The sequence below is a fragment of the Flammeovirga aprica JL-4 genome (assembly GCF_012844305.1).
Taxonomy (GTDB): Bacteria; Bacteroidota; Bacteroidia; order Cytophagales; family Flammeovirgaceae; genus Flammeovirga; species Flammeovirga aprica.
Window position 1 is genome coordinate 1 of record NZ_JABANE010000074.1, and the last position, 45,495, is coordinate 45,495.

The window sequence follows — 45,495 nt, forward strand, 5'->3', positions numbered from 1 at the left end:
AACAGCTTGAATTAGCATCTACTTATCAATATTTTAACCATTCGCAAATTTTAAGAGAGCGAAAGGTCAGTTACGAATATTAAACACCACATAACGACTTTTTTTAGATTCAACTGAATATTAGAGATTTAAGATTTATTTTCTTTCGAAACATATTTGCTTTTTCATTTAAATCATTTTATTATTGCTATCAGTGTTTACAAGTCTTTACTAACTGTGTGGTTGATAGACACTCAACATACGACTTATCACTAAATAATTAACTTAAACTTTTGATGCAGTAACTATTACTTTGAAGCTGAACTAATTTATTACTTATGACTTTCTCTTGTGCTTCTAAACAATAGACTACTGTTAATGTTACTCTAAATTAAAATGAAAAAGCTATTCATTCTTGCGTTATTGTGGGTGATTATTAATCCACTTTATGCTTTATCGGTAAGTAACCTATTTTCCAGCAATATGGTATTACAGCAAAATACCTTTGTGACCATATGGGGCTGGGGGAAAACTGGGGAAACAATCAAGGTACATCCCTCTTGGGGAGACGAATTATCTACTACTGTAGACCAAAACAGTAACTGGAAGGTGAGAATAAAAACACCTCCGGGGGGATATAGAAGTTATGATATCTCTATTCAGTCTGATACAGAGAGCATCGAACTCAGAAATGTTGTAATGGGTGAAGTGTGGTTAGCTGTGGGCCAAACAAATATCACTTCCACATTTGAAGAGTATGTCCACAAGCCTAAGGAAGTGTTTGAAAGAGCTTCCTATCCTAATATCAGAATGATGACTGTGCATCCTAAAGAAAAAGGATATGTACACGAAGATATTAGTGGCAATTGGGAATTGTGCAGTCAGGCTGTACTTGACAAGTGGAGTGAGCTCGGCTATTATTTTGCTCTGAATATCACCGAAAAATTAAATGTGCCAATTGGCGTTGTAGTGCAGGATTGGGGAGATGAACCAATTGATAGTTGGCACGAAGAGGAGATATTAGAGCAAGAGTTGGCAAACCAAGATAAAGATCATCCAGAAGCCCAGCCTTTTACCTTTCACCAATATGATATCCATCATCATGCTTTAATGTATCAGTACAGAGACTATAAGTTTACAGGAATCCTCTGGTCACATGGTAAGGATCAGCCTAATAAAAAAGGAGATTACAAAAAACAAATGAACACATTGATTCATCATATGCGTCAGCAGTTTGGTAAGATTCCTTTCTATTATGTTCAGATTGCACCTTACAAATACAAGAAAATGACGCATGGTGCAGTGGTGAGAGATCATCAAAGACAATTATTGCATATTGATAAAACTGCCATGGTTGTGACAAGTGATATCAGTGATATTCATGATTTACATTCCAAAAATAAAGATGAAATTGGAATAAGATTAGCCAAAATCGCTCTTAAAAAACATTACAGAGTAATGGAAAACGAATTAGTAGAATCACCACAATTGACAAAAGTAGTCAAAGAAGGAAAGAAACTTTTTGTATACTACGAACACAGCAAGGGTTTACATTTTGAAGATGGAGATCAAGGTGATTTTGAAGTAAGTGGTGAAGATCATGAATTTCATATTGTAAAAGCAAAAGTACACAGAGGGGTTGTGGTATTAGAATTAGGTAAGATTAAAAAACCTAAGTTTGTGAGATTTGGCTGGAACAGTAGAGCAGTACCTTTGTTGGTCAATGACTCTGGCTTGCCTGCCTCTTGCTTTTCAAAACAAGAAATCTTAAATAAAAATAATAAAGCATTGTAAGTACACTTACAGACTGCTATAAGAAAGGTAGAAGTGGACATTGCTCCGTTTCTACCTTTTTTTTTGAATTAAGAATTTAAAATGAAGAAAAAATGGTTTTTGATGTAGTTCGTGTAAATTTTGGATAGCAACGTAAATCGAACCATCGTATAAAAACAATCTAAGTACCACAACACGATCCATTTCTCTTAACTCTTAACTAAGAAAAAAGCTTATAAGCTCGGCTTTTTTCATCATCGGTATCCTAATTTAACCCCGAAAACCTAACTGTCATTCCCTCATTCATCAATCTAGAAATACATTTTGAAAGACAAAACCAATGGTAATAAATGTAAAAATGGGGTAAACTCATTATTTATGCATAAATAGTCTATATAGTGTAATAATGACGTTTTTTACTACTTTGTTGCTGAAAATACCCCCTAACAATGGGGCGATTCACGGTAGATTTGTAACATCAATTTGTATTTTTTTATTTACCAATGACAAACGGAATGAAACAAATTATTATTTCTTTATTCTCTTTAATGACACTATTATTCACTTTCACTTCTTGCTCTGAAGAAGAAAAGGGTGGTGTCGATATACTTAACCCTGAAATTGTAGCAGATGTGGCTACACTTGACTTCGGTGATTTAGATATCAATGAAGTTTCTGAAGTAAAGCCGGTCACACTTTCGGCTTACGATTTATCAGAAGGGATTAAGGTTACTATTCCTGAAAATTTTGAAGCTTCTTTAGTGGAAGATGGAGATTTTGAAACATCAGAGCTAACTGTAAGTCTTGATTTAGTTGAAGGTGCTTCGGTAAAACTTTATGTAAGAGCGGTGCCTCCATCAGGTTTCCAAGGTAATCTTTCAGGTAGCTTGAAAATGACATCTGCAGGTGCTCCAGAAACATCAGTAGCTTTAGTTGCCAAAGTAGCCTTAGAAATTACAGGTACTTTATTTATGTCAGAGTATTTTGAGCAATATGCTGGATGGAGCAATGTAATGCCTTTAGATTCAGGTATGATGGGATGGAACTTGAACACAGATACAGTGGTAAATGCAGCGAACTCAGGTGTAGGTTATCCTGAAACTACAGTTCCAAATAATGAAGTAATGAACGTTTGGTACTTGCCAGTTCCATTAAATGGTGCTTCATTAAGAGCGAGTGTTGGTTTATCTGATAATTCTAACTTAGCTGTAGCTGGTTACCCAACTGTAGATGGTTATAGAAATATGGTATTGGATCCAGAAGGGGAATGGCATTACTGGAACTGGATCAACAAAAACAATGGAAACTGCACACCTGGAAAATCACAAGGTAACAACACAAGTGCCATGAGAAGATTTATCCAAGATGGATACAGTGAGGATATTTTCATGTCTGCTTTAGTAAAAGTGGATCAATTAGGTTCGCAAAGAAATGACAATGTCTTCGGTATTGGTGATCTGATTGCATTAGCCAATGCAACATCTGGCTCAGCGAATAATAATGTGGTGAAAGTTGTAGCAATCGACGATGAAAAAGGAGGATTCCATTTTGGTTTGATCAAAGAAAATGAAGGTAATCCAACAGTGTTATCTACAGAAAGCTTTGAGCTAGGAAAGTCTTATGCAATTGTATTAAACCATGAATTTGTGGAAGGTGATAACAATGATGTTTCTAAATTATATGTTTTTGCAGAAGGAGATGAGATCCCAACTTCTATGAACGGTTTAACGGCAGTAGCAACAATTGATGCAGATTATAATGGTGGGTTAGGTATTGACCCTACTGATTTGACTTGTGTATTCTTAAGAGAAAGAACACAAGATGTGAATACACCTGTTGCACATATTACAGGTATTAGAGTGGGAGATTCTTGGTTGGCAACTTTATTTGCAGACCACACTTCTGCTACAAATTCAAATGATATAACATTACACAACAGAGTGTTGACAAATAAGGGTAGTGACTGCTCATTATAATTAAAATTCTGAAAAAGGCATGATGGGGAACTCTTCTTCCTCATGCCTTCTCTTTCAAAATAAAGTATTTACTTATGAAAATTAATAAGCTTTACTCTTTCTCTCTATTTTCTCTCCTTCTTCTTTTTTCATCTGTATCCCTTTTTGCACAGGAAACGATCTTGAAAGGAGTTGTGACAAGCGAAAACGGAGACCCCGTTCCTTATGTAAATTTGGTCATCAAAGGAACAACTAAAGGAACAATGAGTAGTTTTGATGGTTCTTACCAGTTATCAGGATTAACAATTAACGATATTATCGCTGTTTCATCAGTAGGATATATTTCTCAGGAAATAAAATATGTTGGGCAAAAAGAATTAAACATTACCGTAAAAGAAGATGCTGAACAATTGGATGAAATTGTGGTGATTGGTTACGGTACGCAAAAGAAATCTGACCTTACAGGTTCTACAGGCGTGGTGACGGCAGAAGATTCGGACTTACAGCCGGTACCAAACGTACAAGGAATGCTACAAGGTAAAATGGCAGGTGTAGTAGTATCACAAAATAGTGGTGCTCCGGGTGCTGCACCAAAAGTCAATGTAAGGGGTTTTACAGGAAACCCAATTTATGTAATTGACGGTTTGATTGATGGTGATATCAATGCCGTAAACCCAAATGATATTGAAAACATTTCAGTATTGAAAGATGCATCAGCTACCGCTATTTATGGTTCTAGAGGTGCCAACGGGGTAATTATCGTCACAACAAAAGGTGGAAAGAAAAACTCACCATTAAAAGTTAATGGTGAATACTACCATACTATTTCTCAATTGAACAATAAGCTTGACCTTCTTGATCCTGTTTCATACATGAAAATAGTGAACAAGAAAAAATTAGAGGCAGGAGCCAATGAGATTTTCTCAAGAGACGAAATTAGAAGAGCAGAAAGCACTCCAGGTTTTGGTACAGATTGGCAAGATGAAATTTACAGAACAGCTCATTCTGATAATGCAAACATCTCACTATCTAAAGGGTGGGAAAATACAACATTACGTTTCTCTTTGGGAGCAAGAAATGATCAAGGTATTATCAGAAATACCAACTATGAAAGATATACTTCAAGATTGTCAGTTTCATCAAGTCTGACATCAACAATGGAACTGAATTTCAACGGATCATTCACACAAGAAAAAGGCTTGAATATGGGACAAGGTGGTCAGACTGGTTCTGATAATGCAGTAGCTTCAGCAACGGCTTGGGCACCTAACTTACCCGTTTTTGATGAATCTACTGGGGATTATACAGGTTTCCAAGGGTATGGTGCTACTGTACGTAGAAATCCAGTGTACTTGACAGATGAAATTCTTAGAAATTCAGACAGAAAAACATATGCTACCAACCTTTCATTGACGCAGAAAATTCTTCCTGAATTAAAATTCAAAGTGTTTGGTGCAGTACAGTACAGAGGAGTTGATAATGATACTTACACTAGATATGAACCTGCTACGGCTAATTCTGTTTCTAAACTTTATCAAGAAACAATAAGCAATGTAAAGTACCAAGGTAATGCTCAACTAGACTTCAATAAAGAGTTTAATAGTAATCACAAATTGAATGCAACTGCAGTATTTGAGGTGATTTCAAGACAGAATAAGAGAGACTATTTTACGACTTCTTTTGATCAGGGTGAAGATCAAGAAGGGACTCTATCTGAAAGAATCTATATTATGGAGCCGGAAGGAATGCTTTCAGCTTTAGGTAGAGTAGGGTATTCTTACAAAGATAAATTACTCTTCACAGGTTCGATTCGTTTGGATGGTTCTTCAAGACTACCAAAAGACAATCAGTGGGATGATTTCTACTCAGCGGCATTAGCTTATAAGCTTTCTAATGAGGAATTCTTAAAAAACTCAGATGTGATTTCTAATTTGAAGTTGAGAATAGGTTATGGTGAAATTGGTAACGTTAACTCTCTGAATGCTTTCCAAGTACAAGATTTAACGAATCCATTAATTAGACCTTATGTGTTTAATGGTACTGAATTATCATATGCTGAAGGTATTGAAAATGGAAACAATAGAGCCAACCCTGAATTGCGTTGGGAGGTGTCAAGACAAACAAACTTCGGTATTGACTTAGGTTTATTTGATGATAAAATTCAGGTGAATGCTGATTACTATAACAAGATCACAGATGATTCACACTTTAACTCTCTAGTACCTGCTTACTTAGGCGGTGGTACAGTCAAGTCTAATACAGGTACAATCAAGAATGAAGGTATCGAATTACAGTTGACTTATAAATATACTTCAGAAGGTAAATTCTCAATGAGAAATACTTTGAGCTTCAACTATAATGACAGTGAAGTAATCAATATCCCTCAAGATACAGTGTATGTGGGTACGCAGGAAAACGGTTTTGATAGACAATCACATATCTTAATCCAAGGACAACAAGTAGGGCAATTGTATGGCTATAAATACCTGGGTGTGAAGACTTCGAATACACCAATTGACGGTGAAATTGGTAACCTTAAAATGGGAGATGCAATCTACCTTGATGCGAATGGCGATGGCAAGATTGATGTAAACGATATGCAAGTATTGGGTAATGGTCATCCTGACTTCACTTGGGGCTTCAACTCCTTTATTGATTATGGCAACTGGAGTTTGAATATTTTCATTCAAGGTGTGCATGGCGTGGATGTATTCAATTTACCTCAACATGGCTTATTAGGTGGTGGATCTGGTGTGTTAGATGCCACTTCAACAGAAATTTACAATAGTTATTCTTTTGATAGAAATGGAACATTACCATCATTGAATGCTCGATTAAGAACACAGTCATCAATGTTTGTGGAAGATGCTAGTTTTATCAGAATCAAAAATATCACACTAGCTTACCAAGTGCCATTAAAAGCCTACTCATTGAGAGTTTATGGCGGTGCTCAAAATGTATACACTTTCACAAATTACAAAGGGTATGATCCGGAAGCGAATTCTGGTTCTAACTTGGCACCTGGCGTAGACAGAGGTTCATTCCCATTGCCAATCACATATACTTTTGGACTTAACTTCGGATTCTAGAGATGAATAACATTAAAAAAATATTAGTAGCAGGTGCACTCTTTTGTTTAGGAACATCATGTGATGCTATTCTGACAGAAACACCTGAAGATAGAACAACGGTCAATAACTTTTTCCAGAGTTCTGAAAACCTTGATCATGCTTTAACGGCGGCTTACAGACAGCTGGTGGACAATGCATGGCACAAAGGAATGGGTGGAGCAAGGTCAAGAACCATCTTTGCAGGAGCAGATGATTTTACTACTCAACCAGGAGGTAACAAAGTGGATTGGTACCTTGGAGATGTATTATCAATTGGTGCTTCAGACCAAAATATATCGGGTACAGGCTGGAAAATGCCTTACGATGTAATCCTTCAGAGTAACTTTGTGATTCAAGGCATTGATGAATTGATTGCGAAAGGTGAAAACGAAATGGCGGTCAAAGCAATGGGTGCAGAAGCCTATTTCTTAAGAGCATGGGCTTATTTCAGATTAGTAAGACTTTATGGTGATTTGCCATTGGTATTGAATCCTTCATACAGTCAAGAAAATGCTAACCTTTCAAGAACACCTGTAAAAGAAATCTATGTTCAGATTTTATCGGATTTAGATTACGCTTTAAATCACCTGCCTCAAGGAAGTTTAGAACGAGCAAGAGGTACTTATTGGGCAGCGAAAGCTTTAAAAGCAGATGTTCACTTGACGATGGCTGGCTGGCCATTGAAAGCCTCTGAAAATTATGCTTTGGCTTTGAAAGAAGCAAAAGAGGTGATCGATCAAGGTCCATTTATTTTTGAAGATGATTTTGCAGGTATCTTTGATTATGACAGACAAGACACAAACACAGAATATATTTGGCAACTGAAGTTCTGTAATGAAGTGAAATGCCCTGGTGCAGGACTGATTGCACCTTATGCATCACAATCGAACAAGCCCGATCAACTAGGTGGTTTTCAGGATATTTTCGTAGAGATTGCCTTTTATAATAAGTTCCCTGAAGGAGCTAGAAAGGAGTTTAGTTTCTTATCAGAATTAGTTTCAAAAGATGGTTCTACTATTTCTTGGGAAGAATTTACATGGAAGCATCCTTTCCTAAGTAAATTCTACAGCGGAACCGTAGATAAATACGCTCCATATGAAGATCAGGTGGGAACAACAGCACCGCTTTCTGATTTGGATATGCCATTGTATAGAATTACTGAAATGATGTTGATTTATGCTGAAGCTCAAGCCAATGGAGGTGGAGGTGATGCTGGACTGGCATTGGAATATTTGAATAAAGTTAGAAGAAGAGGAAAAGGGGTGAATCCTAATAAAGCAGATGCAGATGACCTGATGACTTTCACTGCTCAAGATGTGTTAGATGAAAGAGGATGGGAGTTTATTGGAGAGCAGAAAAGATGGTTTGATTTGATCAGAACGGAAACGCTAGCACAAGCACTTTCTGACAGAGATCCTTCTGAAGTGCCATTGATTGGAGACCCTTCGAATAAGAATTTATATTGGCATCCACTTCCGGCAATCGACTTAGAGTTGAATCCGAATTTGACACAGAATCCAAGATAAATTCTTAGAGAATATTATCAGAAACCCACGACTTAGGTCGTGGGCTTTTGGAAAGCTCCATTATGTTTAAGTGACGCCGACCGGCTTAACACTTGCGATATAGAAATGTCTTTCTAGAAGACCCTAATTCAAACTACCAAACTAATAAGTTGACGTATAAAAGTAACGTTAGCCAAAATAATAATATTAAGTTAGAGATCAAACAAAAATGAAGATGAATGCTAGATTTACTATTTTATTATCTTCAATGTTTTTGTTGGCAGGATGTCTGAAGACGAAAACACAAACAGCAAAAACAGAAGAAGAAAAGCCCAATGTAATTGTCATTCTTACCGATGACCAAGGCTATGCAGATGTATCCTTTAATGGATCAAAAGAAATAAAAACGCCTCATATAGAACGTATTGCTCATGAAGGAGTGAAATTTAATAACGGCTATGTGACGTATGCAGTCTGTGGCCCAAGTAGAATGGGTTTGATCACAGGCCGTTACCAAGACCGTTTTGGAGGATCTAGAAATCCATTGTTTGCCCCCAATGATTTATCACAGGGCTTACCTTTATCAGAAGAAACAATTGCCACAGTCTTAGGCAGGGAAGGTTATAAAAGTATTGCTCTTGGAAAGTGGCATTTGGGTGCTCACAAAGCCTTAAGGCCATTGAAAAGAGGGTTTGATGAGTTTTACGGTTTCCTTACAGGAGGACATAAATATTTCCCAGAAGAGTGGACGTTATCAGATATTTCAAAAGTGCAATCACAGTTTGATGCTTATAATACCAAGCTGTTGAAAAATGATACAAGAGTAGAAGAAACAGAGTATTTAACGGATGCATTATCAAGAGAAGCGGTTGATTTTATTGATAGAAATGCTGAAACTCCTTTCTTTATGTATTTAGCTTATAATGCACCTCATGCTCCTTTGCAAGCAACCGAAAAATATCTAAAAAGATTCGCTCATATAGAGGATAAAAAGAGAAGAATTTACCTTGCTATGGTCAGTGCAGTAGATGATGGAGTAGGAACTATTTTAGCCAAATTGGAGGAAAAAGGTATTGATGAGAATACCATAGTTTTCTTCTTAAGTGATAATGGTGGAGCTAAATCAAACGGTTCAAGTAATGGTGAGTTAAGAGGCTTTAAATCAAATTTATATGAAGGTGGTATTCATGTTCCTTTTGCCATGCGATGGCCGAAAATGATCAAAGGAGGGAAAGAATATAACCCTATGGTCAGCTCATTAGACATTATGGCCACTGCGGTAAATTATGCTAAAGCAACACCAAAGAATGATTTGGATGGCGTTAATATTGTTCCTTTTATAACAGGTGAAGAGCAGGGAGAACCGCATCAGAACTTGGTATGGCGAAAGTATGATGATGGACATTTTGCCATAAGATCAGGGCATATGAAATACCTTTCATTGGTCGATAAAAAAACAGGAAAAGCAAACGTTTCTGTTTATGATTTGAAGGAAGATATTTCTGAACAAAATGCTTTAGAAAACAAAGAAGAAACAGTCAGAAAGGCATTTATCAACACGTTTGAAGAATGGAAAAGTCAAACTACTGTTCCAAACTTTTTAGGGTTGAGGCAGAATGATGAATACAACAAATTACATCCTAATCGCTTTAAAACAGAAGTGTATTAATAGTAGAGTTTATTTCAGTAGTGTGGAAAGATGTGTGCGGTCAAATACTGTGAGGTTCTTATCCAATCTCCAGTGTACTTATTAGCAAAACAGTTTAGATTAAGCATATAATGAACAGAATGTGTGATAGTAATAATTTTAGGTTACAAGTTTAGAGAGAGTACAGAAGTCGTTTTACTTCGTCTGTACTCACAGTAATTGAAATACAGCTATTCAGAACATTCAAGCCAAACTGAAAAATAGTAGACATTAGGTTGTTAAATAATTAAATCAGATGAAGAGAATAATATTAATTTTTCTACTTTCCCTTACCCATTATTTAGGTATTGCTCAGGAAAAGGAAAACTGGAACAATCCAGAAGTCATAAGCGTCAATAAACTAAAACCCGTCGCTGATTTTATCCATTTTACATCGGATGATTTTAAAGGTGAACAAAAAGATTTATCTAATTATATTTTACTTAACGGACCATGGAAATTTAAATGGTCAAAAAACAATACACTAAAACCGAAAGATTTTTATCAACTGGATTACAATACCACTCAATGGAAGGAATTAGAGGTGCCCGCAGATTGGCAGATGCATGGTTATGGTTTTCCTATTTATACCAATATTATTTACCCTTTTAAAAAAGATGCTCCCAATGCTCCAACGGAGTTCAACCCGGTAGGAAGTTATAAAAGGACGTTTACGGTGGATCAAGATTGGTTGAGAGAAAAAGATATCACTTTACATTTTGCTGGGGTTAATTCTGCTTTTACCGTTTGGGTAAATGGACAGGAAGTGGGGTATGCACAAGGTTCAAAAACTCCAGCTGAATTTGATGTAACTGATGTTGTAAAGGTAGGAGAAAATCAAATTGCAGTGGAAGTGCACAGATGGTGCGATGGTTCCTATCTGGAAGATCAAGATTTTTGGAGATTGAGTGGTATTGAGAGAGATGTGTATTTATATGCAACAGAGAAGGTAGCTTTTCAAGATATTCAGGTTAATGCATCTTTAGAAAAGACGGCGTATAAAGATGGAATGTTATCCTATACAGTTGAATTAAAAACAGCAAATAAAGAAGCATCACTTGAGGTAAGAGTGAAAGATAAAACAACCATTCTCTTTCAAAAAAGCTATACAATTGAAGCAAAAGCAACCTCTTCAACTCTAGTCATCAATGAGGCTTTGAAGCTCCTTGAAAACATCAAAAAATGGTCAGCAGAAGCTCCAAATCTTTATCAAATGGAATTTCTATTAAAAGATAAAGAGGGAAAAGTGTTGGATGCTACTTATCAAAAAATAGGATTCAGAACTTCAGAAATTGTAGATGGTGAGTTGTTAGTCAATGGTCAGCCGATTTTGATTAAAGGTGTTAACAGACATGAGCATCACCCTCAAAACGGACATGTGGTAACAAGGGAAGAGATGTTACAGGATATAATTGATTTGAAAAAATATAACCTTAATGCGGTTAGAACTTCACATTACCCCAACGACCCTTATTTCTATCAATTGTGTGATGAATATGGAATATATGTTTGTGATGAAGCTAATATTGAAACACATGGTTACGGTTATAAACCAGAAGAAACTTTAGCTAATGATTCTGTTTTCAAAGAACAGCATATTGATAGAGTGAGAAGAATGGTGAAGAGAGATATTAATCATCCATCAGTGATTTTTTGGTCAATGGGAAATGAAGCAGGAAATGGTGCCAACTTCAAAAATGCTTATGATTGGCTGAAAAGTTATGACTTGACAAGGCCTGTAATGTATGAACGTTCGGAACGCTTTATAAAGAATGATGTAATAACTACCGATATCACGGCTTGGATGTACAGCCCTTTAAATAAAATAATGGATTATTTGAAGTTGCAGGAAAGGTTACCTTCAGCAAAGAAAAGACCTTTTATCTGGGCTGAATATGCTCACGCAATGGGTAACAGTACAGGTAATTTCAAAGACAATTGGGATGTAGTTAGAAATGAAAAATACTTCCAAGGTGGCTTTATCTGGGATTGGCAAGATCAAGGTTTAGAAGATAAGGATAATGAAGGAAATATCTTTTATAAATACGGTGGTGATTATGCACCGGATAGTATTCACACTGATATGAACTTCTGTGCGAATGGGATTATAGGGTCCGATAGAACACCGCATCCAGGAATTTTTGAAGTGAAACATGTATACCAGAATTATCATTTTGATCAAGTTTCTACAACTGAATATTCGATCTATAATGAGAACTTCTTTATCACTTCAAAAGGTGTGAAATTGGAATATGAAATACTAGAAAATGGTATTTCAATCATAAAGAAATATCTTCCATTAAACGAAATCCAACCTCAAGAAAAACTTGGTTTTGAGGTGGAGTTACGAAAGGATCTTCACCCAGAAAAAGAATATTTTATCAATTTCTACCTTAAAAAAGACAAGGACCAACTCTTGGGAAATGATCATTTAATCGCTTCAGGTCAATTCCTAATTCAGGCACCTTCAAAAGCTGAGGTTGCTACAGAATTCAAAGGCAAAAAGCTGAAAGTGAAGAAAGAAAGTAAAGGTTTTCAGGTCATTGGAGCCGATTTTAAATTAGAATTTGATCATCAAGGTATTGGCTTAAAAAGTTATACTTATAAAGGAGAGAATCTATTAGGTATTCGCCCAGAATTATCTTTCTGGAGAGCACCAACAGACAATGATTATGGAGCTTGGAAACCGATCAGGAAAGGCAATCAAGAATACTATGCTTTCAGAGATCATGCTTCTAATTTTAAATTCAAATCTGTAGAAATTCAAAAAGGAAAAACAGCAATTGAGGTCGTCTATATTTTAGAGAATACTGCTTTGGATCTTCAAAATAAAATCACTTATACAATAGGATTAAATGGAGAAGTGGAATTGGATTCAAAGCTAGAAGGAATAGACCCTGAGTTCTTCAAATATGCACCAAGATATGGCATTAATATAGGGATGAAAAAGGCTTTCAATAAGGTGAAATATTATGGTAAAGGGCCTTATGAAAATTACATTGACAGAAATGAAAGTGCTACAGTTGGATTATATAAAACGACAGCACAGGAAATGTATTTTCCCTATATCAGACCGCAAGCCACAGGAAACAGAACTGATGTTAGATGGTTTACATGTGAAGATAAAACGCAAAAAGGAATGCTTTTTAAAGCCGAGAAAACGTTTGAATTTTCAGTATTACCTTACAGCACAGCACAATTAGATGGTGGGACAATTAAATCACCTACACACACCAATGATTTAAAAGAAACGGACTTTGTCTATATCAAAATTTCGTCAAAAGAAATTGGTGTAGGCGGTGATAACAGCTGGGATATGAAAGCTTTAGCACATAAGAAATACAGATTGGTACCAGCTGATTATCACCTTAAAATCACATTGTCTCCCTCTCACAACAACAACCGACAAGTACAATGAAATTAATCAGCACTCTTTCTATACTTTTTATAGTAAGTATAATTTACAGTTGCTCATCACCCAATGCCAAAACGATGAGCAACACATCAAAAGATCAACCTCCTAACATCGTTTATATTTTGGCAGATGACTTGGGTTACGGAGACTTGGGATGTTATGGACAAGAACAGATTGAAACACCAAACATTGATCTTTTGGCAAAAAATGGCATGCTTTTCACCAATCATTATGCTGGAAGTTCTGTGTGTGCTCCTTCAAGATCTACTTTTCTAACTGGGCTACACACAGGACATACTTCTATCAGGGGAAATAAATTTGCCAAGGAGATTGGAGAGGGACAAGTACCGTTGTCTACTGAATGCCTTACGGTAGGGGAACTGCTAAAGGAAAAGGGATATACAACAGGAGCTTTCGGGAAATGGGGCTTAGGTTATCCGGGTTCTGAGGGAGATCCCAATCAACTGGGTTTTGATGTCTTCTATGGTTATAATTGCCAAAGACAAGCCCACCGTTATTACCCTCAACACTTATGGCACAATGATCAGAAAGTGGCATTAGAAGGAAATGATTTTACCAATAAAGTAACCTATTCAGGTGATGTGATTCATCAGAAAGTACTGGAGTTTATTGATGAAAATAAAGACAAACCTTTCTTTTTGTACTATCCGAATTTGATTCCGCATGCAGAGTTATTATTACCTGAAGGAGAATTGATGCAGAAATACAGTAAGAAATTTGGTAAAGAAGTGGGGTATGTAAACCATAAAAAAGGCTCTGAGTATGGAGATGAAGATTTTATGATCACACGTTATTCCTCACAGCCTGAACCTCGAGCAACTTATGCCGCAATGGTAGAACTTTTAGACCGACAAGTAGGTGAGGTGATTCAGAAATTAGAAGAGAACGGTTTAATGGAAAACACTATCGTGATTTTTACTTCAGATAACGGACCTCATACGGAAGCAGGTGCAGATCCTCAGTTTTTCAATAGCAATGGAGGATTAAGAGGGCTGAAAAGAGATCTTTATGAAGGAGGAATTCGAGTGCCAATGATTGTACGTTGGGATGGAGTGGTACCCAAGGAGAGCAAATCAGATCATGTTTCCGCATTCTGGGATATGCTCCCTACTTTTGGTGAGATTGCAGAAACTAACTTCAATCAGCAGGTAGATGGGATTTCCATTTTACCAACTTTAAAAGGAATAAAGCAACCTACCCATGATTACCTCTATTGGGAATTTCATGAACAGGGAGGAAGACAAGCTGTAAGACAAGGGAACTGGAAATTACTAAAACAAAATACCTTCAATAAGGAGAAAACTACCATCGAGCTCTTCAATTTAGATGAAGATCCTTCAGAAGTAAATGATTTATCAGACGATTATCCGGGAAAAGTACAGCATTTGCTGGAAATTATGGATAGAGAACATACGCCATCAAAGGAATTTCCAAAGTTTGATACTGTAAGCTAATTTTTGAGTTAAGAGTTAAGAGGCCCACATTATATGTAAAAACCATTTTACGGACCATATCTTAACTCTTAACTCAAAAATAGATTAATTAACATCCAGCGGTTCATACCCTTTTGCAGGATATTCGACTTCATATTGCAGTATAATTTCTTTAGATTTCTGAGCATCTAGACTAAAATTCCATTCCACTTCACCCGTTTCTTTATCATAAGTGCCTTTACTCATTTCAAGTGGGGTAACAATAATTTGGTCGTTGACTGAAATAGGAATTTGATCTAGAATTTCAATATTTATATCCTTCGATTTATTATTTTTCACCGTGATTTTCCATGCTCTATTGGCTCTTTTCTTATTACCAAACGAACGTTTTCTTTCCATCTGATAAGCTCTTTCTCTATTGACAATAATACTCTCATCCTTCCCTAAAGAGATCTCTAAAGTATCTTTATGTTGTGTAGAAGATAAATAGGTAGTACCTATAAATTGATCTTCGAAATAGACATTCGCATCTCCAGCTATAAAATTATACTTGCCCCAGTTGGTCACTTTTCCAAGAAGGAAAACATCACAACCTTGTTTTGGAATCGCTCTATAAGTGTAAAGAGCATCAATTTTCTCGGTCTTCAGCTCTATTGCTTTCTTTCTTGTATTATTCGGGATGCTGTATTTTTGATTGATTTGATACGTAAATTGAGTTTGGTAAGAGGATTGATTTAACACCCAACTCAATGAAGTTGCTATTTCTTCCTCAACCTCTTCTTCTTCTACCTCTACAGCTCCCCAATTGTCTTGAGATGACTTTTTGTAAGAAGGAGCGGAATAAACCTTTGCAGATTGTTGTACCATCCTATTTTGTTGTAAAGCTACTAAATCCAGGTATTTAGGATTTAGTTTAGGAAGACGGTTTCTTTCAGAAGGAGCACCTGAAGAGATGCTTATAGAGACATCATTCCAGTCTACTCCTGACCTTTGATAAATATTAGCTTTAAAAACCACATTAAAAGGGCTATTAATATCTGTAGCCAAAATATCATAAGTCGGTGTCCATCCCACTTGATTCACAATATATTTCAGCAGGTAATCAATACTTTTCGCTTTATCGGATTGAATAGTGACCATAACATTATTATAATGCGAAATATGGTCCCTTGAGATCATAGAAAGTTCTTTATTCAGTTTTTCAATTTCTAGTTTCAGAACAATCACTTCTTTCTGGTACGTACTTTTTTCTTTTTCAACCTGAAGTCTTTTATCATGAAAAAACGCCAAGGCACTTTTCAATTCACTCAAGTTTAAATTACTCGAACTGATTGTTTTATTGGCTTCGAGAAGCTCCAAGTCTTTATTCAGTATTTCAAGATAAGTTTCTTTTTCAAATACTTTTTCTTTAAGCTGATCAATCTTACTTTTCAGCTCACTGTAGGCTTTATTGTCTCTCAATTCAACCTTATCGTATTCGCTGTCAATAGAAAGGACCCTCACGCCTTTAGTCTGAAACTGAATAGTGTTTGTAACAATCTGATGAGACAATTTTTTGAAAACCAATACGCTTTTGCCTTGAGGGACATTTACTGAAGCACTTCTTTCCACACTTGCAGAATTAGTATAAACGGTAACGTTATTTATTTTGGAACTTACCTCTATTTGATCATTTGCTGAGGTGAAAAGCGGTAGATAAAAAATGATCAGAAATAATGTGATGTATTTTTTCATAAGATTAAGAATAGTTATTTAATTTGACTGAATGTTATAGTACTTATTAAGACATCTGAATAGCAAAACAGGAAACTAATAAGGGTGTTTTTTATAGATTGATAACATTTTATACACATCATAGTCAAAAAATAAGCCACGGACCTAATTGGGCAGTGGCTAACAAGTTTAATGAAAAGTCTTTTAACACAAAAAAAGGATTAAGTGAGTACCTAATCCTTTCTTTTAACGATTGTTGTATGTTTTATTATGGCTTGAAAGAAGTTGTTATTTTGAAACAACATTTTCTTCAATAATGCTCACTTTATTTTTGTCAATCGGTATTGTGATTGTAATTTCATAACGACCGTCATAAGCATATGACTCACGAGTTACGTCAGTTAAATTTGCTTCGAATTGATCGATCATTGGGATAGCGGCATTTGATGCTTCAGCCTCAGCATAAATTTCATATTCAGGCTTGCTTACCACATTCACCTTCATAATACCTCTTTTATGATTATATGTATATGTATAAACAATGTCATTGAAATTATCATTGTCCATATCTTTTCCTTCTGCGTTAGAAACAAAGGCTCTTCTTTCTTTTACATAATGTAAAGTTCCAGCATCTGTTTCAATTGATTGAGCTTGTAATGAGAATATTGTTCCGATAAATAAAAGTGATGTGATGATTAAATTTTTCATGATTATTTAAAAGGTTTTTATTTTTGTAATAATTTTAATCTAATCAACGTCATACAGTTACGAAAGGTGTAAATCATTAGGAATGATTAAGTAAACGAATGGTAACAATTTTGTATTTTCCTGAATCAAATTTTCAAAAACCAACTTTTTGGTTAACAGGAAACTATGCTATTTTCTTTATATGCACTGTGCACTTTTAAATAAATCATGAAAATATATTATGTTTTACACTAAACATAAATGGGGTTTATTTTTTTATAAAATAATTTCATGAATTTCATCAAATCTCTTTTTAAAGATCTCTTCAACATAGTGCAACTCGTTTTTTGACTTCAAATCTGACCTCGATGCGAAGTAGAGCGTATTGTCCGTACTCACTTTTCCTTCCCAAACTAATTGGATATTTCCTTCGGCGATAGCCTCTTTACATAAAAAGTCAGGAACAAGCGCCAAACCATCAGCATGATAGAGGCATCGAATGATAGAAGTAATGTTCGGTAGGATGAAGTTGGGTTTAAAGGCAGGCTTCTTTCCTAAATTCTCAAACCAGAATCTTCTAAAATGCTCCATTTCATTGGAGGCACTGTACCAAGTCTTTTGTTGAAGTGCTTCTTCTAAAGGTTTCCATTTTTTAGCTTTGATCAGTTCGTCTATCTCAGAAGTATCTACATGCTTACCCGCAATCAGAATTATTCTTTCTTTCGAAAATGGAGTGTAAGTCACTTGTTGGTTTTTGGTGTCGGGAGTTTTGGGAGTAATCACAAGGTCGAGTAAACCATTACTTAAGTCTTTAATTAAATCAATATGACTTCCGAATTTCGCAATAAGATCAAATTCCAATTGAGGTACTTTAGGTTCAAGAATCAATTGAAACATTTCCGAACACATCCCAATATGTAAAGAAGGTTTACGTTCTTGTGAAGTTCGTCTAAAATGCTGCTCAGCCTTTTCCAGTTTCTCCACAGAGCCAATAATATATTCATATAAGAACTTCCCCTCCTCAGTAGGAATCATCTTTCTGGAGGTCCTTTCAAAAAGCTTTTTACCAATATAAGCTTCTAAAGCATTAAGGTGCACACTTACACCGGGTTGTGAAGAATATAAAGCATTAGCCGCTTTGGTGAGCGTTCCATTTTCATAGACTTCTTTAAAAGTTCTGTACCATTCTAAATTGACCATAATCTTATCTATTAAAATTTTAATACAAAGGTATAAAATGTATTATTTTTATGATAGTAAAACGTATCTTACTTTTGTAATTGTCAAGTCGAAGGGAGTAAATCAATAGACTTTGACTTGGTACTTATTATCATCAAAAAAAAACGAAAGACATGAAAAATATACTAATTATCAACGCTGCACACCCATTTGCACATTCGGGAGGAAGATTTAATAAAACATTAGCAGAGTTTACTGTCAATTATTATTCTGATAAAGAAGATATAGAAGTTAGAAAAGTTCAAATAGGTGATGAATATGATCCAGAGGCGGAAGTGAAAAACTTCCAATGGGCAGATGTAATTATCTACCATGTGCCGATATGGTGGTTCCAAGTTCCATTCGGTTTTAAAGAATACATCGATAAAGTATTTACGGCAGGTCACCAAAATGGTATTTATATGAGTGATGGTAGAAGCCGTAAAAATCCAGCCATAAACTATGGTACAGGAGGAATGCTTCACGGTAAAAAATATGTATTAACCACAAGTTGGAATGCTCCTAGTACTGCCTTTACAATGGAAGGAGAGTTTTTCCAAGAAAGAAGTGTGGATGATGGTGTAATGTTTGGTTTCCACAGAATGAATGCATTTACAGGAATGGAACTAATAAACACGCATCACTTCTATGATATGGAAAAGAATGCTGATGTACCGTTGGAATTGGAGAAGTACAATGACTTTTTGAAGCAGTTAGCGATCTAATTTTAATTAGTGAAATTATCAAATGAAGACGCCCTCTCAGATACCTTTTTAAAGTTTAGGTACCTGAGGGGGTATTTGACTTTTAAGTATATATAGTTGCCGTTAGTTTATTTTCTGAGTAAATTTTTATTTTGTATTCTTTTTGTTAATATTTGTAATTGATTATTTAAACTATTGTACTTTTACTATGAATTTTAAACTAAGAAACTTGACTTTCTGCGTGCTAGCTTTAGTCAATTTATATTCGTGTTCTCAATTAGAAGAGGAAATGAATGGTGAATCAAACTTTGATAATGCATTTATTCTAGAAGAAAGACCTTTCTTAAGAGGAACGGAATCAATTCATTTCAAAATAAACTCAGAAGTACTGGGTGGTTACAAAATTGATGACATAACGTTAGCTGTCAACAACAAAATTATTAGTGGTGATCTTCTTACAGAAGGAGGAGATTATACTTTCACTTTTGACTCAAAACAAGTGGAAGATGGTGTGCAAGCCTTTGATGTAACGGCCTATTTTACAAATAGTGCAAATGAAGCAAAAGAGGTAAAAGAGACCTACTCTATAGAAGTGGATAATTACTTGCCTGCTTATTTTTATGAGAGTGGTTATGCAGATCAGCAGAATTATGAAATTAAAGGTAATAGAGGTAGTTATGTTTCTTATTCGACCAAATCTAATACCGAAATAAGTTTTGCATTTTATAATAATGTTGGAAATAGAATTTCAGATGTCTATTCTTCAACACTTAATGATACTGTAAGATTTCTAATCCCCGAAGATATCACTTCTCAAGAGTTTTACGTAGGAACTTTTGAAGGTTATGATAACGTATATACTGACATTTATAATAATGGGGATATTAAAAGAAATTCTATTTACAATAGAAGATATTTGAATTTGGATTTTATCTTATCTTCTCAAAAAGAACCAAAGGTATATAAGAATAATGCTTCTATAGATAATATAAAAAAAATTACAGTTGGATATAATAAAGAGGATATACCTGATGGACGGATAAATGTTCCTATTTATACATTATATGATAATTATGTAGATAATTCTGATTATCAATATAAATATCAAATACTGGATATTTATGAAAAAGATCTCAATGATGATACTTATTCTTATGGTTTTGGTAATACAGCTACCATTTATCAAAAAGATGAAAATGATAATTATGAAGGTATAACTATATTATGTAATTATTTAAATGATGGAGATACGGTTTTGATTAATGAAGAAGACTTGAAACCTATGATTAATTATGGGACCGATCTTGAATATGCAGGATATCATCTTAGGGTGAAGTCAGATAAAAAACATCTCATTACATGGCCTTTTAGGGAAAATAACATTATAGGTTTTTTTGATATTAAAAACAAAAAAGATGATAATTACGAAATTATAAAGGTAAATAGACAAAGTCAAGACGATCATCATAGAGTATATACAACTTATACATCAGTTATCAATAATATGTCGGATAAAGGTGGGGACCTCCCTGATGCATCATTGATAAATTATACGCAGAATGGTGATACTGTAAAAGTTGTCGATCCAATGATTGATGATAAGACTTCTAATTTGGAAATAAGATTAGATATAATAGATCCAAATGTAGAGTTTTATAATCAAGAACCTATTAGGATCGTAGTCAATAGCAATAAACTAAGTAAAGAATTGGTATTTACTTTTGTGAATGATTCAATTTATGAAACTATTCATGGAGGAAAATATGCTTTAATTAAAAAAGAAAATATAAGAGACTTAGATGTTAGGATCTGGAAAGATATTGATCGATATCAAGGAGGATTTTATGAATTACAGTCGTATAATTATTTTAATCAATCAAATACTAGGTCATCAAATAATAGCAGAAATAGTTATGAGAATGAGTTGTTATTCGATAAGGGGATAATAATAAACAGATAGTAAAAATATTAGGATAGGAGACAAAGTAACCGATGTCTCCTATTTTTTTATTAATGATCGCAAAAGTGATTGTTCAATAAATTGTGAATTAAGAGTAGTCAGTTTCATACTATTTTAAACTTCATTTTTTTGTTTCTAACTCAAATTGCTTCAAATTGTATAGGATTTGATACAACATTGATAGTTCCACAGGTCTTTATACTCTAATTTTATTGTATGAATATTACTAGACGAACTACACTAAAAATGGTATTAAAGTCTGTCTTTGGGCTGACTTTATTTCCTAATACATTTTACACAATGAACAAACAAACTTTATACGCTGACAATCTAGGTTTACAATTATGGACTTTGAGAAATGAAATTGAAAAGGATCCTGAAACTACATTAATGAAAGTAGCCGATTTAGGGTATAAACAGTTGGAGGGAATGAGTTTGCCTCAAGTAATGGCGCTTAAAGAAATAGCATCAAATACTGGTTTATCCTTTTATAGTTCATTCTTTCAGTGGACGTACTTGACTCAAAATTGGGAGTTAGCAAATCAAAAAGGAGTACGTAAGATCAATAATATCAATAGTTTTGAGCACTTAGTAGAGTTGGCCTATCAACAAGGACTGACACATCTTACTTTCGGATATATTTTTGAGGAAGAGAGAGGAGTGGAGAATTACAGAAAATGGGCAGAAATTCTTAATAAAGCAGGAGAACAATGCAAAGCAGCCGGAATCACTTTATCTTATCATCATCATGGATTTGAGTTTAAAGAAGAAAAGAATACTACCATTTTTGATCTTCTGTTAGAACGTTTGGATTTTGATTTGGTGAAATTTGAACTGGATACTTTCTGGTTAGAAATTGCTGGAATGAATCCTCTAAAAATGCTTCAAAAATTAGAAGGAAAAGTAAGTGCGTTACATCTCAAGGCTCTGAAAAGTAACAGTCAAATTTACTATAATGACCAAATAGTACCGCATGATTTTTTTGTTCCACTTGGTAAAGGTGTGATCGATTTTTCAGCAATCCTTGGCGAAGCTAAACGGCAACAAATAAAGACTTGTTTTGTAGAACAGGATTATGCCAAAAATCCTTTTCAGAGTATAGAGGAAAGTATTAATTGGTTGAAAAGGTATGAGAAACAGTAACGTAATAGCCTATTTCTAATTACTCTTCGGTTGGGTTTCAATAAATGGAATTGTAACAATAAATTGAAGAATATCAGCTCTAGAACTTACAGATGCATTATCATTGACCACATTTGAAAGACCAAAAACATAACGTAATCTTAAGTCGAGGCCTTTACCTTCTCTTACTTTTCCAAAACTCTTTACTACTTCAAAAGCCCAGTTATAATTTACGGTTTTGAAGGAGTTTTTAATGTCTTGATTGATAGTTGCTTCATTTCCATTTTTCAAATCCAGCTCCGTTATTTCTGTTGCTTTATTTAAAAAAGAGAATTGAGGACCGGTTCCAAAATGCCAACTATCAGAAACAGAATATCTCACTAGAATTGGGACATCAAAGTATCTTATATCCCATGAAGTATTGATTTCAGAAATCAATGAATCTGCAAAGTTAGGTATAGGGAGAATCTTTGTTGTATTTCTTCTACCCCGGTCACTGATCATCTTAAATTCTGCTACCAACTGAAATTTATCGGAGATCTTTGTGTGGGTTCCTAACCCAAAATTCCAGCCTACTTTTACATCGCCGGGTGCATTACTGTAAAATGATGTATTGGCACCGACATCAAGACTCAGATGGAAATTTTCTGAAGCTACTTTATCACCAAATATTAAAACAAGTATAGCCGCTTGTCCATGGCAAATAGACGCTGTGAAAAGAGAAATTAGTAATGTTGTAATTATCTTTTGTAATCTCATAGTTCGTTTAAGAATTTTCTTATTTATTAAAATAGTGGAAATAATTGCCATAAAAAAACCTCTTACTCAAAAAAGAATAAGAGGTCTATTGAAGATCTGATTTTTCAATGCATTGAAACTTCCTTAGAAGCACCTTTAGGGTAGCGGATGCTTTCCACCATATCTACCACATCGGTAGGAGGTGGGGCTGTAAATTGTACCACTACCATGGCGGTGATTACATTAATCAACATGGCCACTGTACCAAAACCTTCCGGAGAAATACCAAACCACCAATCCGCTGAAGTAGTTTCGCCAAAAAGGTGAAATTTATATCTCAGAATGTAGAAAATCATACTCCCAAGGCCGGTAATCATTCCCGCAATTGCACCTTCCTTATTCATCTTTTTATAGAAAATACCTAAAATAATGGCAGGGAAGAAAGAAGCTGCTGCCAAACCGAAAGCCAATGCAACAACTGCTGCTACAAAACCAGGAGGATTAATGCCAAAGTAACCTGCAACAATGACTGCAAACGCAGAAGAAATTCTCGCAGCTAAAAGCTCTCCTTTATCACTGATATTGGGCATCCATTGTTTCTTTAAGAGGTCATGAGAAACGGAAGCTGAAATGACCAATAACAAACCTGCAGCGGTAGAAAGTGCGGCGGCTAATGCTCCTGCCGCTACCAAAGCGATCACCCAGTTGGGCAATTGAGCGATCTCAGGGTTGGCCAAAACAATAATATCACGGTCAATTTTCAATTCATTCGCATTTGCATCTGCTAAATACTGAATTTTACCGTCTTGGTTCTTATCTTCAAAAGCAATCAGGCCCGTCGTTTCCCACTTTTGGAACCACTCTGGCATACTTGCATATTCTTTATTGCTTACGGTCTCTATCAAATTCACTCTAGCAAAAGCGGCAATTGCAGGTGCAGTGGTATAAAGAATGGCGATAAATGCCAATGCATATCCCGCTGATGAACGTGCATCTTTTACTCTAGGTACTGTAAAAAAACGTACAATTACATGAGGAAGACCAGCAGTTCCTAACATCAAAGCGGCAGTGATACAGAAAACATCCACCATTGATTTTTGCCCTTCTGTATATTGATTAAAACCTAATTCAATCGAAAGCTGATCGAGTTTATCTAACAAATAAGTATCACTTCCAGTTAGTGTATCCCCAAACCCTAATTGTGGAATGGGGTTATTGGTCAATTGAATTGATATAAAAATGGCAGGGACCATAAAGGCGAAAATCAAGATGCAATACTGAGCGACTTGAGTGTAGGTAATGCCCTTCATACCACCCATCACGGCATAAATAAAAACCAACGCCATTCCTATAATTACTCCTGTATTAATGTCCACTTCAAGGAAACGGGAAAATACCACACCCACGCCTCTCATTTGACCTGCAACATACGTAAATGAAACAATCAAAGCGGCAAATACAGCAATTGTTCTAGCCTTCTGTGAGTAATAGCGGTCACCAATAAAATCGGGTACCGTAAACTTACCAAATTTACGAAGGTAAGGCGCTAAAAGTAAGGCCAATAATACATAGCCTCCAGTCCATCCCATAAGGTAAACTCCTCCGTCATATCCCATAAATGAGATCAATCCAGCCATACTAATAAAGGAGGCGGCTGACATCCAATCGGCCGCTGTAGCCATTCCATTTGCCAACGGAGAAACTCCTCCACCAGCAACATAAAATTCTTTTGTAGATCCTGCCCTTGACCAGACAGCAATCCCTATATAAATCAAGAAAGTGAAGCCTACTATAATATAGGTCCAAGTTTGTACGTCCATGATTAAAGTTTGTGAGGTGTAAGTACCAAGTCAAGTTGCATGTGCTTTGGTACGTAATAATTCAAAATTTCATCAGCAATAATGCTAATCTCCTGTTTAGTTTTTGGGAATGAATAGTTTACTCGTCTTCCAAGTGATGCCTCTTATCTAGCTTATTCATCAAGAAAATATAAGTGATAATCAAAAGGCAGAAGATGTAAATACTCCCTTGCTGTGCAAACCAGAAACCAAGCTTAAAACCACCCAATGTGATTTCATTCAAAGCATCTTTAAATAAAATACCTGCACCAAAAGAGGTGACAAACCAAATACTCAACAATACGCCGAGGTATTTGAGATTCGTTTTCCAATAGTGTTTTTTTTCGTCAGAAGAGGAGGTAGTAGAAGCTTGAGTGCTTTCCGTCTTCTCTATTTGTTCATTCATAATGTAAGTAGTTCTTAAAGTTTGAGAAAAAAGTATCAAAAAGATAGTGGTTTCTGATTGATGTTGAAAGAAAAATTATTTTCTTTTTGCTAATTTTATTTTTCACGGAAAACAAGTACTTACGATTTAAAAATGAAAATACTACATACAGCAGACTTGCACATCGGCAACCGCCTTCATGAACAGTCACAAGCCGAAGAGCAACAATTGACTTTGGATTGGATGATTGATCTCGTTCAAAAAGAAAAAATTGATGTAGTATTAATATCAGGTGATGTTTTTGATACCGCTCAACCTTCTGGTCAAAACCTGAAGATGTATTATAAGTTTCTGACAGATTTGGTGAGAACCGATTGTAAAAAAGTAATAATTACAGGTGGTAATCATGACGGTGCTTCTGTATTAAATGCTCCTAAAGAACTGTTGTCATTTTTGGACGTTACTGTGGTTGGTAAAATTTCTGAGAATGTGGAAGAAGAGGTTTTTGATTTTGAGATCAATGGAGAAAAAGTGGTAATCGCTGCTGTTCCATTTCTAAGAGATCAAGATATCCGTAAAGCGACAAGCGGACAGCAGTTTGATCATATTGGTGATCGTTTTAAAGAAGCCTTGATCGAGCATTATCAAAAAGTAGGAGAAGTTTGTGAAAAGAAGGCCGATGATAAATCGTTTGTGATTGGCATGGGACACTTGTTTGCGATTGGTGGAGAAACTTCAACCTCTGAAAGTGAAAGAAGTGTATATGTAGGAGGATTAGGTGATATAGGGGCAGATGATTTTCCAAAAGTATTTGATTACACCGCTTTAGGTCATTTACATAGATCTCAAAAAGTGAAATATGATCATATTCGTTATTCTGGTTCTCCTTATATATTGAGTTTCAGTGAAATTCATCATAAAAAAGAAGTAATAATACTCTCCACGAAAGCAAAAGATTTTAAGTTGGAACGTGTCAGTGTACCAGTATTTAGAACCATCAAAAAAATTAAAGGAAATCTCGATGAATGCTTAACGGAATTGACTTCAATTGCAACTTTGAATCATCAATTGACGCCTTGGATAGAAGTAGTTGTTGCTGATGTGAAAGCAGGTGAAAATCCCATTCATGAGATCTATAAACATATAGAAGAATTAGACGTTGAAGTACTTAAAATTGGTATTCATAAGGAGTTGGAAAACAGAAAAGTAGAAAGGGTGCAGTTGAGTGAATTAGAAGACCTCACTCCTGAAGAAACATTTCTAGAACTTTGTCAATTAAGAAATTTAGATTTGGATGATGACCCTAATATGAAAGATGCTTTTTATGAAATTTACAATAAAGTAAAGGAGCGATCTTAGCATAAAATTTTATCCATTCACATTTTCATTTCATTTTTTTACATAAATTGCCATCACTTTCGTTCTAAAATATAGAGTAAGTACATTGTAAACGTCATTAGTGTCAGTGGGTTTTCTACCTAATTCGTTTGGTAGTACTTCCCCGGCCTTGAAGGGAAAAGCGTTAAGAATTTCATGTATTGAGCCGTTAAAAATGATTTTCTTGTGTGAGCTTTAGCGAGTTTAAAATCATTTAGGTGAAAGGAATGGAATTTAGCTTTTGACTTCTAAGCCTTGAATTTTTTGCTTCGTTTTTGTTTCAAGACAAAAATGAAGAAGAAGGAAGCTTGAAAGAAGATCATTGAAAGGTTATAGAAATATCGCTTGAAAGTCGACAATACTTTCGTTTACAATGTAGTAAGTCTAAACTTATTTTTTTAACTATTTGTGTAATTCACCTTGTTAGTTGACATTTAGAGTGTATATAAATTTTGTCTTTACGAAAGCTTAATCAATTCATTACTTTTTAGATTAATTACCCTTACACTTCAATTGATCATCAAACAAGATTTGACAATTATTTTACTGAAATGACTTTTAAAAAGAACCTATTGATTTTTGGAGCCTTCACCTTGATGGGGTTGAATGCTATGGCTCAATCTGATGCTCCCGTTGAAATAATGAAAGGGAAAAGAGTGTATATCAAAAAAACAGAGAAACTTCCTCAGAGTAGTTCTTACTGGAAAATCAATCAAAACCAAGCAGTCAGTGGTGTGCCATTGAGCATAAAAGGAAAAGTGTATGAAAAAGGACTCGGCGTACATGCTCCCTCAAAACTGTATTATAAAGTACCTCCAAAAGCACAATATTTTTATGTAGTAGCAGGAGGGGATGACGCTCATCACGGTAAAATCAAAATGATGATTGAAGTGGATGGGAAAGAGGTTTTTAATTCAGGTGCTTTTGACAGTCAATCAAAAAAATATACACCTTCGTTACAGGCAATTGATGTTACAGGAGCTTCTGTCCTTACCTTAATTGTGGATGATTTAGGAGATAAAGGTGGCGATCATGCCGACTGGGGAGAAGCATTTTTTGTGGAAGGCAAAAAGGAAAATAAACCTAATAACCCTGATTTAGCAGCGAAATTTTTTGGTGGTAAAGAAAAAGAAATTGAAGGGGAAAAAGTCTATTTGACAAAAGAGATGGCAAGCACAGTGGACTCCTACTGGAAAGTAGTGAATGATAATGGAGTTGAAGGTGGAAAAATTAGTATTGAGGGAATAAAATATGATAAAGGTCTTGGTTTGCATGCTCCTTCTAAATTGATTTTTCCTATTGAATCAAATTACAACACTTTCGTTGTGACGCCAGGTTCAAATGACACAAACGGAGGTTTGTTGAGAATGAGAATCTTAGTAGATGGAGAGGAAGTTTTCAATAGCGGACCTATCCGTCGATCTCATCAAAACCCTCAGCGTTTACAGATTGATGTAAAAGGTAAAAAAGAATTGACATTATTGGTAGATGAGGAAGATGGTAATAAAGCAGGAGACCATGCAAGCTGGGCTAATGCTTTTTTCTTACTCTCGGATAAAACTAAATAAGAAGAAATCTATTTCAAGAGAAAAGTCTGCAATTCGGTTTGTGGACTTTTTTCATATATAGATCCAAGTCACGCTTTCATCTTAAGACTTGAACCTGTTTTTAACTTGTGAAAATATCGATTGAAAGTAGACAATTACTGCGTTTACAAAGTAATATGCCCTTCCTGTTCAGAAAAAACACAGTAGAAAAAGGGGGAGAAACACATCTAATTAAAGATGGAAAATTTATAATCGACAAAATTATGGCATTACTAACAATGTCCATTCACTACATTGCATCAGTGAAATGATACATGAAAGTAAAGATTTTTTATAATGAAAGTTCTACCATTTTTTACAGCCTTATTTTTAATACCTTTATTAATGAGTGCCCAGGAGAAGAAGCCCAACATATTATATATTATGTCGGATGATCATACTTCTCAAGCCATTGGAGTTTATGGAAGCAGACTGAAAACATTGAACCCAACACCCAACTTGGACAAACTAGCCAATGAAGGTGTTTTACTAACAAATACATTTTGTACCAACTCTATCTGTACGCCTTCAAGAGCTACAATTCTTACAGGGCAGTATAGTCAAACGAACGGAGTGTTAGACTTGGAAGGACGTATTGCAGCAGACAAACAATATCTTCCAAAGGAAATTAAAAAGTTAGGTTATCAAACGGCAATTGTAGGAAAGTGGCACTTGAAAGAGGAGCCGGGAGCTTTTGATTATTATAAAGTATTGCCTGTTCAAGGAAAGTATTTTGACCCTGTATTTAGAGAAAGAGGAGAGAAAGCTTGGCCGAAAAATACAGTAAAATACAAAGGACATAGTTCGGATATTGTAACTGATATCAGTATCGAATGGTTAGATAAAGGTTGGAACAAGGAACAGCCGTTTTTCTTAATGCATCACTTCAAAGCTCCACATGATTTCTTTGAATTCGCCCCTCGTTATAAAGACTATTTAGAAGACGTTGAAATTCCTGAGCCTGCAAGTTTGTATGACAACAAAAACAACGGTTCAATTGCCACTTATGGTAAGGATGGAGAATTAAGAAACTACATTGGGTCATCTATCTCTAAGCGTAATAAAACAAGAGATATGGGTAGAGACCTGAAAATCGATCAGTCATTAGAAGATAAAGAATATACACATGCCTCTTATCAAGAATACTTAAAGCGTTACTTGAGATGTGTGAAAGGTGTGGATGATAATATTAAAAGATTATTGGATCACTTGGATGAAATTGGAGAGTTGGATAACACCATTATTGTGTATACTTCTGATCAGGGTATGATGTTAGGAGAGCATGACTACCAAGATAAAAGATGGATGTACGAAGAGTCTATGCGTATGCCATTTATCGCTCATTTCCCAAAAAACTTTAAGAAAGGAATTAAGGTAGATGCGATCATCAACAATACTGACTTTGCTCCAACTTTAATTGATTTAGCTGGAGGTAAAACACCAAAATACATGCACGGTGAGTCTTTCAAATCAATTTTGGAAACAGGTAAAGAACCTAAAAAATGGAGAAAAAGTACTTACTATCGTTATTGGATGCACATGGCACACAAGCATGGCAACCCAGCTCACTTTGGTGTAAGAACGAAAGATTATAAGTTGATCTTCTTCTATTCAAGACATTTCGATCCTGCTAAAAACCCTAATGCTTGGGGAGCAGATTATGATTTCGAAGGACCAATTGCATGGGAATTTTATGACTTAAGCAAGGACCCGCATGAGATGAACAATGCGTATGATGATCCTAAGTATTCGAAGGTAATTGCAGACCTGAAAAAGGAAATTAAGAAGCTTAGAAAAAAATACAATGAGGAAGACGGTAATTATCCAAAGCTACAAAAAATCATAGAAGAGCATTGGGATGACAAAGCACTTTAATAATAATAATTATATGTAACTGCATTCACCCAATACTTTTTTAAAAGTAGCATACACGGTAAATGATATTGAAATTAAGCTCCGAGCATCTTGGAGCTTAATTTTTTTTGTTGAGGGAAAAGAGGTTGGTGTTGTGGTCCGTTTTGTGGTTCGTGAGTCACAAGACATTCTATAACCTTTCACTTAGTACTTCAAATGGAAGAAATGTAAGAGAACAAATTATCATCCCTATGAAGCCCTAACTTCTTTCTTAATCTATACCTGCCCTTGTTGACACTGTCCGTTGAAATCCCCAAAAGTTGAGCAATTTCTTTACTCGAAAAGTTCAACTTTATTAAAGCACAGAGCTTAAGATCATTTCTCGTCAAGCTCTCATGAATGGTGTTAAGTGTATTGTAAAATTCACTATTGACTTGAATAAAGCGGGCTTCAAAATCTTCCCAAGTTTTGGCTGTATTTAGATTGATGGTTTTATTAATACGATCTACGGCGGCATCACTTTTTTGCTGTTTTACATCTTCCAATCCCTCCTTGATTTCTTTTAATAGCTTATCTTTTTCTATTAATTGTAATGATGTAACCGTAAGTTCCTTTTTCTTGATTTCTATTTCCGCTTTTGACCTTTCTTCTAAAAGTTGTTGTTTCGATTGATGCTTTACTTTCAATAAATAAATAATAAAAGAAGCGGACAGGATTGTAATACATAAAATAGAAAACAAGTAAATTAATTGCTGATTAAGTTGTTCTTGTTGGATTTTCAGTAGTTTCAGCTCCTGTTCTTTTCTATATTGTTTATTTTCTTCAATCGACTTTCTATAAGAATCTTTAATCTCAAAAAGTTTTTTATTTCTGGCACTTTGACTGCCAAAGAGTTGATCACCTAGCTCTTTGGAAGCGGTCATTTCCTCAAAAGCCTTTTTATAATTACCCAATTGACTATTTAACTGAGAGATTTTTTTTAGTAATTCTACTCTAAGCCCCAAACGTTTATGATGTTCATTTATCGTTTTCAAGCTTTTATAGTAATAAGCCAAAGCTTCATTTATTTTTCCTTTCTTTGAATAGAGATCTCCCCACATAGAATAAAGAATAGCAGCATAAGAATGTTGTGCTGATACCTGTTTTGAAATCGCTTTTAGTATCTTTTCAGACTGTTTGAAATTTCCGGTAAGCGTATGAAGATGGGCTTCTTCAGAAAGCACATAAAATTGATCACTAAATGGTATTTGCAGAGAATCTAATAGAGAGTGTGAAACGGAAAGATACTCTTTCGCTTTTTGAAAATTACGATTCATTCGGTGTGTATGTGCAGCTGTATAATACACCTTTTGCATTCCAGAGGCAGTGGATAGTACTCCAGACTTTTCAGCATAATAAAACATGGAGTCCACACTGTTGAGTGCATTCAAACTATCATAAAAAATAGAATACAATAATGTCAATCTTTTATAAGCTTGGTATTTAATTTTCGTGTTATTTTCATCATCAGCACTACTCATCAGTGACCAAATTTTATCATAGGCTTCAGGATAATAAGCCGTTCCTATCAACTGATCTACCGCCTTGAGTTCCACTTTTGCATACTCTTTCAATGTATCTTTTCCATAGGACCCAAAAGGTATAAATAGTAGCAACAACATAACTCCGATGTATACATTCCAACATTCTCTCATCTCATTCATTTCATTTTCTGTTCAGTGATTAAAACTACAACAAAGAATCAGGAAATACCCTCTGATTTTTCCTTTCACAGGGTAGAGATTTCAAGAAAATGAGGGGGGATAATTTTCTAAGTAAACTATAGCTTATGTTTGATGAAGTTCTTCCGGAAAAACAATCATAAAAAGTAGTTATTGAGAACGAAACGAAATGAACTTTAAAAAATAATTATGATGTTTAAAAAGATGTACTATTTATGGATTGGGTTTTGCCTGATACTCTCTACTGCTACTTATGCTCAACCTGAATTTGTAAAAGGAAATGACCCTAAACCTTTAGGGACTTCATGGGAAATGAGAGCTGAAGTTTCTGATGAATTTGAAGGGGAAACATTGGATTTAGTAAAATGGAAAAACACGGATCCGAAGCGTTGGATTGGTAGAGCACCAGGACTTTTTAAAGAAAATACAGTCAGCCTGAAAGACGGGGCTATGTGTATCACTAATTATCAATTAGAAAAGGAAGAAGTGGTAAATGGTCAAACTTTTACACATGGCTGTGGACACGTAATTTCTAATAAAAATGTAAATGTTGGTGATTATATAGAGTGTAGAATGAAGGCCAATAAGACGTTCTTATCGTCTACTTTTTGGTTGATTAATTATAAAAATGAAGGAGAAAGATGTGATAAAAGAGTCACAGAATTGGATATACAAGAATGTGTGGGTGAGGTGACAAATCCGCAGTCATGGAATGAAAATTTTGATCAATCAATGCATTCAAACACACACAGCCGTAATGTAACTTGCGAAACTCCTACAGGATCGAAAGGTAATAGCGTAGACCTTCCTTCGGGAAAAGTGTATGATGATTTTCATGTGTATGGTGCATGGTGGAAAAGTGAAACAGAAATATTATTTTATTTAGATGGTGTATATCAATATTCAGTAACTCCTGCGGCTCCTTTCTCAATTGATTTATATATCAAATTGGTGACTGAAACCTATGATTGGAACCCTACTCCTGAAGACGGAGGAATGACAGGAAGCTGGGAAGATAGAACAACAAAATACGATTGGGTAAGAACTTGGAAATTGTCTGAAGAAAATGTAGAAGAGTCTGTAGGTTTTAACGAGGCTCCTAATAATGTTGCACCTGCAAAATATTATGAATTTAAGGTAGATTATGTAGCCAATGAAGAACGTGAAATTGTGGTTGAGTTATGGTCAGCTGATAAAGTATTGCATACTACAAAAAGAACGGTAGAAAAAGGGTATGGCACAGCTTCATTGGCATTGGATTTAGAAGAAGAACTTCCTGCAGGAAATAATTATGCATGGAAAGTAAGCCTTCGTCCGGTTGGTGAAGAAACAAGTCTTTATGATGAGGTATTAGAAAATATCATCATTACTTCAGGTCCTATTTTGTCATTGGAAGATTTGGATACCATGAAAGTGGCGATCTATCCCAACCCTGTTGAAAATACATTGACAGTAGATGTCCCTAAGGGGAAATATGTAGTGGATATTTATAATGTCAAAGGACAAAAAGTTATTCATCAAACTATTAAAAATAAAGCAAAAGTTGATGTTTCTGCTTTAAAATCAGGAGCCTATATTTTGAAAGTAGAATCAACGCAAGCATCTCATTCTTTTAACTTTATAAAGAAATAAAGTAGAGGGGTATTTGTTTGCCATTCAAGGGGATAGCCTATTTCTCCCTCGATTATGAAGCTTTGCTTTCTCTATCAAACCTTTAGCGGCGTTAGTTTTAAAATAATATTGAAATCAGTTAAAACTATTTGAAATGAAGAATTACAAAACTAACGTATTGCATTTATTTGCACTTCTTGTATTGTTCTTTTTTGGAGCATGCAGTGAAAGTGACATCATTCAGGAAGCACTTGATCCTGATCCAGAAATGGAAGAGAAAGAAGAGCCAAAGGAGGAAGAAGTAGAGCCTGAAGAAGAGGTGGATAAAACCTCCCAACCTTTCTTTTTAGAAGGACAAGATCCTAAACCTATGGCCATGAAATGGGTAAAAGTGGAAGCACTTTCAGATGAATTTGAAGAAGGCAGTATTGACCTTGAAAAGTGGAATGAAAGTCCAGAGTTTTTATGGGAAAATGCGAATGGATCTTTTTCTGACAGAGGTTGGTATGGATCTACAAGGTGCTTATTTTCAGCTGAAAATGTGAGTATTGAGGAAGGAGAATTAAGAATTGAAGCTAAAATGTACGATGAGCCCCAATACAGCCCTAAAGATGACAAAAGTAAACCTGCTAAAAGATGGTATGGAGGTGCTTATGTTTCTTCTAAAACAATGGGTAAACCAGGGTATTATTTTGAGGCAGAAATGCAGTCGAGTTCCACTACAATGTCATCTGCTTTTTGGTTGAAAACACCTCCAGTTCCTTGTACAACAACTACAGATGGAGAAAACCTTGAGTTGGATATTCAAGAATGCGTAGGTCGTTTTCTAGGATCAAAGACAGATGAGTGGACAAATGATGACTGGGCGGTAAATTCAAAATGGGATCAAATTTTTCACTTCAATACCCACCGTCATGCTACAAACTGTGCCTATAATGGTAGTAGACAAAGCAAAGGTGGGCATATAAATTTTGAGAAATACAACCGTGAAGAATATCATATTTATGCAGCATGGTGGCATGAAGGAGGCACTCAAGTAGACTTTTTTATTGATGGAAGGTTAGTGAAATCAGTGACGCCTCCAGTTCCATTTACATCGGATCAACGTCTGATCATGTCAAGTAATTTTTATGATTGGGTAAAAGAAGATGGTAGAGGTGAAATGGGATTCAATGATTCTAAGTTGGATAGAAGCACTAAATTCAAGTGGGTAAGAACATGGAAGTTAGAAGCTGAGTAAATAATCATTTTAAAACTACTCATGATACTTTGTGAGTACACGATTGTATAATTCAAAACCCACGATTAATTTTAAAATAGTCGTGGGTTTTTTAAGTTAATCCGTCTCCATTATCTTTCTATCGAAAACAATCCATAATTCTCCATTCCTACCTCTTACCTTAAAAACCTCTTACACTTTGTTAATCTTATTTTTCAAAAAGGGGATAGTTACTTCCTATTCAATGGGGTGTTTATTAAAAGTTGAATTTACACTTGTGATTAGAGTAAATTTATAGCCGTTGATTCAAAAGTGAAAAGCAAATTGAGTTTGAAATGTATGAAATGATCTGAATAAGTATGAAGACTGAAGAAAATGAAATTTATGAATGAAGAATGAAGAAAATGAAATGTATTATGTAGTTCCTTAAAGTGGTTTTTTATGGTGGTTCGACGGACGTTGCAATGCAATATCCCTACAACGATATCCATCATAAAGTATATTCTACCAAAAATTGAAGGTAGACTGTTGGGACGTTGTATCACAACGTCCACTGAACCACAACAAGAACCATTTTTCTTCATTCATCCCTCTTAATTATTCATTAACCTATTCTGTCCTAGTACTTACTAAATGAAGAGCAAACGCTCCCAGAAGATCAAAAACTAATCTTTTTAACTATTATTTTCACTAGCTATGAAAACACAACTTTTCGCCCTGTTGCTATGGGCATGCTTTTGCGGTTTTGTATCTGCAAAGGAAATTCATGTGGCCAAAAATGGAAATGACACAAACGCAGGAACTTCATCAAACCCTTATTTAACCATCCAAAAAGCTGCTAATGTAGCTGTAGCCGGTGATGTGGTTATTATTCATCAAGGGACTTACCGTGAGACAGTTGAGACTAAAAACAACGGTACGTCTAGCAATCCAATTACTTACAGAGCGGCCTCAGGAGAGACTGTCATTGTTTCTGCTACTCAAGAAATCAACAATTGGACCTTAACCACCAACAACATTTACAAAGCCAACGTTACGATGCCTTTAGGAATGGAGCACAATGCTTTGTTTTATGATGGAGATCAAATGGACATTGCTCGATGGCCCAATAATGCTGACAATGATCCTTATACGCCTGATGCGAAGTACATTACAGGAGGTTCGGGGTCTCACATCACTTACTCTGGTATTCCCACTTATGATTGGAGTGAAGGTTATATGTGGTATCTAGGTGGACATTCAGGTGCCAGCTTCACCAGAAAAATTACAGCAGCTACTTCTTCAAGAGTTGATTTTGAAGGGGTAGATATTACAAAATGGCCCTTTAGTGTACATAATCCCACCGTTACGCGAAATGGACATAAAGGGATCTTTTTTCTGTTCAATAGTTTAGGGGCTTTGGATATCCAAAGAGAGTATTTTTATGATGCTTCAGCCAAAGTAATTTATTTCAAGGCACCGAACAATGTTAACCCTACCAGTGGAAAATGTGAGTTTAGAGCTAGACAATATACTTTCAAAGTGTCTAAAAACTATATTGTATTGGATGGCATTGAAACATTTGGCGGTATAGTTTTAATTACTGGAAATAACAATACAGTGAAGAACTCAACAATACGACATGGCGTTCCAATTTTAGATGAGTTGACCAACACAGATGCACAGATTGGTTCAGGGGCAATTACCATTGAAGGAAGTAATACTTTAATCGAGAAAAACTTAATTGAAAAGGGTACAGCCAATGGTATCTCTATGTTGGCAGCATGGAAAGGTTCTCAAAATGCAACCATTAAGAATAATGTAGTAAGAAATTTCAATACGTTAGGGATTCACGCTGAACCGATCCGTTCGAATTGTCCAGGTACTGTGATTGAAAATAATACAGTGTATGGCGGTGGCCGAAGTGGTATTTATGTAAGTGGAAGCAATGCTACTGTGGCTTATAATAATGTATATGATGTAATGAAAATCAATGCTGATGGAGGTGTTTTTTATACTGTAGGAAATGCTGATTATAAGAACTCTGTTATTCATCATAACTGGTTCCATAATTCTACCGCAGCTCCTCATGCAGGTTATAAAGTGGCGGGTATTTACCTTGATAACAATAGTAAAGGTTACCAAGTGTATAACAACGTGGTTTATAATGTTTCATGGACAGGTATTCAAATCAACTGGGACAACTGGGGTCTGGATTTTTATAATAATTCAATTTATAACGCATCAGAAGGAATGGGCCGTTGGGAGAATGGTTATACTATGGATGATGTGGTGCTGATCAATAACTATGCGAGTACAGCTCCTTGGTATGGTACAGACATTCAACCTCAAAATATCATCAATGCTAACAATCCTTTTGTGGACCCTGCTAATTTGAATTTTGAACCTAAAAGTGGTTCTTATTTAGTAGATGCAGGTAAAGTAATTCCAGGTTTTACGGATGGTTATAAAGGTAGTGCACCAGATATTGGAGCTTATGAAAGAGGTGGAGTAATGTGGGTGCCTGGTGCAGATTGGACACCATCCAACGATCTTCCATCTTCTACAACTGTTAGTATTGTTTCCGCTCCACAAACAGTGGCAACTGGCGACAGTTTTAATGTTCAAGTAGGCTATACAGCTACTGCTCAATACGAAATTGTTGTATTAGTCAATGACCCATCGGGTGTGTGGTTGACGAGTTCAAAACAAACAGTAAGTGCTGGAGAAGGAACGAAGACGCTAACAGTTTCACAACCTTCAAACTGGACAGTAGAAAACAACTACAAACTAGGTGTATCTATTCGCCCTGTTGGGGGAGATTTTAATTCTAATTTGGATTATGTTTCTTCTAATTTTAATGTTACAACTGCTCTAGTTCAATATTCTTTTGAAAACCAAGGCAGTTTTAATTACATGAGTGCTTCTAATCCAAATGTGATGAATACCTCAGGAACAATTGGTAACACAGAGCTATTCGAAATCATAGACAACGGTGATGGAACAGTCTCTTTTAAAGGAAGTAATGGATTGTATGTGAGTTCTGAAAATGGCAATAAGGAAATGACATGTATTCGAACTGAAATTGGTGCTTGGGAGAAATTCGAAATGGTAGATTATGGTAATGATATCTATGCTTTAAAAGGAAATAATTTATTATTTGTGAGGGATAACATGCTATGTACAAGTACAGGAGCATCGAACTGGCAGAAATTTAAAATTGTGCCTAGTTCATCTTCTTCAAGACAAAGAAATTTGGAGGATGACATTGCCGAAGAATTAGATTTTGTAGTTTACCCTAACCCTTCATCAGGAACATTCAACATCAAGAGAAATCAAATCCTTGAGAATACTAGAATTACTATTTTCAGTACTTTAGGACAAATGGTTTATGACCAAAATGCCTCTTCTGATATTGAAAATATTGACTTAAAAGGTTTAGGTAATGGTGTCTACATTATCAAAATGACATCGGATAATATTACAAAAACGAAGCAAATTATTATTCAGTAAATAGTTGTAATTAGTGATTAAAAGGTGGTGTGTGATAGGAAGTTTTTTCTATTGTACATCGCCTTTTTAAATAAAAATAAAGAATATGGATCGTGTTGTGGACTATGAAAAATAGCTTTTATGGTGGTTTATATGTTTTAATACAAAGTCCACCGAACCACAACACGAACCATTATCTTAATTCTTCATCCCAAAAACGATTTATTCAACATCCAGTTGCTTAATCACCCTCGCAGGACTCCCCACTGCCACAACATTAGGAGGAAGGTCTTTAGTCACCACACTATTAGCCCCAACCGTTGTACCTTCACCAATAGTCACACCTGGCATTACTGTTACTCCAGCACCTAGCCAGCAGTTTTTTTTGATTGTAATTTCACCAGATCTACCCATATGAGGCCTTGTACGTGGATCAGTAGAATGTGTGTCTCCAATAAGATGAACTCCAGGACCCAACATTACTCCATCCTCTAAAGTCACCTTTAAGGAATCTAAAATAAGGCAGTTAAAGTTCATTGAAACGTTTTTACCACAGTGAACATTGAAGCCATAATCACAGTAAAAACCGGGTTCAATGGCAATGCCTTCACCGACACTTCCAAATAACTTTTGAAGAAGTTCCACTTTTTGATCTTGTTGCGTAATGCTCAATTGATTGAACTCTTCACAAAGAAGACGAGCATCATAGCGTTGTTGTAATAACTCAGGATCATTGAAACAATACAATTCTCCACTAAGCATTTTTTCTCTTTCTGTTTTCATTTCGTTTTAATTTTTAGTTTTCTATACTTATTGTGTAAATGGTGTTTTAGAACTTTTATAGCCTTTAGAAATCAGGAGATTTCTGAATATTTGTAGGACACGAATGACGCTTACGCTTAACATTCGCGCCAGAGGATTCGTTTTTTCATCAATGGAAAAAATGAAGAAGAAGGACACTTGGAAGTAGGACGTCAAAAATTTGTAGCATCAACTATTAAAAGTTGACAAAAATGTAGTTCTTATTCCTTTGCACCTTCAGCTAACTCACCTGTTTTCTCGAATTCAGGTTCATGTATTTTCTGTAGTCTATAACCGTAAAAGGCGATCACCATAAAGCAGATCAAGACCAACACAAAAGATGCGTTGACAGCAGGTATACCTAAAAGGCTTCCTGTTTCATTTCCAATATCAATTAATTTACCCTGTAAAGGAGGAAGCAACGAACCTCCGCCAATCACTAAAATCATACCGGCAGAAGCAATTTTCGAATCCGCTTTCATACCCGTTAGTGCTGATCCAAAAATGGTAGGCCACATCATCGATAAGCATCCAGAAATACCAATGAAACTGTAAATGCCCCACCTGCCATCAATAAAAATAAGCAGAAGTGTAAAGCCGATGGCCATTAAAGATACGATTTTCAGCAACTGTCCAGATTTAATGTAATTCAATAAATAAGTGAAAAGAAAACGACAGATACCAAAAGTGATCATTGCATAAATATTGTATTGTAACGCCACTTGCTCTGATACTTTTTCCGTCATGCCTTCATTCATAAATACACGTACTCCATAGTGAATGATAAAGGTCCAGCACATCACTTCAGCTCCAACATAAAAGAACTGAGCGATCACACCTTCTTTATAGCGAGGGTTGGCTTTTAGCCTTCTTAATGTGGCTTTAAGGTTTAAAGGTTCCTTGCTGTCAAAGTGATTCGGCATGTTACTTAATTTGTAGATAACAAGAAGTACTATAAGCACTAAACCAATAAAAATATAAGGTGAACTGACCACATCAAGATCGGATAATTGAATGCTTTCGAATTGTGCAGGATTCGACTCTAAAAGACCTTGCCGAGTAGCAGTATCTGCATCATTGAGCTTTACCTGAATAAAATTCTTTGCTGTAAACATACCAATCAGTGAGCCTACAGGGTAAAAGGATTGGGCAAAGTTGAGACGTTGGGTGGCTCTGGAAGGAGACCCCATCGATAAGACATAAGGACCGGCACTCGTTTCAAGAAAAGAAAGACCACAGGTCATAATAAAATAGGAAACCAGGAAAGGATAAAAATTGGCTAACCATGCTGAAGGAATAAACAATAAAGCACCTGCAGCATATAGTCCCAAACCCATCATTACGCCCGATTTATAGGAGTACTTTCTGATAAAAATGGCAGCAGGAATGGCCATGGCACAATACCCTCCATAAAAGCAGAATTGAATTAATGCCCCTTCAAAATTGCTCATCAGAAAGATTCTGGAAAAGGCAGCCACTAATGGATTTGTAATGTCTGCGGCAAATCCCCACAGCGGGAATAAAATAGTCACTAATAGAAACGGAAATATTAATTCTTTTGGAATCAATGCTTCCTTTTTTTGATTGTTCATAAGGTTTGAAATTAAAAATTAGTTTAGCTTTTATTTTTGTTGATCAAATGGATACCATGTAACCAACATTTTTAGTACATGTTTATTTTTTAATTAAGAATGTAGAGTTAAGAATGAAGAATGAAATGGTTCGTATAATGGTTTTTATGGTGGTTATTAAGCCAAAGTAAGAACCATAATTCTTCATTTTTTCCTCTTAATTCTTCATTTAAAATATCGTACACCATGACTAGAAGTCATGGGCTTATGGGAAGCTGTACCATTGTTCAACTTTCATTATAAACTTGATATGTCTCAAAGGTTTATAGGTTTTTTATCCACTTAATGCGGATAAGTTAGATATTATAATCAAAAGTTGATCAGTGAGTTATCTTCCCAAAAGGCCATAATTTTAATTATGGGTCTATGAAATACCCGTTTACTTTATTTCAGGCTTAGTACGAATGATAAAAAAACATCCTCTTTTAAGGGTGAAATTTTATCATTTCAATGGATATAAACATGCTTTTGTCACATCACAATATTAGTGGAAGGAATGAAATAGTGAATTGGTAAATTTAGGGTTTGAGAGGGTAATAAATTGGGGAAATTATTTTAGACCCTGTATTTAAGTAATTTTTTATATGTAAAAACGGGTAGACTTATTGGCCTACCCGTTGGGATGTAGCATAAATTAGACTATTTATCTTCTAATTATATTTTCAATTGACGCTAAAATACCTTTTCATATAAATCTCTCCTTGCATTCTGTGCTTTCTCTTCATCTAGTTCAAAAATCTCGAAGACATTATTTTGTATGTTTTTGGCCATATCGCCTGTAGGGAGGTTATTGCAGTCCAATCCAAAAGGATCTTCAATTTCCTCTCCCATCAACTCTATTCCAATAAAAGCAAACATCACAAGCATGACTACTGGAATGGCAAAGTATCCCATTTGAGGAGTTAAAGCAATAGGGAGTAACAGCCCATAAGCAGAAATAAACATTTTCATAAATACGGCATAAGAAAAAGGAATAGGTGTTTTCTTAATTCGCTCACAAGCTCCAATAATATCAAGAAGTGATTTATGAAGTGGGCCGTAATTGATCAAATCAGGATCAGTAATATTGCCCTTTCTATGTTCAGCAACTATGGCACTATAGATTTCATGTGTGATGGCATTGGGAACATGCCCTCTCAAATTGTATTTTTTTCGATCTTCTTCCGTCAGATGAATTAAGATATCCAGATTGGTACCATTCCTCAAATGTTCCACCATAGCGTGGCAAAAATTGCTGATACGTGTTGCTAAATAGAAACGAAGAGGTTGGTTTTCTTCAGGAAGAATAGTGTGAGCGTAAACCGCAAGGTTCCTTGTATTGTTGATCAATGCGCCCCATTGTTTTCTTCCTTCCCACCAACGGTCATACGCACTATTGGTTCTGAAAACCAATAAAATACTGAGAACAATACCCAAAAGAGAGAAAGCAGAACCGATGACACTTTGGTCTTTTTCTGGGAAAAATTTAAAATGCAACAACCATATAGCAGTGGTGTAAACCCCAAAGAAACAAACCGCTCGCATCACTTTGACCATAGTCCAGCTTTTGGCGAGGTGTTTAATATCTCCAAACCAATTGTCGTTTGCCTTATAGATAATCATAGTCTAGAATTCACTTAAATATTTATGTACTAAAGAAATGCTCATGGCTCCTTCTCCTACGGCAGAAGCGACTCTATTCATGGCTCCTGATCGGACATCGCCAGCGGCAAAAATACCCGAAACAGAGGTTTCTAACAAGAAAGGATCACGGTCTTCTTTCCAATACTTTTTAAAGTCTAAACCATTTAAATCTCTACCAGTGATCACAAATCCTTTCTCATCTTTATTGACGTTTTCAGGAAGCCAATCTGTATAAGGTTTTGCCCCAATAAAAATAAAGACAGCCCTTGCATCATAGGTTTCCTGCTCATTGGTTTTCATATTTTCTAAAACCAAAGATTCCAATTTCTCCTCACCGATCCCTTTTACAATTTGAGTGAAAGGTTTGAGGTCAATATTTGGAGTGGCGGCAATCTGATCTATCAAATACTGCGACATGGTAGAAGAAAGGTCTTCTCTTCTGATCAAAATACTTACTTGTTTTGAAAACTGAGAAAGATACATGGCTCCTTGACCGGCAGAGTTACCGCCGCCCACCACAAAAACATGACTGTCTTTGCAAGCATTCGCTTCAGTTGTGGCCGCTCCGTAATAGACTCCTGCGCCTGTAAGTTCAGGCAGTCCTTCTGTCATCAGCTTTCTATAGTCTACGCCTGTAGTGAGCACCACGCTTTTCGTTTTTACCGTCTCACCACTGTCAAGTGTCAAAACCTTGTATTTATCTACAAACTCAATTTTATGAACTGATTTCGGATTCAAAAATTCAATACCAAAACGCGTGGCTTGCGTAATAGCTCTTCTCGCTAAGTCTTGTCCACTTAAACCTTTCGGGAAGCCTAAATAGTTTTCAATTCTTGAGCTTGTCCCAGCTTGTCCACCCGGTGCTTTTTTCTCTATTAATAGCGTTTTTAACCCTTCAGATCCACCATACACAGCAGCAGCCAAACCTGCAGGACCAGCTCCAATGATCACCACATCGTACACTTCTTCTTTGGCTTTTTCATGAAAACCAAGGTTGGAAGCCAATTCTGTAGGAGCAGGTTGACGTATAATATTACCGTCTTCCATTACTACAACAGGCAAATCAGCAGAGGTAAGATTATTATTAGCGACAAGCTGTTGGGCTTCTTCATCTTTGGTCACATCCAGCCATTGATAAGGAATAAGATTGGCAGCTAAGAAATCTTTGATGTCATGTGACAATTTTGAGAAAGGATAGCCCATCACACGAATGCCTTTAAAAGTAGGCTGAAACTTGGCGTGCCATTCAGATAAAATATCATCAATTACAGGATATAGTTTTTCCTCAGGCGGATCCCAAGGCTTCAGCAAATAATAATCGATTTGAGCGGCATTAATGGATTTAATGGCAGCGTCAGTATCACTATAAGCCGTCAATAACACACGCCCAGCACTTGGGTATACCGCTTTTACTTTCTCAAGAAAATCAACACCTTGCATTTCGGGCATTCTCTGATCGCTTAAGAAAAGTGCAATTTCATCCCCTTTATTTCTGAGCTCTGTTACCAAATCCAAAGCTTCATTTGCGGAGTCTGTTGCTAGTATTTTATAGTCTTTTTTATATTGATTTCTCATATCCCTCTTTACAGCTTGAAGCACTTGAGGATCATCATCTACAAGTAGTAGTATCGGTTTTTTATCCATTATTCTATATTATTATCAATAGGTAGTGTGATTCTAAATTCAGTATTTCCAGGTTGGCTTGTTACTTTGATGGTACCTTCATGTTTATCAATAATTTTCTTGGTAATATCCAAACCAAGTCCGGTGCCTTTACCAATGCCTTTGGTGGTGAAAAAGGGTTCGAAAATTCGGCTTCTGATCTCTTCTGGAATTCCCTTTCCTGTATCAGTAAAGTAGATTTTTACATTTTCATCATCAAAAGAAGTCCTTATACCAATAGTCCCTTTTTCCTCTAAAGCATCAATCCCGTTTGCCAAAATATTCATCCAAACTTGATTCAACTCGCCGGGCATACCTTTAATTTCAGGAAGGTTGGAAGCCAATTTTAAATCAAGCTGATGGCCTTGTTTTTGGATTTTATGTTCCAATAATTTCACAGTAGATTGAATGCCCTCATGAACATCCATTTTTTGCATATCCTGACTTCTATCCATATAAGAAAAGGACTTGATAGAAGAAATCAAGGAGGAAATTCTATCTGCCGCTTCACCAATATCCTGTACCATTTTTTCAGTAATCAACTGACTGCTGATCCAAGCCATCGTAGAAGCAAAGTTTTGATCTCCAAGCTCATCATACATTTCTTCTAGGTCTTCTTCTTGAATTTGAAAATCAATCAAAGCACCAACAATATCTTCAGCTTCATCTAAACCTTTATCCTCCAGAAAGTCGGTAAGATCGTCTTCTAAATTACTCTTTTCAATGAGCGATAATGGTTTCTTAGGAGCCGTTAATTTCTCATGCAAAAAATCATTGACCTTGTCAATTTCCCCTTCACTGACATTCATTGCCATCACAGCTTTGAACTTCTTAGGCACAGAAGAAAGGTGTTTTTTCAATTCCTTTCCACTCCTCGCCATCGCACTTGCAGGGTTATTTAACTCATGGGCCAAGCCAGCACTCATTTTACCCAAAGCCATCAGTTTTTCATTTTGAGTTTCTACTTTGGCAAACTCTCTCACCCTTGTGGTCATGGTATGTACAAGGCATTCAGTAAGCTCATAATTGTGACGAATCATGTCTCCAAGCAGGTCTCTATGCAGTCGGAAAATGGTACTTTCACCACAAGAATGACAAAGCATTCCAAATTCTTTTATAGGTATCTAAACTTAGATCGCCCTAAATAGTAAAACGTACTTCTGTTACGGTTAACTGATTTACATTAGTGTAAAAGTAACCAAACAACCAGATGTATTATGATCAATTTTGAAGGTTTTGACGATAGAACATTTTATTCAACATTTCAAAAAGAAGAAGATTGTCTTGAATATTTATCGACACTAAAGTGGAGTGATCATTACAAATGTAGGAAATGTGAACATACAAAATATATGAAAGGTAAAAAGTTACATTCCAGACGTTGTCAAAAGTGTAAATATGATGAGTCTGTTACGGCTCATACCCTATTTCATAAGCTGAAATTTTCAATTCTAACTGCTTTTGAATTCATATTTAAAGTTAGTTGTGATAAGAAAGGCATGTCCACTTTAACTTTAAGTGAGAAACTGTCCTTGAGTTATCAAAGCTGTTTAAATTTCAGACGTAAAGTGCAATATGCTATGCAAAGTAGTTTACAGCATCCTTTGAAGGGGTATGTTGAGGTCGATGAGTTTGCTGTAGGTGGGTATGACGCTGGCAGTCAAGGTAGAGCCAAAGGAGATAAAAAGCTTGTCAA

Annotated in this window: 29 protein-coding genes; 17 read left to right on the plus strand and 12 right to left on the minus strand. The window is 35.6% G+C overall.

Annotation, left to right across the window (positions count from 1 at the left end; genetic code table 11):
- Positions 1–375 precede the first annotated feature (375 nt).
- From HHU12_RS22535 to HHU12_RS22565, 7 genes are all read left to right on the plus strand, one after another.
- Positions 376–1,773: a sialate O-acetylesterase gene (locus HHU12_RS22535; protein ID WP_169659000.1), complete on the plus strand. Its 1,398-nt coding sequence runs from the start codon at positions 376–378 to the stop codon at positions 1,771–1,773.
- Positions 1,774–2,267: 494 nt separating this feature from the next.
- Positions 2,268–3,728, plus strand: a complete 1,461-nt coding sequence (locus tag HHU12_RS22540; protein WP_169659001.1) for a hypothetical protein — start codon at positions 2,268–2,270, stop codon at positions 3,726–3,728.
- A 74-nt stretch (positions 3,729–3,802) separates the two neighbouring features.
- Positions 3,803–6,796: a SusC/RagA family TonB-linked outer membrane protein gene (locus tag HHU12_RS22545; protein WP_169659002.1), complete on the plus strand. Its 2,994-nt coding sequence runs from the start codon at positions 3,803–3,805 to the stop codon at positions 6,794–6,796.
- Between the two features lie 2 nt (positions 6,797–6,798).
- Positions 6,799–8,343 (plus strand): RagB/SusD family nutrient uptake outer membrane protein, encoded by a 1,545-nt coding sequence (locus tag HHU12_RS22550; RefSeq protein WP_169659003.1) that lies wholly within the window; start codon positions 6,799–6,801, stop codon positions 8,341–8,343.
- Between the two features lie 214 nt (positions 8,344–8,557).
- Positions 8,558–9,991 carry a sulfatase family protein gene (locus HHU12_RS22555; protein WP_205959973.1) on the plus strand — a complete coding sequence of 478 codons (1,434 nt, stop codon included), beginning with the start codon at positions 8,558–8,560 and terminating at the stop codon, positions 9,989–9,991.
- A 274-nt stretch (positions 9,992–10,265) separates the two neighbouring features.
- The gene (locus tag HHU12_RS22560) at positions 10,266–13,427 is read left to right on the plus strand and encodes a glycoside hydrolase family 2 TIM barrel-domain containing protein (protein ID WP_169659004.1); all 3,162 of its coding nucleotides are present in this window, start codon (positions 10,266–10,268) and stop codon (positions 13,425–13,427) included.
- Between the two features lie 74 nt (positions 13,428–13,501).
- Positions 13,502–14,899 (plus strand): arylsulfatase, encoded by a 1,398-nt coding sequence (locus HHU12_RS22565; protein ID WP_240971080.1) that lies wholly within the window; start codon positions 13,502–13,504, stop codon positions 14,897–14,899.
- An 84-nt stretch (positions 14,900–14,983) separates the two neighbouring features.
- Here HHU12_RS22565 and HHU12_RS22570 read toward each other — a convergent pair whose 3' ends face one another.
- From HHU12_RS22570 to HHU12_RS22580, 3 genes are all read right to left on the minus strand, one after another.
- Positions 14,984–16,612: a DUF4139 domain-containing protein gene (locus tag HHU12_RS22570; RefSeq protein WP_169659006.1), complete on the minus strand. Its 1,629-nt coding sequence runs from the start codon at positions 16,610–16,612 to the stop codon at positions 14,984–14,986.
- Between the two features lie 267 nt (positions 16,613–16,879).
- Positions 16,880–17,299, minus strand: a complete 420-nt coding sequence (locus HHU12_RS22575) for a hypothetical protein (protein ID WP_169659007.1) — start codon at positions 17,297–17,299, stop codon at positions 16,880–16,882.
- 255 nt (positions 17,300–17,554) lie between these two features.
- Positions 17,555–18,478 carry a LysR family transcriptional regulator gene (locus HHU12_RS22580; protein ID WP_169659008.1) on the minus strand — a complete coding sequence of 308 codons (924 nt, stop codon included), beginning with the start codon at positions 18,476–18,478 and terminating at the stop codon, positions 17,555–17,557.
- Positions 18,479–18,630: 152 nt separating this feature from the next.
- Between HHU12_RS22580 and HHU12_RS22585 the strand changes: the two genes are divergently transcribed.
- The 3 genes from HHU12_RS22585 (at position 18,631) to HHU12_RS22595 (ending at position 22,303) form a co-directional block, all read left to right on the plus strand.
- Positions 18,631–19,221 carry an NAD(P)H-dependent oxidoreductase gene (locus tag HHU12_RS22585; protein ID WP_169659009.1) on the plus strand — a complete coding sequence of 197 codons (591 nt, stop codon included), beginning with the start codon at positions 18,631–18,633 and terminating at the stop codon, positions 19,219–19,221.
- Between the two features lie 187 nt (positions 19,222–19,408).
- Positions 19,409–21,160: a hypothetical protein gene (locus HHU12_RS22590; protein WP_169659010.1), complete on the plus strand. Its 1,752-nt coding sequence runs from the start codon at positions 19,409–19,411 to the stop codon at positions 21,158–21,160.
- A gap of 300 nt (positions 21,161–21,460) precedes the next feature.
- Positions 21,461–22,303 carry a sugar phosphate isomerase/epimerase family protein gene (locus HHU12_RS22595; protein WP_169659011.1) on the plus strand — a complete coding sequence of 281 codons (843 nt, stop codon included), beginning with the start codon at positions 21,461–21,463 and terminating at the stop codon, positions 22,301–22,303.
- A 15-nt stretch (positions 22,304–22,318) separates the two neighbouring features.
- Here HHU12_RS22595 and HHU12_RS22600 read toward each other — a convergent pair whose 3' ends face one another.
- The 3 genes from HHU12_RS22600 to HHU12_RS22610 all read right to left on the minus strand — a co-directional run bounded on the left by HHU12_RS22600 (position 22,319) and on the right by HHU12_RS22610 (position 25,264).
- Entirely contained in the window at positions 22,319–23,041 is a 723-nt protein-coding gene (locus HHU12_RS22600; protein ID WP_169659012.1) for an outer membrane beta-barrel protein, read from the minus strand.
- A gap of 104 nt (positions 23,042–23,145) precedes the next feature.
- Positions 23,146–24,840: a sodium:solute symporter family protein gene (locus HHU12_RS22605; RefSeq protein ID WP_169659013.1), complete on the minus strand. Its 1,695-nt coding sequence runs from the start codon at positions 24,838–24,840 to the stop codon at positions 23,146–23,148.
- A 118-nt stretch (positions 24,841–24,958) separates the two neighbouring features.
- Positions 24,959–25,264, minus strand: a complete 306-nt coding sequence (locus tag HHU12_RS22610) for a DUF4212 domain-containing protein (RefSeq protein WP_169659014.1) — start codon at positions 25,262–25,264, stop codon at positions 24,959–24,961.
- Between the two features lie 132 nt (positions 25,265–25,396).
- On the opposite strand from HHU12_RS22610, the gene HHU12_RS22615 reads away from it, so the two are divergent.
- The 3 genes from HHU12_RS22615 to HHU12_RS22625 all read left to right on the plus strand — a co-directional run bounded on the left by HHU12_RS22615 (position 25,397) and on the right by HHU12_RS22625 (position 30,081).
- On the plus strand, positions 25,397–26,602 hold the full coding sequence (locus HHU12_RS22615) for an exonuclease SbcCD subunit D C-terminal domain-containing protein (protein WP_169659015.1): 1,206 nt from the start codon (positions 25,397–25,399) through the stop codon (positions 26,600–26,602).
- Positions 26,603–27,171: 569 nt separating this feature from the next.
- Complete coding sequence (locus tag HHU12_RS22620) at positions 27,172–28,188, plus strand: NPCBM/NEW2 domain-containing protein (protein ID WP_169659016.1); 1,017 nt, start codon at positions 27,172–27,174, stop codon at positions 28,186–28,188.
- A gap of 315 nt (positions 28,189–28,503) precedes the next feature.
- Positions 28,504–30,081 carry a sulfatase family protein gene (locus tag HHU12_RS22625; protein ID WP_169659017.1) on the plus strand — a complete coding sequence of 526 codons (1,578 nt, stop codon included), beginning with the start codon at positions 28,504–28,506 and terminating at the stop codon, positions 30,079–30,081.
- A gap of 191 nt (positions 30,082–30,272) precedes the next feature.
- Here HHU12_RS22625 and HHU12_RS22630 read toward each other — a convergent pair whose 3' ends face one another.
- Positions 30,273–31,763, minus strand: coding sequence for a hypothetical protein (locus HHU12_RS22630; protein ID WP_169659018.1), 1,491 nt, complete (start codon positions 31,761–31,763; stop codon positions 30,273–30,275).
- A gap of 207 nt (positions 31,764–31,970) precedes the next feature.
- On the opposite strand from HHU12_RS22630, the gene HHU12_RS22635 reads away from it, so the two are divergent.
- The 3 genes from HHU12_RS22635 to HHU12_RS22645 all read left to right on the plus strand — a co-directional run bounded on the left by HHU12_RS22635 (position 31,971) and on the right by HHU12_RS22645 (position 38,103).
- Entirely contained in the window at positions 31,971–33,413 is a 1,443-nt protein-coding gene (locus HHU12_RS22635) for a T9SS type A sorting domain-containing protein (RefSeq protein ID WP_169659019.1), read from the plus strand.
- Positions 33,414–33,546: 133 nt separating this feature from the next.
- Positions 33,547–34,632: a LamG domain-containing protein gene (locus HHU12_RS22640; RefSeq protein WP_205959974.1), complete on the plus strand. Its 1,086-nt coding sequence runs from the start codon at positions 33,547–33,549 to the stop codon at positions 34,630–34,632.
- A gap of 675 nt (positions 34,633–35,307) precedes the next feature.
- Positions 35,308–38,103, plus strand: a complete 2,796-nt coding sequence (locus HHU12_RS22645) for a right-handed parallel beta-helix repeat-containing protein (RefSeq protein WP_169659020.1) — start codon at positions 35,308–35,310, stop codon at positions 38,101–38,103.
- Positions 38,104–38,304: 201 nt separating this feature from the next.
- On the opposite strand, the gene HHU12_RS22650 is transcribed toward HHU12_RS22645, so the two are convergent.
- The 5 genes from HHU12_RS22650 to HHU12_RS22670 form a co-directional block, all read right to left on the minus strand.
- Positions 38,305–38,865, minus strand: a complete 561-nt coding sequence (locus tag HHU12_RS22650) for a sugar O-acetyltransferase (protein WP_169659021.1) — start codon at positions 38,863–38,865, stop codon at positions 38,305–38,307.
- A gap of 239 nt (positions 38,866–39,104) precedes the next feature.
- Entirely contained in the window at positions 39,105–40,475 is a 1,371-nt protein-coding gene (gene fucP / locus HHU12_RS22655; RefSeq protein WP_169659022.1) for an L-fucose:H+ symporter permease, read from the minus strand.
- Positions 40,476–41,186: 711 nt separating this feature from the next.
- A complete protein-coding gene (locus HHU12_RS22660) occupies positions 41,187–42,116 on the minus strand; it encodes a bestrophin family protein (RefSeq protein ID WP_169659023.1) in 930 nt (309 codons plus the stop codon).
- A gap of 3 nt (positions 42,117–42,119) precedes the next feature.
- Positions 42,120–43,781, minus strand: coding sequence for a response regulator (locus HHU12_RS22665; RefSeq protein WP_169659024.1), 1,662 nt, complete (start codon positions 43,779–43,781; stop codon positions 42,120–42,122).
- Positions 43,781–44,902, minus strand: coding sequence for a sensor histidine kinase (locus HHU12_RS22670; protein ID WP_169659025.1), 1,122 nt, complete (start codon positions 44,900–44,902; stop codon positions 43,781–43,783). Before HHU12_RS22670 ends, HHU12_RS22665 begins: the two co-directional genes overlap by 1 nt.
- 114 nt (positions 44,903–45,016) lie before the next feature.
- Between HHU12_RS22670 and HHU12_RS22675 the strand changes: the two genes are divergently transcribed.
- Positions 45,017–45,495: transposase (locus HHU12_RS22675; RefSeq protein ID WP_169656597.1), on the plus strand; the 479-nt coding region annotated here is incomplete at its 3' end.

Bases quoted from the DNA above. Each gene is read 5' to 3' on its own strand.
- HHU12_RS22535 (WP_169659000.1), top strand. From the start codon at position 376: ATGAAAAAGCTATTCATTCTTGCGTTATTGTGGGTGATTATTAATCCA.
- HHU12_RS22540 (WP_169659001.1), top strand. From the start codon at position 2,268: ATGAAACAAATTATTATTTCTTTATTCTCTTTAATGACACTATTATTC.
- HHU12_RS22545 (WP_169659002.1), top strand. From the start codon at position 3,803: ATGAAAATTAATAAGCTTTACTCTTTCTCTCTATTTTCTCTCCTTCTT.
- HHU12_RS22550 (WP_169659003.1), top strand. From the start codon at position 6,799: ATGAATAACATTAAAAAAATATTAGTAGCAGGTGCACTCTTTTGTTTA.
- HHU12_RS22555 (WP_205959973.1), top strand. From the start codon at position 8,558: ATGAATGCTAGATTTACTATTTTATTATCTTCAATGTTTTTGTTGGCA.
- HHU12_RS22560 (WP_169659004.1), top strand. From the start codon at position 10,266: ATGAAGAGAATAATATTAATTTTTCTACTTTCCCTTACCCATTATTTA.
- HHU12_RS22565 (WP_240971080.1), top strand. From the start codon at position 13,502: ATGAGCAACACATCAAAAGATCAACCTCCTAACATCGTTTATATTTTG.
- HHU12_RS22570 (WP_169659006.1), bottom strand. From the start codon at position 16,612: ATGAAAAAATACATCACATTATTTCTGATCATTTTTTATCTACCGCTT.
- HHU12_RS22575 (WP_169659007.1), bottom strand. From the start codon at position 17,299: ATGAAAAATTTAATCATCACATCACTTTTATTTATCGGAACAATATTC.
- HHU12_RS22580 (WP_169659008.1), bottom strand. From the start codon at position 18,478: ATGGTCAATTTAGAATGGTACAGAACTTTTAAAGAAGTCTATGAAAAT.
- HHU12_RS22585 (WP_169659009.1), top strand. From the start codon at position 18,631: ATGAAAAATATACTAATTATCAACGCTGCACACCCATTTGCACATTCG.
- HHU12_RS22590 (WP_169659010.1), top strand. From the start codon at position 19,409: ATGAATTTTAAACTAAGAAACTTGACTTTCTGCGTGCTAGCTTTAGTC.
- HHU12_RS22595 (WP_169659011.1), top strand. From the start codon at position 21,461: ATGAACAAACAAACTTTATACGCTGACAATCTAGGTTTACAATTATGG.
- HHU12_RS22600 (WP_169659012.1), bottom strand. From the start codon at position 23,041: ATGAGATTACAAAAGATAATTACAACATTACTAATTTCTCTTTTCACA.
- HHU12_RS22605 (WP_169659013.1), bottom strand. From the start codon at position 24,840: ATGGACGTACAAACTTGGACCTATATTATAGTAGGCTTCACTTTCTTG.
- HHU12_RS22610 (WP_169659014.1), bottom strand. From the start codon at position 25,264: ATGAATGAACAAATAGAGAAGACGGAAAGCACTCAAGCTTCTACTACC.
- HHU12_RS22615 (WP_169659015.1), top strand. From the start codon at position 25,397: ATGAAAATACTACATACAGCAGACTTGCACATCGGCAACCGCCTTCAT.
- HHU12_RS22620 (WP_169659016.1), top strand. From the start codon at position 27,172: ATGACTTTTAAAAAGAACCTATTGATTTTTGGAGCCTTCACCTTGATG.
- HHU12_RS22625 (WP_169659017.1), top strand. From the start codon at position 28,504: ATGAAAGTTCTACCATTTTTTACAGCCTTATTTTTAATACCTTTATTA.
- HHU12_RS22630 (WP_169659018.1), bottom strand. From the start codon at position 31,763: ATGAATGAGATGAGAGAATGTTGGAATGTATACATCGGAGTTATGTTG.
- HHU12_RS22635 (WP_169659019.1), top strand. From the start codon at position 31,971: ATGATGTTTAAAAAGATGTACTATTTATGGATTGGGTTTTGCCTGATA.
- HHU12_RS22640 (WP_205959974.1), top strand. From the start codon at position 33,547: ATGAAGAATTACAAAACTAACGTATTGCATTTATTTGCACTTCTTGTA.
- HHU12_RS22645 (WP_169659020.1), top strand. From the start codon at position 35,308: ATGAAAACACAACTTTTCGCCCTGTTGCTATGGGCATGCTTTTGCGGT.
- HHU12_RS22650 (WP_169659021.1), bottom strand. From the start codon at position 38,865: ATGAAAACAGAAAGAGAAAAAATGCTTAGTGGAGAATTGTATTGTTTC.
- fucP (WP_169659022.1), bottom strand. From the start codon at position 40,475: ATGAACAATCAAAAAAAGGAAGCATTGATTCCAAAAGAATTAATATTT.
- HHU12_RS22660 (WP_169659023.1), bottom strand. From the start codon at position 42,116: ATGATTATCTATAAGGCAAACGACAATTGGTTTGGAGATATTAAACAC.
- HHU12_RS22665 (WP_169659024.1), bottom strand. From the start codon at position 43,781: ATGGATAAAAAACCGATACTACTACTTGTAGATGATGATCCTCAAGTG.
- HHU12_RS22670 (WP_169659025.1), bottom strand. From the start codon at position 44,902: ATGCTTTGTCATTCTTGTGGTGAAAGTACCATTTTCCGACTGCATAGA.